At 67.0% G+C, this 56,460-nt stretch carries 55 protein-coding genes (1 of these 55 only partly in view); 31 read left to right on the top strand and 24 right to left on the bottom strand.

Going from position 1 to position 56,460, the window contains the following annotated elements; all coding sequences use genetic code 11:
- Positions 1–508 precede the first annotated feature (508 nt).
- Positions 509–1,285 carry an enoyl-CoA hydratase gene (locus C4B30_RS15220; RefSeq protein ID WP_027783444.1) on the bottom strand — a complete coding sequence of 259 codons (777 nt, stop codon included), beginning with the start codon at positions 1,283–1,285 and terminating at the stop codon, positions 509–511.
- 128 nt (positions 1,286–1,413) lie between these two features.
- On the opposite strand from C4B30_RS15220, the gene paaN reads away from it, so the two are divergent.
- The 5 genes from paaN (at position 1,414) to paaK (ending at position 7,038) form a co-directional block, all read left to right on the top strand.
- Positions 1,414–3,120 carry a phenylacetic acid degradation protein PaaN gene (gene paaN, locus C4B30_RS15225; RefSeq protein WP_027783443.1) on the top strand — a complete coding sequence of 569 codons (1,707 nt, stop codon included), beginning with the start codon at positions 1,414–1,416 and terminating at the stop codon, positions 3,118–3,120.
- A gap of 87 nt (positions 3,121–3,207) precedes the next feature.
- Complete coding sequence (gene pcaF, locus C4B30_RS15230) at positions 3,208–4,410, top strand: 3-oxoadipyl-CoA thiolase (protein ID WP_027783442.1); 1,203 nt, start codon at positions 3,208–3,210, stop codon at positions 4,408–4,410.
- Positions 4,411–4,455: 45 nt separating this feature from the next.
- Entirely contained in the window at positions 4,456–5,247 is a 792-nt protein-coding gene (paaG, locus tag C4B30_RS15235) for a 2-(1,2-epoxy-1,2-dihydrophenyl)acetyl-CoA isomerase PaaG (RefSeq protein WP_027783441.1), read from the top strand.
- Position 5,248: 1 nt separating this feature from the next.
- Positions 5,249–5,701, top strand: a complete 453-nt coding sequence (paaI, locus tag C4B30_RS15240) for a hydroxyphenylacetyl-CoA thioesterase PaaI (protein ID WP_012327840.1) — start codon at positions 5,249–5,251, stop codon at positions 5,699–5,701.
- Positions 5,702–5,739: 38 nt separating this feature from the next.
- A complete protein-coding gene (gene paaK, locus C4B30_RS15245; RefSeq protein WP_027783440.1) occupies positions 5,740–7,038 on the top strand; it encodes a phenylacetate--CoA ligase PaaK in 1,299 nt (432 codons plus the stop codon).
- Positions 7,039–7,287: 249 nt separating this feature from the next.
- On the opposite strand, the gene mltA is transcribed toward paaK, so the two are convergent.
- The gene (gene mltA / locus C4B30_RS15250; protein ID WP_027783439.1) at positions 7,288–8,412 is read right to left on the bottom strand and encodes a murein transglycosylase A; all 1,125 of its coding nucleotides are present in this window, start codon (positions 8,410–8,412) and stop codon (positions 7,288–7,290) included.
- 28 nt (positions 8,413–8,440) lie between these two features.
- Here mltA and C4B30_RS35850 point away from each other — a divergent pair, with 28 nt between their 5' ends.
- Positions 8,441–8,584, top strand: a complete 144-nt coding sequence (locus C4B30_RS35850) for a hypothetical protein (RefSeq protein ID WP_027783438.1) — start codon at positions 8,441–8,443, stop codon at positions 8,582–8,584.
- A 14-nt stretch (positions 8,585–8,598) separates the two neighbouring features.
- Here C4B30_RS35850 and apaG read toward each other — a convergent pair whose 3' ends face one another.
- On the bottom strand, positions 8,599–8,973 hold the full coding sequence (gene apaG, locus C4B30_RS15255; protein ID WP_006477037.1) for a Co2+/Mg2+ efflux protein ApaG: 375 nt from the start codon (positions 8,971–8,973) through the stop codon (positions 8,599–8,601).
- Between the two features lie 177 nt (positions 8,974–9,150).
- Between apaG and rpe the strand changes: the two genes are divergently transcribed.
- From rpe to C4B30_RS15295, 8 genes are all read left to right on the top strand, one after another.
- Positions 9,151–9,837, top strand: a complete 687-nt coding sequence (gene rpe, locus C4B30_RS15260; protein WP_011883156.1) for a ribulose-phosphate 3-epimerase — start codon at positions 9,151–9,153, stop codon at positions 9,835–9,837.
- Positions 9,838–9,841: 4 nt separating this feature from the next.
- Positions 9,842–10,606: a phosphoglycolate phosphatase gene (locus C4B30_RS15265; protein ID WP_027783437.1), complete on the top strand. Its 765-nt coding sequence runs from the start codon at positions 9,842–9,844 to the stop codon at positions 10,604–10,606.
- Between the two features lie 357 nt (positions 10,607–10,963).
- Entirely contained in the window at positions 10,964–12,457 is a 1,494-nt protein-coding gene (trpE, locus tag C4B30_RS15270; protein WP_027783436.1) for an anthranilate synthase component I, read from the top strand.
- 13 nt (positions 12,458–12,470) lie between these two features.
- Entirely contained in the window at positions 12,471–13,070 is a 600-nt protein-coding gene (locus C4B30_RS15275; protein ID WP_027783435.1) for an aminodeoxychorismate/anthranilate synthase component II, read from the top strand.
- A gap of 13 nt (positions 13,071–13,083) precedes the next feature.
- Positions 13,084–14,115, top strand: coding sequence for an anthranilate phosphoribosyltransferase (gene trpD / locus C4B30_RS15280; protein ID WP_027783434.1), 1,032 nt, complete (start codon positions 13,084–13,086; stop codon positions 14,113–14,115).
- Positions 14,116–14,144: 29 nt separating this feature from the next.
- Entirely contained in the window at positions 14,145–14,930 is a 786-nt protein-coding gene (gene trpC, locus C4B30_RS15285; protein ID WP_027783433.1) for an indole-3-glycerol phosphate synthase TrpC, read from the top strand.
- On the top strand, positions 14,930–15,556 hold the full coding sequence (locus tag C4B30_RS15290; protein ID WP_027783432.1) for a CYTH domain-containing protein: 627 nt from the start codon (positions 14,930–14,932) through the stop codon (positions 15,554–15,556). Before trpC ends, C4B30_RS15290 begins: the two co-directional genes overlap by 1 nt.
- A 13-nt stretch (positions 15,557–15,569) precedes the next feature.
- The gene (locus C4B30_RS15295) at positions 15,570–16,487 is read left to right on the top strand and encodes a uracil-DNA glycosylase (RefSeq protein WP_027783431.1); all 918 of its coding nucleotides are present in this window, start codon (positions 15,570–15,572) and stop codon (positions 16,485–16,487) included.
- Positions 16,488–16,603: 116 nt separating this feature from the next.
- Here C4B30_RS15295 and C4B30_RS15300 read toward each other — a convergent pair whose 3' ends face one another.
- The 4 genes from C4B30_RS15300 to C4B30_RS15315 form a co-directional block, all read right to left on the bottom strand.
- Positions 16,604–17,200 (bottom strand): FMN-dependent NADH-azoreductase, encoded by a 597-nt coding sequence (locus C4B30_RS15300; protein ID WP_027783430.1) that lies wholly within the window; start codon positions 17,198–17,200, stop codon positions 16,604–16,606.
- 147 nt (positions 17,201–17,347) lie between these two features.
- A complete protein-coding gene (locus tag C4B30_RS15305) occupies positions 17,348–19,147 on the bottom strand; it encodes a M61 family metallopeptidase (protein ID WP_027783429.1) in 1,800 nt (599 codons plus the stop codon).
- A gap of 101 nt (positions 19,148–19,248) precedes the next feature.
- Positions 19,249–19,977 carry a DsbC family protein gene (locus C4B30_RS15310; protein WP_027783428.1) on the bottom strand — a complete coding sequence of 243 codons (729 nt, stop codon included), beginning with the start codon at positions 19,975–19,977 and terminating at the stop codon, positions 19,249–19,251.
- 90 nt (positions 19,978–20,067) lie between these two features.
- On the bottom strand, positions 20,068–21,246 hold the full coding sequence (locus C4B30_RS15315; protein WP_105132663.1) for a UbiH/UbiF family hydroxylase: 1,179 nt from the start codon (positions 21,244–21,246) through the stop codon (positions 20,068–20,070).
- 247 nt (positions 21,247–21,493) lie between these two features.
- Between C4B30_RS15315 and ychF the strand changes: the two genes are divergently transcribed.
- Positions 21,494–22,588: a redox-regulated ATPase YchF gene (gene ychF / locus C4B30_RS15320; RefSeq protein ID WP_027783426.1), complete on the top strand. Its 1,095-nt coding sequence runs from the start codon at positions 21,494–21,496 to the stop codon at positions 22,586–22,588.
- Positions 22,589–22,736: 148 nt separating this feature from the next.
- Here the strand turns inward: ychF and gabP are convergent, their stop codons facing one another.
- The 3 genes from gabP to C4B30_RS15335 form a co-directional block, all read right to left on the bottom strand.
- Positions 22,737–24,128 carry a GABA permease gene (gene gabP, locus C4B30_RS15325; RefSeq protein WP_027783425.1) on the bottom strand — a complete coding sequence of 464 codons (1,392 nt, stop codon included), beginning with the start codon at positions 24,126–24,128 and terminating at the stop codon, positions 22,737–22,739.
- A 376-nt stretch (positions 24,129–24,504) separates the two neighbouring features.
- A complete protein-coding gene (locus C4B30_RS15330) occupies positions 24,505–24,849 on the bottom strand; it encodes an MmcQ/YjbR family DNA-binding protein (protein ID WP_105132664.1) in 345 nt (114 codons plus the stop codon).
- Positions 24,850–24,929: 80 nt separating this feature from the next.
- Positions 24,930–26,177 (bottom strand): MFS transporter, encoded by a 1,248-nt coding sequence (locus tag C4B30_RS15335; RefSeq protein WP_105132691.1) that lies wholly within the window; start codon positions 26,175–26,177, stop codon positions 24,930–24,932.
- A gap of 193 nt (positions 26,178–26,370) precedes the next feature.
- On the opposite strand from C4B30_RS15335, the gene gcvA reads away from it, so the two are divergent.
- The 3 genes from gcvA (at position 26,371) to ettA (ending at position 29,525) form a co-directional block, all read left to right on the top strand.
- Complete coding sequence (gene gcvA / locus C4B30_RS15340; RefSeq protein WP_105132665.1) at positions 26,371–27,288, top strand: transcriptional regulator GcvA; 918 nt, start codon at positions 26,371–26,373, stop codon at positions 27,286–27,288.
- An 89-nt stretch (positions 27,289–27,377) separates the two neighbouring features.
- Positions 27,378–27,686, top strand: coding sequence for a DUF3761 domain-containing protein (locus C4B30_RS15345; RefSeq protein ID WP_105132666.1), 309 nt, complete (start codon positions 27,378–27,380; stop codon positions 27,684–27,686).
- 171 nt (positions 27,687–27,857) lie between these two features.
- Positions 27,858–29,525 (top strand): energy-dependent translational throttle protein EttA, encoded by a 1,668-nt coding sequence (gene ettA, locus C4B30_RS15350; RefSeq protein ID WP_027783420.1) that lies wholly within the window; start codon positions 27,858–27,860, stop codon positions 29,523–29,525.
- Positions 29,526–29,655: 130 nt separating this feature from the next.
- On the opposite strand, the gene C4B30_RS15355 is transcribed toward ettA, so the two are convergent.
- The 4 genes from C4B30_RS15355 to C4B30_RS15370 form a co-directional block, all read right to left on the bottom strand.
- Complete coding sequence (locus tag C4B30_RS15355) at positions 29,656–30,279, bottom strand: HAD family hydrolase (RefSeq protein WP_027783419.1); 624 nt, start codon at positions 30,277–30,279, stop codon at positions 29,656–29,658.
- Positions 30,276–30,827 carry a cysteine hydrolase family protein gene (locus C4B30_RS15360; protein WP_027783418.1) on the bottom strand — a complete coding sequence of 184 codons (552 nt, stop codon included), beginning with the start codon at positions 30,825–30,827 and terminating at the stop codon, positions 30,276–30,278. The genes C4B30_RS15355 and C4B30_RS15360 overlap by 4 nt, the downstream gene beginning before the upstream one ends.
- A 77-nt stretch (positions 30,828–30,904) precedes the next feature.
- A complete protein-coding gene (locus tag C4B30_RS15365) occupies positions 30,905–32,719 on the bottom strand; it encodes an aminopeptidase P family protein (RefSeq protein WP_027783417.1) in 1,815 nt (604 codons plus the stop codon).
- Between the two features lie 18 nt (positions 32,720–32,737).
- Positions 32,738–32,992, bottom strand: coding sequence for a hypothetical protein (locus C4B30_RS15370; protein ID WP_006477062.1), 255 nt, complete (start codon positions 32,990–32,992; stop codon positions 32,738–32,740).
- A gap of 171 nt (positions 32,993–33,163) precedes the next feature.
- Here C4B30_RS15370 and C4B30_RS15375 point away from each other — a divergent pair, with 171 nt between their 5' ends.
- The 7 genes from C4B30_RS15375 (at position 33,164) to C4B30_RS15405 (ending at position 39,261) form a co-directional block, all read left to right on the top strand.
- Positions 33,164–33,928 carry a response regulator transcription factor gene (locus C4B30_RS15375; protein ID WP_027783416.1) on the top strand — a complete coding sequence of 255 codons (765 nt, stop codon included), beginning with the start codon at positions 33,164–33,166 and terminating at the stop codon, positions 33,926–33,928.
- Between the two features lie 26 nt (positions 33,929–33,954).
- Positions 33,955–35,253: a glutamyl-tRNA reductase gene (gene hemA / locus C4B30_RS15380; protein ID WP_027783415.1), complete on the top strand. Its 1,299-nt coding sequence runs from the start codon at positions 33,955–33,957 to the stop codon at positions 35,251–35,253.
- Positions 35,254–35,346: 93 nt separating this feature from the next.
- Positions 35,347–36,429 (top strand): peptide chain release factor 1, encoded by a 1,083-nt coding sequence (gene prfA / locus C4B30_RS15385; RefSeq protein WP_027783414.1) that lies wholly within the window; start codon positions 35,347–35,349, stop codon positions 36,427–36,429.
- A gap of 7 nt (positions 36,430–36,436) precedes the next feature.
- The gene (prmC, locus tag C4B30_RS15390; RefSeq protein ID WP_027783413.1) at positions 36,437–37,279 is read left to right on the top strand and encodes a peptide chain release factor N(5)-glutamine methyltransferase; all 843 of its coding nucleotides are present in this window, start codon (positions 36,437–36,439) and stop codon (positions 37,277–37,279) included.
- A 67-nt stretch (positions 37,280–37,346) separates the two neighbouring features.
- Positions 37,347–37,658, top strand: coding sequence for a Grx4 family monothiol glutaredoxin (gene grxD / locus C4B30_RS15395; RefSeq protein WP_027783412.1), 312 nt, complete (start codon positions 37,347–37,349; stop codon positions 37,656–37,658).
- A 13-nt stretch (positions 37,659–37,671) separates the two neighbouring features.
- The gene (locus C4B30_RS15400) at positions 37,672–38,268 is read left to right on the top strand and encodes a UbiX family flavin prenyltransferase (RefSeq protein ID WP_027783411.1); all 597 of its coding nucleotides are present in this window, start codon (positions 37,672–37,674) and stop codon (positions 38,266–38,268) included.
- A gap of 201 nt (positions 38,269–38,469) precedes the next feature.
- Positions 38,470–39,261, top strand: a complete 792-nt coding sequence (locus C4B30_RS15405) for a DODA-type extradiol aromatic ring-opening family dioxygenase (RefSeq protein ID WP_027783410.1) — start codon at positions 38,470–38,472, stop codon at positions 39,259–39,261.
- A 101-nt stretch (positions 39,262–39,362) separates the two neighbouring features.
- Here the strand turns inward: C4B30_RS15405 and C4B30_RS15410 are convergent, their stop codons facing one another.
- Positions 39,363–40,961, bottom strand: coding sequence for an APC family permease (locus C4B30_RS15410; RefSeq protein ID WP_027783409.1), 1,599 nt, complete (start codon positions 40,959–40,961; stop codon positions 39,363–39,365).
- A 420-nt stretch (positions 40,962–41,381) separates the two neighbouring features.
- On the opposite strand from C4B30_RS15410, the gene C4B30_RS15420 reads away from it, so the two are divergent.
- Positions 41,382–41,585, top strand: a complete 204-nt coding sequence (locus C4B30_RS15420) for a cold-shock protein (RefSeq protein ID WP_006477070.1) — start codon at positions 41,382–41,384, stop codon at positions 41,583–41,585.
- 99 nt (positions 41,586–41,684) lie between these two features.
- Here C4B30_RS15420 and C4B30_RS15425 read toward each other — a convergent pair whose 3' ends face one another.
- From C4B30_RS15425 to C4B30_RS15435, 3 genes are all read right to left on the bottom strand, one after another.
- Positions 41,685–42,935 (bottom strand): Hsp70 family protein, encoded by a 1,251-nt coding sequence (locus C4B30_RS15425; protein ID WP_027783408.1) that lies wholly within the window; start codon positions 42,933–42,935, stop codon positions 41,685–41,687.
- Positions 42,936–43,122: 187 nt separating this feature from the next.
- On the bottom strand, positions 43,123–43,728 hold the full coding sequence (locus C4B30_RS15430; RefSeq protein WP_027783407.1) for a nitroreductase family protein: 606 nt from the start codon (positions 43,726–43,728) through the stop codon (positions 43,123–43,125).
- Positions 43,729–43,884: 156 nt separating this feature from the next.
- A complete protein-coding gene (locus C4B30_RS15435; protein ID WP_105132667.1) occupies positions 43,885–45,168 on the bottom strand; it encodes an MFS transporter in 1,284 nt (427 codons plus the stop codon).
- Positions 45,169–45,382: 214 nt separating this feature from the next.
- Between C4B30_RS15435 and C4B30_RS15440 the strand changes: the two genes are divergently transcribed.
- Together C4B30_RS15440 and C4B30_RS15445 are read left to right on the top strand one after the other, a co-directional pair.
- Positions 45,383–46,003 (top strand): TetR/AcrR family transcriptional regulator, encoded by a 621-nt coding sequence (locus C4B30_RS15440; protein ID WP_027783405.1) that lies wholly within the window; start codon positions 45,383–45,385, stop codon positions 46,001–46,003.
- Positions 46,004–46,106: 103 nt separating this feature from the next.
- The gene (locus C4B30_RS15445) at positions 46,107–46,679 is read left to right on the top strand and encodes a DUF1415 domain-containing protein (protein WP_027783404.1); all 573 of its coding nucleotides are present in this window, start codon (positions 46,107–46,109) and stop codon (positions 46,677–46,679) included.
- Positions 46,680–46,737: 58 nt separating this feature from the next.
- Here C4B30_RS15445 and C4B30_RS15450 read toward each other — a convergent pair whose 3' ends face one another.
- From C4B30_RS15450 to C4B30_RS15465, 4 genes are all read right to left on the bottom strand, one after another.
- Positions 46,738–47,628 (bottom strand): class I SAM-dependent methyltransferase, encoded by an 891-nt coding sequence (locus tag C4B30_RS15450; RefSeq protein WP_027783403.1) that lies wholly within the window; start codon positions 47,626–47,628, stop codon positions 46,738–46,740.
- Positions 47,629–47,717: 89 nt separating this feature from the next.
- Positions 47,718–48,851, bottom strand: a complete 1,134-nt coding sequence (locus tag C4B30_RS15455) for a methyltransferase (RefSeq protein WP_027783402.1) — start codon at positions 48,849–48,851, stop codon at positions 47,718–47,720.
- Between the two features lie 135 nt (positions 48,852–48,986).
- A complete protein-coding gene (locus tag C4B30_RS15460; protein WP_027783401.1) occupies positions 48,987–49,319 on the bottom strand; it encodes a YegP family protein in 333 nt (110 codons plus the stop codon).
- A gap of 155 nt (positions 49,320–49,474) precedes the next feature.
- Positions 49,475–49,969 (bottom strand): LEA type 2 family protein, encoded by a 495-nt coding sequence (locus C4B30_RS15465; RefSeq protein ID WP_027783400.1) that lies wholly within the window; start codon positions 49,967–49,969, stop codon positions 49,475–49,477.
- Between the two features lie 643 nt (positions 49,970–50,612).
- Here C4B30_RS15465 and C4B30_RS15475 point away from each other — a divergent pair.
- Positions 50,613–52,781, top strand: a complete 2,169-nt coding sequence (locus tag C4B30_RS15475) for a M1 family metallopeptidase (RefSeq protein WP_027783399.1) — start codon at positions 50,613–50,615, stop codon at positions 52,779–52,781.
- Positions 52,782–52,939: 158 nt separating this feature from the next.
- Here C4B30_RS15475 and C4B30_RS15480 read toward each other — a convergent pair whose 3' ends face one another.
- A complete protein-coding gene (locus tag C4B30_RS15480) occupies positions 52,940–53,968 on the bottom strand; it encodes a transporter (RefSeq protein WP_027783398.1) in 1,029 nt (342 codons plus the stop codon).
- Between the two features lie 218 nt (positions 53,969–54,186).
- On the bottom strand, positions 54,187–55,173 hold the full coding sequence (locus C4B30_RS15485) for a hypothetical protein (protein WP_027783397.1): 987 nt from the start codon (positions 55,171–55,173) through the stop codon (positions 54,187–54,189).
- Positions 55,174–55,294: 121 nt separating this feature from the next.
- On the opposite strand from C4B30_RS15485, the gene C4B30_RS15490 reads away from it, so the two are divergent.
- Both C4B30_RS15490 and tssM read left to right on the top strand, forming a co-directional pair.
- Positions 55,295–56,140, top strand: coding sequence for a M15 family metallopeptidase (locus C4B30_RS15490; protein WP_027783396.1), 846 nt, complete (start codon positions 55,295–55,297; stop codon positions 56,138–56,140).
- A 304-nt stretch (positions 56,141–56,444) separates the two neighbouring features.
- Positions 56,445–56,460, top strand: partial view of a type VI secretion system membrane subunit TssM gene (gene tssM, locus C4B30_RS15495; RefSeq protein WP_027783395.1) — the beginning only. Its footprint extends 3,959 nt past the window's final position; 16 of the gene's 3,975 nt are visible here — the first part of the coding sequence; the start codon lies at positions 56,445–56,447; the stop codon falls past the right edge of the window.

Raw genomic sequence — 56,460 nt, forward strand, 5'->3', positions numbered from 1 at the left:
AATATGAATCACTTCATAAACCTGACTTACTTTAGTGTGAGACTCTTGATACTTTCGCTTTCTGATCCGAGGATCAGCTCGCTTCCATCAAGCGCCCACACTTATCGGCTGTTAATTTTTAAAGAGCATTTCTGCGAGAAACCTGGAGTTTCCCGGCAGCGCTGCGTTTTCAGCAGCAGAGAAGCGAGATTATGAACCGTGTTTCGCAGCTCGTCAACAACTTTTTACCTACATCGTTGCGACTGCGGGGCTCTCTTCCTGCACCGCCAAGGCTCGTTACCACCGAACCTCACCAGCACCGCTTCCCTTCCTCCCGCGCCGTGTTTCCGTTAGCGCGAAAGAGGCGTGATTCTAAGCACCCACCCCCATCCGCGCAAGCCCTTTGTGAAGAAAATTTGAAAAAGCCTCCGTGCGCCGCCGCGCACGGTGGCTTTTGAAGAGCGCACGAAGCAATCACGCCGATGACCGATACCAATCCGTCCCGGATACCTATCGCGGCACCGACCGATCAGCGGTGCTTGAACACAGGCTTGCGCTTCTCGACGAATGCCGCCATCCCTTCCTTCTGGTCTTCCGTTGCGAACAACGAATGGAACAATCGGCGCTCGAAGTGGACGCCTTCAGCCAGTGTCGTTTCGTACGCGCGGTTCACCGACTCCTTGACCATCATGACAGCCGGCAGCGAAAACTCGGCGATCGTCGTCGCGGCGGCAATCGCCTCGTCGAGCAGCTTGTCGGCCGGCAGCACGCGCGATACGAGCCCGGCACGCTCGGCCTCGGCGGCGTCCATGAAGCGCGCGGTCAGGCACATGTCCATTGCCTTCGCCTTCGATACCGCGCGGGGCAAACGCTGCGTGCCGCCCGCACCCGGCATGACGCCCAGCTTGATTTCCGGCTGGCCGAACTTGGCCGTGTCCGCCGCGAAGATGATGTCGCACATCATCGCGAGCTCGCAGCCGCCGCCCAACGCAAAGCCCGAAACCGCGGCAATGATCGGTTTGCGGATCTCGCGGACCGTCTCCCAGTTACGCGTGATGTAGTCGCCCCGATAAGCATCCATATAGGAGTAGGTCGCCATCATGCCGATGTCCGCTCCGGCCGCGAACGCCTTCTCGCTCCCGGTCACGACAATCGCGCCGATATCGTCGTCTGCATCGAACGCCTTCAGCGCAGCGCCCAGCTCGTCCATCAGCGCATCGTTCAGCGCATTCAGCGCCTTCGGACGATTCAGCGTCACCAGACCGACGCGCCCTCGGGTCTCCACCAGGATGTTCTCGTAAGCCATCTCTTTCTCCTCGATCAATGAAATGAGAAACGCCTCGCACATGCGAATAGTTTGATGCTACCATTCTCCGACCAACCGGTCGGTTAATTAATCGATCCGATCCCTCTCAACTTCATCAGGCCGCCGCCATGACCCATGCCCTGTTCACGAAGCACGAAGACACGCTGAAACACGCACTCGCCGCCATCGAGAGCCGCGGGTACTGGAGCCCGTTCGCCGAAATGCCGAGCCCCAAAGTGTACGGGGAAAGCGCAAGCGCGGACGGCGAGGCCGCGTTCAAGTCGCACCTCGACAAGACCTTCGTGCTCGACCAGCCGGCGTCCGGTGAAACGGTCGGCGCCGAGCGCTCGCCGTACGGCATCGCACTGGGCATCCGGTATCCGAAATCGACGCCCGACGCACTGATCGCTGCCGCAGCCGCCGCGCAGCGCACGTGGCGCGAAGCCGGCCCGAGCGCGTGGGTCGGCGTCAGCCTCGAAATCCTTGCGCGCCTGAACCGTGCAAGCTTCGAAGTTGCCTACAGCGTGATGCACACCACGGGGCAAGCCTTCATGATGGCGTTCCAGGCGGGCGGCCCGCACGCGCAGGATCGCGCCCTCGAGGCGGTTGCCTATGCGTGGGACGAACTGCGCCGCATCCCGGCCGATGCGCACTGGGAAAAGCCGCAAGGCAAGAACCCGCCGCTCGCGATGCGCAAGCGCTATACGATCGTGCCGCGCGGCACGGGCGTCGTGCTCGGCTGCTGCACGTTCCCGACCTGGAACGGCTACCCGGGCCTGTTCGCCGATCTGGCAACGGGTAATACCGTGATCGTCAAACCGCACCCGGGCGCGATCCTGCCGCTCGCCATCACGGTGCGGATCGCTCGCGACGTACTGCGCGAAGCCGGGTTCGATCCGAACGTCGTCACGCTCCTCGCGACCGAACCCAACGACGGCGCCCTCGTCCAGGATCTCGCGCTGCGCTCCGAGATCAAGCTGATCGACTTCACCGGCAGCACGCAGAACGGCACGTGGCTCGAACGCCATGCCCACCAGGCGCAGGTCTACACCGAGAAAGCCGGCGTCAACCAGATCGTGATCGACTCGACCGACGACCTGAAGGCCGCCGCCAAGAACATCGCGTTCTCGCTGGCGCTGTACTCCGGCCAGATGTGCACGGCGCCGCAGAACATCTACGTGCCACGCGACGGCATCCGGACGGCCGACGGCCACGCGAGCTTCGACGAAGTCGCCCAAGCGATCGCGATTGCCGTGCAAAAACTCACCGGCGACCCGGCACGCTCGGTCGAACTGATCGGCGCGATCCAGAACGACGGCGTGACCGCGCGCATCGACGACGCGCGCAAACTCGGCCGCGTGCTCGCGGATAGCGTGACCCTCCAGCATCCCGCCTTCCCCGATGCGCGCGTGCGCACGCCCCTCGTGCTGCAACTCGACGTGGCCGACCGCGAGAAATTCACGCAGGAGTGGTTCGGCCCGATCTCGTTCGTGATCGCAACCGATTCGACCGCGCAATCGCTCGATCTGGCTGGTGAAATCGCCGCCGAGCATGGCGCCCTGACCCTCTCCGTCTACAGCACCGACGACGCGATCGTCGACGCCGCACACGACGCGGCGGTACGTGGCGGCGTCGCGCTGTCGATCAACCTGACGGGCGGCGTATTCGTCAATCAGTCGGCCGCGTTCTCCGACTTCCACGGCACGGGCGCGAACCCGGCCGCCAATGCCGCGCTGGCCGACCCGGCATTCGTCGCCAACCGGTTCCGCGTGGTCCAGAGCCGCGTCCATGTTGCCCCGAAAGCGGTACCTGCGGAAGCTGGCCAAATGGCATAACCCGAATGGCCGACGTGCAAACGCCGCCATGTTCTCTACCATGAACGAATCCGCCACCCGGCGGGTTCGTCACTCACCGATACGCTCATGACAGACGCCTACATCTGCGACGCGATTCGCACTCCCATCGGCCGCTACGGCGGCGCCCTGAAAGATGTCCGCGCCGACGATCTCGGCGCGGTGCCGCTCATGGCGCTGATCGAGCGCAACCGCGACGTCGACTGGGCGGCGATCGACGACGTGATCTACGGTTGCGCGAACCAGGCTGGCGAGGACAACCGCAACGTCGCGCGCATGTCGGCGCTGCTGGCGGGCCTGCCCACTGCCGTGCCGGGCACGACGCTGAACCGACTGTGCGGCTCCGGAATGGATGCGGTGGGCACGGCCGCGCGCGCGATCAAGGCAGGTGAAGCGCGCCTGATGATCGCAGGTGGTGTCGAGAGCATGACGCGCGCGCCGTTCGTGATGGGCAAGGCCGCGAGCGCGTTCGCGCGGCAGGCCGACATCTTCGATACGACGATCGGCTGGCGCTTCGTCAATCCGCTGATGAAGCAGTTGTATGGCGTCGATTCGATGCCGGAGACGGCTGAGAACGTCGCGGTCGATTACCACATCAGCCGCGCGGATCAGGACCTGTTCGCGCTGCGCAGCCAGCAGAAGGCCGCGCGGGCACAGCAGGACGGCACGCTCGCTGAGGAAATCGTCGCAGTCACGATTGCGCAGAAGAAAGGCGACGCCGTCGTCGTGTCGCGCGACGAGCATCCACGCGAGACGTCGCTCGACGCGCTCGCGAAGCTGAAGGGCGTTGTGCGCCCGGACGGCTCGATCACGGCCGGCAACGCGTCGGGTGTCAACGACGGCGCCTGCGCGCTGCTGCTCGCCAATGCGCAGGCGGCCGACCAGTATGGCCTGCGCCGCCGCGCGCGCGTGGTCGGCATGGCGACGGCCGGCGTCGAACCGCGCGTGATGGGTATCGGTCCCGCGCCGGCCACGCAGAAACTGCTGCACCAGCTCGGCATGCGCATCGACCAGTTCGACGTGATCGAACTGAACGAAGCGTTCGCGTCGCAAGGTCTCGCGGTGCTGCGCATGCTCGGCGTCGCCGACGACGATCCGCGCGTGAATCCGAACGGCGGTGCGATCGCGCTCGGCCACCCGCTCGGCGCATCGGGCGCGCGGCTCGTCACTACGGCGCTCCATCAACTCGAGCGTACCGGCGGCCGCTTCGCGCTCTGTACGATGTGCATCGGCGTCGGTCAGGGCATCGCGCTCGCGATCGAACGTGTGTAACCGACGCGCCGCGCGCCTATAACGAAGTCTTGAAGGAGACACTGCATGTCCTATCAGGCGATCCTGCTGGATATCGATCAAGCCGCGCGCGTGGCCACGGTCACGCTCAACCGCCCCGACAAGCTGAACAGCTTCACGCGGGCGATGCATCGCGAACTGCAGTCCGCGCTCGATGAAGTCGAGGCGGCCGGTGCACGCGCGCTGATTCTGACGGGTGCGGGCCGCGGCTTTTGCGCAGGCCAGGATCTGGCCGACCTCGACTTCACGCCAGGCGCTCCCACCGACCTCGGCACGCTGATCGACGAGCATTTCAATCCGCTGATCCGCCGCCTCCAGCGTCTGCCGATTCCGGTGATCGCCGCGGTCAACGGCACGGCGGCCGGCGCCGGCGCGAATCTCGCACTTGCGTGCGACCTCGTGTTCGCCGCCCGCTCGAGCAGCTTCATCCAGGCCTTCGTCAAGATCGGGCTCGTACCCGATTCGGGCGGCACATGGTTCCTGCCGCAACGCGTCGGCATGGCACGCGCGCTGGGGCTCGCGCTGACCGGCGACAAGCTCGGCGCCGAACAGGCCGAACAGTGGGGCCTGATCTGGCGTGCGGTCGACGACGACGCGCTCGCCGCGACGGCCCGCCAGCTTGCCACCCAGCTCGCGCAGCAGCCGACGCTCGCCATCGCATCGATCAAGCAGTCGATGCGAGACAGCGTCACGAACACGCTCGATCAGCAGCTCGACCTGGAGCGCGACCTGCAGCGCAAGCTCGGCCGGTCGGACGACTATGCGGAAGGTGTGAAGGCCTTCATCGAGAAGCGCGCACCGCGCTTCGAGGGGCGTTGACATGACGAACGCCACCGCCACGCTCGACCCCGATTCGCTCGCCCGCGCCACCGCACAGGCCATGTACGACGCCGACGCCTGCAGCCGCGCGTTCGGCATGGAAATCGCCGAAGTACGCGCCGGCTACGCCCGCCTGCAGATGCGCGTGCGGCCTGAATTCCTGAACGGGCACCAGACCTGTCACGGCGGGATCATCTTCACGCTCGCCGATTCGACGTTCGCGTTCGCGTGCAACTCGTACAACCTGAATGCGGTCGCGGCCGGCTGCTCGATCGAATTCCTGCGCCCCGTGCACGGTGGTGACGTGCTGACGGCCGAGGCAATCGAGCAGGCGCGCGCCGGACGACACGGCATCTACGACATCCGCGTCACGAACCAGACAGGCGACACGGTCGCGATGTTTCGCGGCAAATCCGCCCAGATCAAGGGCACGGTCATTCCGGAAGACCGCTGACGTCGACGGCTCGCCCATAACAAACACTGGAGACATGCATGACTACCCCGCTACCGCTCGAGCCGATCGAGACCGCCTCACGCGACGAGTTGACCGCGCTGCAGCTCGAACGCCTCAAATGGTCGCTCCGGCACGCGTATGACCACTCGCCCGTCTATCGCCGCAAGTTCGACGAAGCGGGCGTGCATCCGGACGACCTGAAAACGCTCGCCGACCTGTCGCGCTTTCCGTTCACGACCAAGGGCGACCTGCGCGACAGTTATCCGTTCGGGATGTTCGCGGTGCCGCACGACCAGATCTCGCGCATCCACGCCTCGTCGGGCACCACCGGCAAGCCGACGGTCGTCGGCTATACGGCCGCCGACATCGACACGTGGGCGAATCTCGTCGCACGCTCGATCCGCGCCGCCGGTGCGCGCCGCGGCGATAAGGTGCACGTCAGCTACGGCTACGGGCTGTTCACGGGCGGGCTCGGCGCACACTACGGCGCCGAACGTGCAGGGTTGACCGTGATCCCGTTCGGCGGCGGCCAGACCGAAAAGCAGGTCCAGCTGATCCAGGATTTCCGGCCCGACATCATCATGGTCACGCCGAGCTACATGCTGTCGATCGCCGACGAGATCGAGCGCCAGGGCCTCGATCCCGTGCAGAGTTCGCTGCGCATCGGCATCTTCGGCGCGGAGCCGTGGACCAACGACATGCGCGTCGCGATCGAACAGCGGATGGGCATCGACGCGGTCGACATCTACGGGCTATCCGAAGTGATGGGCCCGGGCGTCGCGTCCGAATGCGTCGAGACCAAGGACGGCCCCACCATCTGGGAAGACCACTTCTATCCGGAAATCATCGATCCGGAAACCGGCGAAGTGCTGCCGGACGGCCAACTCGGCGAGCTCGTGTTCACGTCGCTGACGAAGGAAGCGCTGCCGATCGTCCGCTATCGCACCCGCGACCTCACGCGCCTGTTGCCGGGCACCGCCCGGACGATGCGTCGGATGGAAAAGATCACCGGCCGGTCGGACGACATGATGATCGTGCGCGGCGTCAACGTGTTCCCGACGCAAATCGAGGAACAGTTGCTCAAGCAGCGCGCGCTCGCGCCGCACTATCAGATCGTGCTGACGAAGGAAGGCCCGCTCGACGTGCTGACGCTCAACGTCGAGCCGTGCCCGGAGACCGCGCCCGATACCGCGGCGATCCATGCGGCAAAACAGGCGCTCGCGTACGACATCAAGTCGCTGATCGGCGTGACGGCCGTGATCAACGTGCTGCCCGTGAACGGCATCGAGCGCTCGGTCGGCAAGGCACGCCGCGTCGTCGACAAGCGCAAGGGCTGAGGTCGCTCGCCGCGCGTGCGTCGCGCAGCGGCGAATCCGTGCCTGCAAACGAAACAGCCCGGCCGGCCAACGCCGATCGGGCTGCGCTACTCCAAAGCATCGTTCGATGCGACACGCACCGCATGACGCGAACCGAAATCACATGGGCACACCGGCGATCAGGCCGGCACGCCCCACGCGCACGAGGCGCGCCATCCATGCCGCGTCTCGCTCGCGAGCAACCATCCAGCCAGCCCGCGCCACCCCAAATCACGAGTTCGGGAACAGCAGCCACATCCGGCCGACCTGCTTCATCCGGCCGGCCTGGTCGCCCGCGTCATCGCCGAGCCCCCAGAAATAGTCTGCCCGCACGCCGCCCTTGATCGCCGAGCCCGTATCCTGCGCGAACACGAGCCGGTTCATCGGCGTATTCGTCAGAGGACGCGTGGTCTGCAGGAACACCGGCGTGCCGAGCGGGATCGACGACGGATCGACCGCGATCGAGCGCTCCGGCGTCAGCGGGACGCCGAGCGCGCCGATCGGACCGTCCGCGCCGCCGTGCGGCGCATCTTCCTTGGTCGGCATGTCGCGGAAGAACACGAAGCGCGGATTCGTGTCGAGCAACGCGTCGACGCGCGTCGGGTTCGCCTTCGCCCAGGCCTTGATGCCCTGCATCGTCGCCTGTGCGGGCGTCAGCTCACCGCGATCGAGCAGCCACTTGCCGATCGAACGGTACGGCTGATTGTTGGTGCCGCCGAAGCCGACCCGCATCACCGAACCGTCGTCGAGCAGCACGCGACCCGAGCCCTGCACCTGCAGGAAGAACGCCTCGATCGGATCGTCGACCCACACGAGTTCGTTGCCGTTCAGGATGCCGGCGCGCTCGAGCTGCGCGCGTGCCGGCAGCGCGGCACCCGCGCGATAGCCGGCCGGCCAGCGATAGAGCGCGTACTGATAGGGGCCGCGGCGCACGCGCGACCCGTGCAGCAGCGGCTCGTAATAGCCGGTCACGAGCCCGTCGAGCGTACCGTCGGTATTCGCGAACTGGAAGGGCGTGAAATACGTTTCGAAGAAGGTGCGCGCGCTGCTGACGTCGAGCTCGTCGAGCCGGTCGGCGGCCGCGCAAGCACGCGCCCAGGCCGGCTGGCGCGCGAGCCGCGCGCAGTTCTGCCGCAGCGCGGCCGCCGCGCCGATCAGCGAATCGTCCTGCCAGCCCGGCACCTGCTGCCACGCGACCGGCGTGAGCCGCTTCGCGGCGACCTGCCCCGGCACGATCGCCGCGCCGGTCGGCGGCTTCAGCGCGGAGGTTCGCGTCGGCGCGCCGCCGCACGCCGCGAGCAGCGCCGCCGCCGCGGCTGCGGCCATCCACCCGGCCAGCCGGGGCCCAAACCACATACAATGTCCGTTCTTGATGGAAACCGCCATGTCAGATTTTCTCGACCAATATCCGATGCTCATCTTCGCGCTCGAAGCCTTCGTAGCGCTTGCCTTGCTGATCTTCATCGTCGTGTGGACGTCGTCGGGCAGAAAGAAGCAGGCCCGCCGCAACGACCGCCAGCCGCGCTGACGCGCGCCGCACGCTCAATGCAGCGTGCGCGGCATGTGCAGGGCGAACTCGTCGACCGGCGCCTCGAAACGCTCGCCGTCCTCCGCCACGCAGAAGTACGCACCGCGCATCGTGCCGACCGGCGTCGCGATCACGGCCCAGCTCGTGTATTCGAAATGCTCGCCCGGCTGCAGCAGCGGCTGGTGCCCGACGACGCCGAGCCCCTTCACTTCCTGCACATGGCTCTCGCTGTCCGTGATGATCCAGTGACGCGCGATCAGCTGCGCCGCGACCTGCCCGGTGTTACGGATGGTCAGCGTGTACGCGAATGCGTATTGACGGTGATCGGGGTCGGATTGTTCCGGCAAGTAGCTGGTTTTCACCGAAACGGTGAACTGATACTGACTCATGATGTGTCCGCTGTAGGTAACCGTGCGCGCCGACTCGAGCGGCCGGGCCGCGGGCGCGCCGCATTGGTTCGGCATTCTATGCGCAATCGGGCCGCAACCGCACGGCCTGCCGCCGCGCACCGGGTCGCCGGACGGTAGAATGACGGTTTTGCGCCGCAACGTCCCCGCTCCCCTGTCATGACTCAATTCCGCATCGCTCCCAGCATTCTGTCGGCCGACTTTGCACGGCTCGGCGAAGAAGTCCGCAACGTGGTCGCCGCCGGCGCCGACTGGATTCACTTCGACGTGATGGACAACCATTATGTGCCGAACCTCACGATCGGCCCGCTCGTCTGCGAGGCGATCCGCCCGCACGTGCAGGTGCCGATCGACGTGCACCTGATGGTGCGCCCGGTCGACCGGATCGTGCCCGATTTCGCGAAGGCCGGCGCGAACCTGATCAGCTTCCACCCGGAAGGCTCGGACCACATCGACCGTACGCTGTCGCTGATCCGCGATCACGGCTGCAAGGCCGGCCTCGTGTTCAATCCGGCCACGCCGCTGAACTACCTCGACCACGTGATGGACCGCCTCGACTTCGTGCTGCTGATGTCGGTGAACCCCGGCTTCGGCGGCCAGTCGTTCATTCCGGAAACGCTGAACAAGCTGCGCGAGGCGCGCGCCCGCATCGACGCGTACACCGAACGCACGGGCCGCGAGATCCTGCTCGAAGTGGACGGCGGCGTGAAGACCGACAACATCGCGGAAATCGCGGCGGCCGGCGCCGACACGTTCGTCGCGGGTTCGGCGATCTTCGGCAAGCCCGACTATCGCAAGGTGATCGACGAGATGCGCGCGGCGCTCGCCACCGTCGAGCGGAGCTGACGCCGTGGCCGACTCGTCGTTCGCCGGCCACGCGCCGGCCGGGGCCGCCACGGACGCGGCCGCGATCCGCTTCGCCGCGCCGCGCATCGATGCCGCACTGATCGACCTCGACGGCACGATGGTCGACACGGCCGACGATTTCACGGCCGGCCTGAACGGGATGCTCGCGCAGCTCGGCGCGCCGGCCACGTCGCGCGACGAAGTGATCGGCTACGTCGGCAAGGGCTCCGAACACCTGATCCAGAGCGTGCTGAAGCCGCGCTTCGCGGCCGATGAAGCGCACGCGCGCTTCGACGACGCGCTCGCGATCTACCAGACCGAATACGCGAAGATCAACGGTCGCCACACGCGTCTCTATCCGGACGTGGCAGCCGGGCTCGACGCACTGCGCGCGGCCGGCATCCGGCTCGCGTGCGTGACGAACAAGCCGCACCGCTTCGCGGTCGAGCTGCTCGAACAATACGGGCTGGCCGGCTGCTTCGGCATCGTGCTGGGCGGCGACAGCGTCGCGCGCAAGAAGCCCGACCCGCTGCCGATGCTGACGGCCTGCGAGGCACTCGGCGTCGCGCCGGACACCGCGGTCGCGATCGGCGACTCGGAAAACGACGCGCTGGCAGGCCGCGCGGCCGGAATGGCGACGCTGACGGTGCCGTACGGCTACAACCACGGCAAAGCTATACAAACGATAAATTCGGATGGTATAGTCGATTCGTTGCTGGTCGCGGCTCGCGCAATTTCCGCGCACAACGCCGGCCGGCCAACCTTCTGATTATTTCTTCCATCCGCATGTTTCTGAATAAAAAACGGAGTCTGAGCAGCATCGACCGGGGAGCCTGGCCCTGGCGTCGCTGGTCGCGCTAACCTCTTCGATGAGGTACGCTGAAGCACGTCTTCAGCGCCGTTTTTTATCTCGCTGCGCATCCGCGCGCCGATCGTCGCACCACCTCGAGTTCCACCGCGCCCGAACGCTTGCGTTCAGGATCGGCCGCAGGCTCGCGACGTTCACGCCCGGAGTGCCGGCCGGCAACAGGCACTTCTCGATCGACCGCCCTTTCGCCGACGGCCATCCGCGCAGCGTCAAGTGATCCCTGGCGCACGCGCCGCTCGTCCCGAACAGGACCGGAACATGACCGAACTCGAATTCCAATCGCTCGCGAACGAAGGCTACAACCGCATCCCGCTGATCGCGGAAGCGCTCGCCGATCTCGAAACGCCGCTGTCCCTCTACCTGAAGCTGGCCCAGCCCGAACGCGCGGGCGCCAACTCGTTCCTGCTCGAATCGGTGGTCGGCGGCGAACGTTTCGGCCGCTACTCGTTCATCGGCCTGCCCGCCCGCACGCTCGTGCGTACCCGCAACGGCGTGTCGGAAGTCGTGCGCGACGGCCAGGTCGTCGAGACGCACGACGGCGACCCGTTCCAGTTCATCGAATCGTTCCAGGCCCGCTTCAAGGTCGCGCAGCGCCCGGGCCTGCCGCGCTTCTGCGGCGGCCTCGCCGGCTACTTCGGCTACGACGCGGTGCGCTATATCGAGAAGAAGCTCGCGAACACCGCGCCGCGCGACGATCTCGGGCTGCCCGACATTCAGTTGCTGCTGACCGAGGAAGTCGCGGTGATCGACAACCTCGCCGGCAAGCTGTACCTGATCATCTACGCGGACCCGGGCCAGCCCGAAGCGTACGCGAAGGCAAAACAGCGCCTGCGCGAGCTGAAGCAGCGCCTGCGCACGACCGTGCAGCCGCCCGTCACGTCGGCGAGCGTGCGCACCGAGACGTTCCGCGAATTCAGGAAGGACGACTATCTGGCCGCCGTGCGTCAGGCAAAGGAATACATCGCGGCCGGCGAGCTGATGCAGATTCAGGTCGGCCAGCGGCTGACGAAGCCGTACCGCGACAATCCGCTGTCGCTGTATCGCGCGCTGCGTTCGCTGAATCCGTCGCCGTACATGTATTACTACAACTTCGGCGATTTCCACGTGGTCGGCGCGTCGCCGGAAATCCTGGTGCGCCAGGAAAAACGCGGCGAGGACCAGATCGTCACGATCCGGCCGCTCGCCGGCACGCGCCCGCGCGGCAACACGCCCGAGCGCGACGCGGAACTCGCGACCGAGCTGCTGAACGATCCGAAGGAAATCGCCGAGCACGTGATGCTGATCGACCTCGCGCGCAACGACGTCGGCCGCATCGCGGAGATCGGCTCGGTGCAGGTGACCGACAAGATGGTGATCGAGAAGTACTCGCACGTGCAGCACATCGTCAGCTCGGTCGAAGGCACGCTGAAGCCCGGCATGACGAACTACGACGTGCTGCGCGCGACGTTCCCGGCCGGCACGCTGTCCGGCGCGCCGAAGGTGCGCGCGATGGAACTGATCGACGAGCTCGAGCCGGTCAAGCGCGGGCTGTACGGCGGTGCGGTCGGCTACCTGTCGTTCTCGGGCGAGATGGATCTCGCGATCGCGATCCGCACGGGCCTGATCCACAACGGCAACCTATACGTGCAAGCGGCGGCCGGCGTCGTCGCGGATTCGGTGCCCGAATCCGAATGGCAAGAGACCGAGAACAAGGCGCGCGCGGTGCTGCGGGCGGCCGAACAGGTCCAGGACGGCCTCGATAGCGACTTCTGACCGGAGACTGACCATGCTGCTCATGATCGACAACTACGACTCGTTTACCTACAACCTGGTCCAGTACTTCGGCGAACTCGGCGAGGACGTGCGCACCTACCGCAACGACGAAATCACGCTCGACGACATCGCGCGCCTGAATCCCGACACCATCTGCCTGTCGCCGGGCCCGAGCAATCCGCAACATGCGGGCATCACGCTCGACGTGCTGCGCGAATTCGCGGGCAAGAAGCCGATCCTCGGCGTCTGCCTCGGCCACCAGGCGATCGGCGAAGCGTTCGGCGGCCGCGTCGTACGCGCGAAGACCATCATGCATGGCAAGGTGAGCCGGATCGAAACCGACTGCCGCGGCGTGTTCGCCGATCTGCCGAAGCATTTCGACGTCACGCGCTATCACTCGCTCGCGATCGAACGCGAATCGCTGCCCGACTGCCTCGAGGTGTCCGCGTGGACCGACGACGGCGAGATCATGGGCGTGCGCCACAAGACGCTGCCGGTCGAAGGCGTGCAGTTCCACCCGGAATCGATCCTGTCCGAGCACGGCCATGCGCTACTCGAGAATTTCCTGAAACAGAACCGCGCCGTGGCCGGCGCGACCGCACCGGCTGCCTGACGGGAGACGCACGATGACGATTACCCCGCAGGAAGCGCTGCAGCGCACGATCGAACACCGCGAGATCTTCCACGACGAAATGCTGCACCTGATGCGGCTGATCATGCGCGGCGACATGTCGCCCGTGATGGCGGCCGCGATCATCACCGGGCTGCGCGTGAAGAAGGAAACGATCGGCGAGATCGCCGCCGCCGCGACCGTGATGCGCGAATTCGCGAACCACGTCGAGGTGCAGGACAACTCGAATTTCGTCGACATCGTCGGCACCGGCGGCGACGGCTCGCACACGTTCAACATCTCGACCGCGTCGATGTTCGTCACGGCGGCCGCGGGCGCGAAGGTCGCGAAACACGGCAACCGCGGCGTGTCGAGCAAGTCCGGCAGCGCCGACGTGCTCGAGGCGCTCGGCGTGAACATCGACCTGCAGTCGGACCAGGTGGCCGCATCGATCGCCGAAACCGGCATGGGCTTCATGTTCGCGCCGAACCATCACCCGGCGATGAAGAACATCGCGGCCGTGCGCCGCGAGCTCGGCGTGCGCACGATCTTCAACATCCTCGGCCCGCTGACCAATCCGGCCGGCGCGCCGAATCAGCTGATGGGCGTGTTCCACGCCGACCTCGTCGGCATCCAGGTCCGCGTGATGCAGCGCCTCGGCGCGCAGCACGTGCTCGTCGTGTACGGCAAGGACGGGATGGACGAGGTGTCGCTCGGCGCCGCGACGCTCGTCGGCGAATTGCGCGACGGCAAGGTGCACGAATACGAGATCCATCCGGAGGACTTCGGTCTGCAGATGGTGTCGAACCGCACGCTGAAGGTGGAAAATGCCGACGAATCGCGCACGATGCTGCTCGGCGCGCTGGACAACCAGCCGGGCGTCGCACGCGAGATCGTCACGCTGAACGCGGGTACCGCGCTCTACGCGGCCAATATCGCCGAGTCGATCGCGGACGGCATCCAGCTGGCCCGTGAAGCGATCGCGAGCGGCAAGGCGCGCGAGAAAGTCGACGAACTCGTGCGCTTCACGCAGCAGTTCAAGCGCTGACTCCCCTTACGAATCAAGCAGGAACCCATATGAGCGACATTCTCGACCGAATCATCGCCGTCAAGCGCGAAGAAGTGGCGGCGGCCATGCGCAGCGCGCCGCTCGAGGCACTGAAACTGGAAGCCTCCGCGCGGGACCTGCGCGACTTCGTCGGCGCGCTGCGGACGAAGCACGCGGCCGGCGACGCCGCCGTGATCGCCGAAATCAAGAAGGCAAGCCCGTCGAAAGGCGTGCTGCGCGAGCATTTCGTGCCGGCCGACATCGCGCGCTCGTATGCGGCGCACGGCGCCGCCTGCCTGTCGGTGCTGACCGACGAGCAGTTCTTCCAGGGCGGCGTCCGCTACCTCGAGGAAGCGCGCGCGGCCTGCACGCTGCCGGTGCTGCGCAAGGACTTCATCGTCGACGCGTACCAGATCGTCGAAGCCCGCGCGATGGGCGCCGACGCGATCCTGCTGATCGCCGCCGCGCTCGACACGCCGCTGATGCAGGATCTGGAAGCCTATGCGCACTCGCTCGGCCTCGCGGTGCTGGTCGAAGTGCACGACCGCAACGAGATGGAACAGGCGCTGACGCTCAAGACGCCGCTGCTCGGCATCAACAACCGCAACCTGCGCACGTTCGAGACGTCGATCCAGACCACGCTCGACATGCTCGACATGATTCCGTCGGATCGCATCGTCGTGACCGAATCGGGCATCCTGTCGCGCACCGACGTCGACACGATGCGCGCGGCGAACGTGAACACGTTCCTCGTCGGCGAGGCGTTCATGCGCGCCGACCAGCCGGGCGCGGAACTCGCACGGATGTTCTTCTGATGGCGATCGAAAAGGAAATCAAGCTCGCGTTGCCGGCCGGTCAGGCCGATGCCGCACGCCGCTTCTTCGACACGCTGACCGGCGAACCCGGTCGCGACATCACGCTCGCGAACGTCTATTACGACACGCCCGATCTCGCGCTGGCGCGCTCGAAGAGCGCGGTGCGCGTGCGCCGCACGCCGGACGGCTGGCTGCAGACGTTCAAGACGGTCGGCAGCGCGGAAGGCGGCCTGCACCGCCGCCACGAATGGGAACTCCCGGTCGCGGGCGACGCGCTCGACATCGACGCGCTCGTCGCGGCCTGCGACGTGCCGGAAGCCGCCGCCGCGCTGAATGATGCGGCAGGCGCACTGTACGCGCTGTTCCGCACGGATTTTTCGCGTACGCTGTGGCGCATCGCAATCGGCGGCGCGACCGTCGAGGCCGCGGTGGACCTCGGCGAGATCGTCGTCCAGGCGGAACACGAAACGCGCCGCGAACCGATCAGCGAAATCGAACTCGAACTGATCGACGGCCCGGAAACGGCGCTCGCGACGCTCGCCGCCGAACTGCAGCAGGCGCTGCCGGGCCTCGTTCCCGAAAACATCAGCAAGGCGCAGCGCGGCTACCGGCTGCGCGCGCAATAAACACGCATCACGCATGGCAACCCGCAAGACTTCCCGCGCGCCGCAACAGGCGTCGCTGTTCGACGATCCCGTGCCGGAAACGGCACCGGCCGATATTCCGTCCGCGGCTTCCGAGCCGCCCGCGGCCCGGCGAAAATCCGCGAAGAAGGCGGCCGCACCGGCGCCCGCGCCGGCCCCGACCGCCTCCGCACCGCGGCCCGTCGTCGCCGACGTGCCGCATCTCGCCGCGCAATTCGACGCGCTGCCGGCCGTCTGGCGCGACGTGCTGAAACCGTTCACCGACAGCGACGCGTACGCGCCGCTGTGCCGCTTCGTCGATGAAGAGCGCGCGGCCGGCAAGACGGTGTACCCGACCGACGTGTTCCGCGCGCTGCGCCTGACGAGCCCGGACGACGTGAAGGTCGTGATCCTCGGCCAGGACCCGTATCACGGCGACGACCGCGGCACGCCGCAGGCGCACGGCCTCGCGTTCTCGGTGCCGCCTGCCGTTCGCACGCCGCCGTCGCTGCGCAACATCTTCAAGGAAATCGCCGCGAACTTCGGTCACGACACGCCGCGTCACGGCTGCCTCGATACATGGGCGCGCCAGGGCGTGCTGTTGCTCAACACCGTGCTGACGGTCGAGCGCGGCGCGGCCGCGAGCCACGCGAAGCGCGGCTGGGAGCAATGCACGGACACGTTGATCCGCGAGCTCGCCGGCCGCCATCGCGGGCTCGTGTTCATGCTGTGGGGCGCGCACGCGCAGGCGAAGCGCGCACTGTTCGACGCGAACGCGCACTGCGTGCTCGAGGCGCCGCATCCGTCGCCGCTGTCCGCGCACCGCGGGTTCCTCGGCTGTCGCCATTTCGCGCTCGCGAACGACTATCTGGTCGATGCGGGCCGCGAACCGATCGACTGGCGCCTGCCGGACGTGGCCGAAACGCTCGCGTAACGGTCTCGGCGCCGAGTTCGCCACACGAATGCAAAAACGCCGCGTCCCTTTTGGGGGCGCGGCGTTTTTTATCGGGCGATGCAGCGGGTGCGTCGCACCCACGTCCACCCGACGCGTTACGCGGCGGCGATCGCTTCGCGTGCGCTGGCCAGCGCGGCGCTCTGCGCATCCGGGCCGAGGTTCAGGCCTTCCGCGAAGATGAAGCTCACGTCGGTCATGCCGACGAAGCCGAGGAACGTGCGCAGGTACGGCGTCTGGCTGTCGTTCGGCGTACCGGCGTACTTGCCGCCGCGCGCCGTCACCACGTGAACCTTCTTGCCCTTGATCAGGCCTTCCGGACCGTTCTCGGTGTAGCGGAACGTGACGCCCGCGCGGGCGATCCAGTCGAAGTACGTCTTCAGTTGCGACGAGATGCCGAAGTTGTACATCGGGGCGCCGATCACGATGATGTCGGCAGCCTGCAGCTCGGCGATCAGCGCATCGCTCTTCGCGACGATCGCATTCTGTTCCGCGGTGCGCTTGTCGGCCGGCGTGAAGAACGCGCCGAGCACCGATTCGTCGAGGTGCGGCAGCGCATCGGCCAGCAGGTCGCGCACCACGACGTTCGCGCCGGGGTTCGATTGTTGCAGCTTTGCCGTTAGTTCATTGGCGAGCAGCGTGGATTGCGCACCTTGCGAACGCGCGGCGGAATTGATTTGCAGAATGGTCGTCATGTCAGGCTCCGGTAGGGTTGCGCTTCGGTAGCGCGAGTGACGCCATTGTGCGTGGCCGCATGACCGCGAAAAAGCGGGTTCAGGGCGACGGATTGTTGCAGCAGCGGAACAATGCTCGATCGCGCCCCGATACCCACCCGGGTACGTTTATCCCTTCAGCCAGGCTTCGCGAGCCTTCGTGGCCGCAGCCGGCTTCGCGGCGGCGGTCAGCCGGTAGCGGGTGACTTCCGGGCCGTCGAGCTTCAGTTTCGCGGTGCGCAGCTCGTCGCGGCGGAACGCGTGAACCTCGACCTTGTCGCCCGGCCGGTAGCGCGAGAGCAGCGCATCGAGGTTCGTGCCCGTCACGCGCAAGCCGTCCACCGCGATCAGCGTGTCGCCGGCCGACAGCCCCGCGCGATGCGCGGCGCCCCCTTCGTAGACCGCCGCGAACGTGCAGTCCGCGCCGCCGCGCAAGCGCGCGCCGAGCGTCGGCTTCGCGGCGGCGCCGATCGCGACGTCGGGCGCCAGCGTCACGCCGAACGGCGCGAGCAGGTCGCCGAGCGGCAGGTCGCGCGTGCCGTGCACGGCGTCGGCGAACAGGCGGCCGAGCGCGACGCCCGTCGCCTCTTCGATCAGCGCCTCGACTTCGTTTTCTTCCACGCCCGCCTGCTTGCCGCGATAGAAGTCGCGGCCGTAGCGTTGCCACAGCAGACGCATCACGTCGTCGAGCGACTTCCGGTTGCGCGTCTGCGCGCGGATCGCGAGATCGAATGCCAGCGCCACGAGCGAACCCTTCGTGTAATAGCTGACGATCGCGTTGGTTGCGTTCTCGTCCTGACGGTAGTACTTGATCCACGCGTCGAACGAGCTTTCCGCGACGCTCTGCTTGAGCCGGCCCGTGCCGCGCAGCACGCCGCCGACCGTGCGGCCGAGCGCCGCGAAATATTCGTCCTGCGACATCAGCCCGCTGCGGACCAGCATCAGGTCGTCGTAATACGACGTGAAGCCCTCGAACAGCCACAGCAGCGACGTGTAGTTCTCGCGCGTGAGGTCGTACGGCACGAACGCCGCCGGCTTGATGCGCTTCACGTTCCACGTGTGGAAATACTCGTGGCTGCAGAGGCCGAGATACGTGCGATAGCCTTCCGTCGTTTCGGGTCGCCCCTTCACCGGCAGGTCGGTACGGTTGCAGATCAGCGCGGTCGACGCGCGATGCTCGAGGCCGCCGTAGCCGTCGCTGACCGCGAGCGTCATGAACACGTAGCGGTCCATCGGCGCCTTCTTCGACTTCGGCTCGAACAGCGCGATCTGCGCTTCGCACACGCGTTTCAGGTCGGTACGCAGCCGCTCCAGGTCGAGCTGCGTCACGCGCCCGGCGATCACGATGTCGTGCGGCACGCCGTGCGCGTCGAACGTCGCGAGCGCGAATTCGCCGATCGTCACCGGATGGTCGGAGAGTTCGTCGTAGTTCGACGCACGATACGCGCCGAAGCCGTAGCGCTTCGTGCCGCGCGCCTCGGGCAGCGCGGTGCCGACGCGCCACGTGCGGAACGCCGCGCCGGCCGGTTTCGCGATGTCGACTTCGCACGGCGCGTCCTCGCGGCCGGCGACGCTCAGGAACACGGCCGTCGCGTTGAAGAAGCCGCCCGACTCGTCGAGATACGCGGAGCGCACCGACAGGTCCCATGCATAGACGTCGTAGCGCAGCGTCAGCGCGCCGGTCACGGGCGCGGCTTGCCACGTGTGCTTGTCGGTCTTCGCGATGCGCACCTTGCGGCCCGCGTCGTTGAATGCGACGAGCGTCACGATATTGCGCGCGAACTCGCGCACGAGGTAGCTGCCCGGAATCCACACCGGCAGCGAGAAACGCTGGCCTTCGGGATCGGGATCGGCAACCGTCACCGTCACTTCGAACAGGTGCGCGGCAAGATCTTTCGGGACAATCGAATAGCGGATCGGCTGAGTCATCGTGGCAATCGGTCGAATACGGCGGCGAAAACGAAGAGAGGCGCCGGCAGATCATGCGGGCGCCCCTCGCTGGCCGGGCCATGCGCCCGGCGTGCAGTCGGTTACTTGCTCGAGGCGAGCGCCTGGTTGAGCTGGTCGGCCGATACCGCGCCCGGCAGGCGGCGGCCGTCCGGCAGGAAAATCGTCGGCGTGCCCGTGACGTTCATCCCGCGGCCGAGCGCGAGGTTCTTGTCGAGCGCGGTAGTGTCGCAAGTACCGGCGCCGGACGGCGCGCGGTGGTCGAGCATCCAGCTTTCCCACGTCTTCGCGCGGTCGGTCGCACACCAGATCGCCTTCGACTTCGCGGTCGAATCCGGCGACAGCACCGGGTACAGGAACGTGTAGACGGTCACGTTGTCGATCGACTGCAGCGTCGTCTCGAGCTTCTTGCAGTACGGGCAGTTCGGATCGGAGAACACCGCGATCTTGCGGGCGCCGTTGCCCTTGACGACCTTGATCGCATTCGCGAACGGCAGGCTCGCGAAGTCGATCTTGTTGATTTCGGACAGGCGGGCGTCGGTCAGGTTCTTGTGCGTCCTGGCGTCGACGAGATCGCCGAGCAGCACGTAGTCGCCGGCCGCGTCGCTATAGATGATCTGCGAGCCGAGGTTCACTTCGTAAAGGCCTGCAACCGGCGATTTCGACACGCTCTTGATCGGCGCGTCGTTGCCGAGACGGGCTTGCAGCGTGGCCTTCAGCTTGTCGGTGGTCTGGTCGGCCTGCGCGGTGCAGCCAAGCGTCGCTATCGTGACGGCCAGCGCCAACGACGCGATGCGGATCGTTTTTTTCATCGAAATCTTCCTTCAGCTCAATCGGAGTGCACGGCACAGTGTACGCCGTAACGGAACCGAGTCCGACCGGCGAAGCAGCCGAAGGTTCGCTCAGCCGAGCGCGGAAGACACGAGCCAGCGCTTCACGAGCGGCTGGGCCCCGACGAACGCCATGCCCGCGTTGCGCACCGCCTTCGCGAGCGAGCCCGGCACCGCGAACAGCCGCTGCAGGCCGTCGGTCGCGACCATCAGCGCGCGGATGTCCTCACGGCGCGAGCGCTCGTAGCGGCGCAGCAGCACGGTATCGCCGAGGTTGCGGAAGCTTTCCTTGCCCGCGATCGCGTCGGCGAGCGCCGAGACGTCGCGCAGCCCGAGGTTCATCCCCTGCCCCGCGAGCGGGTGGATCAGGTGCGCGGCATCGCCGACCAGCGCGACGCGCGGCGCGATCAGCTTGTCGACCGTCTGCAGCGCCAGCGGGAAGCCGGCGGCCGGCGTCACGCATTCGAGCGTGCCGACCTGGCCGTGCGACACGCGCTCGACCTCGGCCGCGAGCTGCGCCGGATCGAGTGCGAGCAGTTCGTCCGCATGCGCGGTGTGCGCGGACCACACGAGCGACACGTGGCCGTCCGGCAGCGGCAGCAGCGCGACGATCTCGCCTTCGTGGAACCACTGCCACGCCGTCTCGCGGTGCGGCAGCGACGCCTTGAAGTTCGCGACGACGCCCGTCTGCCGGTAGTCGCGCCGCTCTACCCTGGCCCCCATTTGGGAGCGCACCCACGAATGCGCGCCGTCGGCGCCGACGATGAGGTCGGCTTCCAGCACCTGCCCCGACGACAGCGTGAGCACGGCCGCGTCGTCGCGCACGTCGAAACCCTGCGCACGCGCGTCGAACCACGTGAGGTTCGGCTGGAATCGCAGCGCGGCGTCGAGCGACGCCTCGACCAGCGACGATTCGGCGATCCACGCAAGCTGCGGCACGGACGCCTGATAGGCGGAGAAATGCAGTTCGGCATGCGCATCGCCATACACGCGCATGTCGTACACCGGCGCGAGCCGGCCGTGGTCGAGCGCCTGCCAGACCCGCAGCCGCTCGAGCAACGCCTGCGAACTGGACGACAGCGCGTAGACGCGCGTGTCGAACGCGAGATCCGCGGGGCGCGGCGTGGCCGGCTGGGCGAGCAAGGCTGTCTTGTAGCCGGACTGGGTCAGCGCGAGCGCGGCCGTCTTGCCGACGAGCCCGCCGCCGACCACGGCGACGTCGAAGGTGTGATGGGCAGTCATGGCGGGCATTATAGCCGCGGGGCCAAACCCTTACGCGGCCGGACTTTGCGGGAAATCAGCAGAACCTCAGGCCGGTGCGCCGGCGCGACGGCCCGCCGCATCGGCCGTTCGGCGCCCAGCCCGGAATCCGGGGCGCCGGCACGGTACAATAGCGTCTTTGACCGTCGGCCCGCCGCGCTCCACGCGCCGGCCGCCCTTTTTTCCCGCGCCGCCGTGCCCCGTCCGGCCGCGCCGCCTCACCCGTCCGAAGGATTCCATGAGTCTCAAATGCGGCATCGTCGGCTTGCCCAACGTCGGCAAGTCCACCCTGTTCAATGCGCTGACCAAGGCCGGCATCGCCGCCGAGAACTACCCGTTCTGCACGATCGAGCCGAACGTCGGCATCGTCGAAGTGCCGGATACGCGCCTGAAGGCGCTCTCCGAGATCGTCAAGCCGGAGCGTGTCGTGCCGGCCGTCGTCGAATTCGTCGACATCGCGGGCCTCGTCGCGGGCGCGAGCAAGGGTGAAGGCCTCGGCAACCAGTTCCTCGCGAACATCCGCGAAACCGACGCGATCACGCACGTCGTGCGCTGCTTCGAGGACGAGAACGTCATTCACGTCGCCGGCAAGGTCAGCCCGATCGACGACATCGAAGTGATCAACACCGAACTGGCGCTCGCCGATCTCGGCACCATCGAGAAGGCGCTCACGCGCTATTCGAAGGCGGCGAAGTCGGGCAACGACAAGGAAGCGGCGAAGCTCGTCGCGGTGCTTGAAAAGGTGCGTGCGCAGCTCGACCAGGGCAAGGCCGTGCGCGGCCTCGCGCTGTCGGACGACGAACAGGCGCTGATCAAGCCGTTCTGCCTGATCACCGCGAAGCCGGCGATGTACGTCGCCAACGTGAAGGACGACGGCTTCGAGAACAACCCGCACCTCGAGGCGGTGCGCAAGTACGCGGAAAGCGAAAACGCGCCGGTGGTCGCCGTATGCGCGGCGATCGAGGCGGAAATCGCCGATCTCGACGACGCGGACAAGGAAGCCTTCCTCGCCGACATGGGCATGGAAGAGCCGGGCCTCGACCGCGTGATCCGCGCGGGCTTCAAGCTGCTCGGCCTGCAGACCTACTTCACCGCGGGCGTGAAGGAAGTGCGCGCGTGGACGATCCACATCGGCGACACCGCGCCGCAGGCGGCCGGCGTGATCCACACCGACTTCGAGCGCGGCTTCATCCGCGCGCAGACGATCGCGTTCAACGACTTCGTCGCGTACAAGGGCGAGCAAGGCGCGAAGGAAGCCGGCAAGATGCGCGCCGAAGGGAAGGAATATGTCGTGCACGACGGCGACGTGATGAACTTCCTGTTCAACGTCTGACACCTGCATCGGCCGATGCCGTGCGATACGCACGGCATCGCGCCACGCGTGCTCCGGCACGAAAGACAAATGGCCCGACCGGCAAACGCCGCTCGGGCCATTTTTCATGACCGGGGCTTGCGCCCCGCCGTCACGTCATTCGATCGGATCACGTCGCCGACACGCGCCGCCCCGCTTCCGCCCGCGCATCGCGCCCACGCTTGTTCAGCCACGACGCGAGCAGCACGATCAACGCCAGCACGGCCGTCGCGCCGACTTCCATCCGGTGCTCCTCGCTGACGAACATCACGGTCAGCGTGCCGCAGATGAACAGGATCACGGCCCATGTGAGCCACGGGAACAGCCACATCCGCAGCGTCAGGTCGGCGCCGCTCGATTCGAGCGTCTTGCGCATCCGCAATTGCGAGATCGCGATCACGAGATACACGAGCAGCGCGATCGCGCCCGACGTCGCCAGCAGGAAGCCGAACACCTGTTCCGGCATCAGGTAGTTCGCGATCACGGTCAGGAAACCGAACGCGGTCGACGCCAGCACGGCCGCGCGCGGCGTGCCGGTCGAATCGGTGCGATGCAGGAAGGCCGGCGCGTCCTTGCGCCTGGACAGCGAGAACAGCATCCGCGACGCGGTGTACAACGCCGAATTCAGGCAGCTCGCGACCGACACGAGCACGATCACGTCGATGATCGCCTTCGCGTTCGGCACGCCGATCAGTTCCATCGCGCGCTGATAGGAGCCGTGCTTCGGCAGCAACGGGTCGTTCCACGGCACGATGGCCGCGACGACGAGGATCGAGCCGAGATAGAACAGCGTGATCCGCCAGATGACCGAGTTCGTCGCGCGCACGATCTGGCGTTGCGGGTTGTCCGATTCGGCGGCCGCGATCGTCACGATCTCGGTGCCGAGGAACGAGAACATCGTCGTCAGCATCGCCGCGAGCACCGCGCTCGCGCCGTGCGGCATGAAGCCGTCATGCACGAACAGGTTCGACACGCCCGACACGGCCGGCGCCGGAATGATGCCGACGATCGCCGCGCCGCCGATGCACAGGAACACGACGATCGCGACGACCTTGATCAGCGCGAACCAGAATTCGAATTCGCCGTAATTCTTCACGGAGAAGAGGTTGGTGACGGTGAGCAGCAGCGTGATGCCGAGCGCGAAGATCCACGTCGCGATGCCCGGGAACCACGCATTGAGGATGGTCGCGGCGGCGGTCGCCTCGATCGGGATCACGAGCACCCAGAACCACCAGTACAGCCAGCCGATCGTGAAGCCGGCCCAGTGGCCGATCGCGCGATCGGCATAGGTCGAGAACGACCCGCTGTCCGGATGCGCGACGGCCATTTCGCCGAGCATGCGCATCACCAGCACGACCAGCACGCCCGCGATCGCATACGCGAGGATCGATGCCGGCCCGGCTTCCGCGATCGCGTGGCCGGAGCCGACGAACAAGCCCGCGCCGATGACGCCGGCAATCGACATCATCGTTACGTGACGCTGCTTCAGGCCGGTGCCGAGGCCTGTATTGCTTCCACTCATCTGTCTCTCTCCAAAAAACGGTTCCGGTACGACCGGTGTCGCGTGAAGGCGGCGCGGGGAGTTGTCGTTGTTGAATCCGGCTGCGGCCGCGCGTGCGTCGCACGCGGGCATGAGGCCGGACTGGGCCGTTCCGGTCGGGTCGTCCGGGCAGTCTGCGAAGCTGCCGGTGCGATGCGGCGCATCGGGCGCCGGCGCATCGCGTACGCCCGTTCCGTCGGCTGTCGTCAGCCGCCTTCGAAGCGAAGGAGTGTAAGCATCAAACGGTTCTTCACTAAGAACCAATTGAAGAATTTCGATGGAACCACTCGTTGCATCGATACGAATCAATGCAACGATTGATCCGGTTCGGCGGCGGCTCGCGCGCCGGGCGCGCCGTTCAGTTCGCGTCGCGGGCGGCTTCGTCCCGCCACTTCGCCGGCACGAGTGCGTGCCATTCTCGCAGAAGCAGGTTTTTCACGGCGTCGGGACGCGCGGCCGACAGACGCACCAGCACGATCGGCCAGCCGACGTAGTGATCGGTCACGTAATACACGTCGGGCGCCGATTCGATCAGCCATGCGCGCTCGTCCGGGCCGACGCCCTTCACGACGAGCGTGTCGCCGTCCTCCCGCAATCGCGCGAGCAGCTTGCCCTTCACCTTGAGCGCGGGCGTGCCGTACGACGTGCCTTCCTCGACGCCGCGCCACGCCAGTGCGATCTGCCGGACTTCGTCGAATGTCACGATGCTTCCCCGATCATGCGTCGATGGTTGACGGTCCGGCCACTCTACCGGAAACCGCGTAACGCGCCTGGCGAGCGGCGTTATCCGCCGGCCGCGCGTGCGGCGGCCGGCGCACGCCCGGTGGTCGCGACGATCGCGAACGCGATCGCATTCGCGGCGGCGCTCGCGAGGATCGGCACGAGATAGCCGCCGCCTGCGTCGTAGATGAAGCCCGCGGCGGCCGGCCCGATCAGCGTGCCGAACGCGACGCTCGTGTACAGGATGCCGATGATCGCGCTCACGTTGCGGCCGCCGAAATAGTCCATTGCGACCGCCGGCAGCACGGCGACCCAGCCGCCGTAGAACACGCCGAACACGAGCGCGAACGCAGCCAGCGTCGCGACGGTGCCGGCGCCCGCCCACGCGAGCAGCGCGACGGCCATGCCGGCGAACATCGCGAGCAGCGACGCGCGGCGGCCGAAGCGGTCGGCAAGGCCGCCGAGGAAGAAGCGGCCGGCCGTGCTGCCCACGCCGATCGCGCCGAGCAGCAGCACGGCCGTCGACGGCGCGACGCCGTGATCGAGCGCGTACGGCACGAGGTGAACGAACGGGACGAACACACCGAACGAGCAGACGAGGCAGGCCGCGTAGAGGCTCGCGAACGGCCGCGACGTGACGGCTTCGCGCACCGTCGCGCCGGTCGATGCGACGGCGGCATTCCGGCCGTCGTCGCCGGCGGCATCGCCGTCCGGCAGCAATCCGCGCCTGCGCGGGTCGTTCTCGATCAGCAGCGACATGCCGGCGCCCAGCACGATCGCGAGCGCGGCCAGCGCGAAATACGCGCCGCGCCAGCCGACCTGCGCGATCAGCGCGGACGCGAGCGGCGGCATCACCAGCGTGCCGACGCCTATCCCCGCGACCGCGAGCCCCGATGCGAACCCGCGCCGGCGCACGAACCAGCGCTGCACCGCGCCGACGGCCGGCACGTACGCGCAGCCGACGCCGACCCCGACACCGAGCCCGTACGCGACATAGACCTGCAGCAGCGTATGCGCGGCGCCGGCGGCCGCGAGCCCCGCGCCGGTCAGCAGCATCCCGGCGACGGCGAGCCGCCGCGAGCCGAAACGATCGGCCAGCGGCCCGCTGACGATGCCGAAGCCGAAGTACAGGAAGCCGGCGAGCGAGAACACGAGCGAGATCTGGCCGCGCGACGCGGCGAAATCCCGCTGCAGCGACTCGACGAACGCGCTGAACGTATACGCGCTGCCGAACCCGACGAACGTGACGGCGAACGCGGCCGCCACCACGTACCATCCGTAGAAAAGGCGCGACGCGCCCGGGCGGTTCATGACGACGCTCCTTTCGGGTTCCACCGGCTGCCGGGCGGCGTCCGGGTTGCCCCGTGGATATAGTTGAACTATGTTGATCGCATCGGCCGCCTACAAGCAGCGGTGAAACATGCGATCCGATGTGTCAACGGTACGCGCGCGCATGCGTCGCCTCAAACGATATTTCCTCGGCCTTTCGCTTTAGAAAAACTGAATGAACCGTTCCCGCCTGCCGCCGCTCAACGCGTTGCGCGCCTTCGAAGCCGCCGCCCGCCACCTGTCGGTGAAGTCGGCGGCCGAGGAGCTGTCGGTCACGCCCGGCGCGGTGAGCCAGATGATCCGCACGCTCGAGACCCATCTCGGCGTGCAACTGTTCGAGCGCGTGAACCGCGGCATCCTGCTGACGGCCGCCGGCCGCGACTACCTGCCGCCCGTGCGCAACGCGTTCCGACAGATCGCCGACGCGTCGCAGCGCGTGTCGGGCGCCGCCGACAGCGGCGTGCTGACGGTGAGCGTCACGCCGTTCTTCGCGTCCGCGTGGCTCGTCCCGCGCCTCGCGCAGTTCCGGCAGGCGATCCCCGACGTCGACCTGCAGGTCGTCACGAGCCACGCGCTCGCGGATTTCGCGCGCGACGGCGTCGACGTCGCGATCCGCCACGGCCTCGGGCGTTACGTCGGGCTGTGCAGCGAACGGCTGCTGACGGTCGAAATCGTCGCGCTCGCGTCGCCCGAACTCGTCGCGCGGCTCGGCATGCCGGAGACGCCGGCCGCGCTCGTCGGCTGGCCGCAGTTGCACGATGCCGAACGCAAGGGCTGGCACATCTGGTTCGGCGCGCAGCGGATCGACGATTTCGGCCCGCCGCGCGGCCCTGCGTTCGACGACTCGGGCCTGCTGCTGCAGGCGATCCTCGCCGGCCAGGGCGCCGGGCTGCTGCCGGCCGCGATGGTGCGCGCCGAGCTGGCGAGCGGCCGACTCGTGCAGCTTGCCGACGTCGCATGGCTCGACGATTTCGCGTACTACCTCGTCTATCCGCCGCATCACGCGGAACGGCCGAAGGTTGCCGCGTTCCGCCGGTGGATTCTCGACGCCGCGCGGGCGGACGGCGCGGCGTCGATGTCCGGCGCGGCGTAGCGTCGCGCGGGTAGACGGCGCCGATCCGCTAACATGCGGCGCGGGCGATCGGCCCGACATCGATAACGACAAACGGAACGAGAGAGACCATGCGTGCCCTGCTCCACCGCGCGACCCATGTCGCGGCCCTGTCCGTCGCGCTCTTCGCCGCGGCCGCCGCGTTGCCCCCTTCCGCGCATGCGTACCGCGCGTCACCCGGCTACGGCAACGAAGCCGATCTCGACCGTCACGACACGTATCGCAACCGCGACGGCGAAACCGTGCATGCGCCCGCGCATTCGAAATCGGGCCGCATACCCGACGGCGCGAGCGCGCGCTGCCGCGACGGCACGTACAGCTTCAGCCGCCACCGGCGCGGCACCTGCTCGGGGCACGGGGGCGTCGCCGCGTGGCTGTGAGCGCGGGTCGGCCGAATGGCCTGCGCCGCGCCAGCGGCAGCCGGCGGCGAAGTACAATACGCGCTCGCACCGCCGCGCCCCGCGCGGCACGCTCCGTACCGGATCACCCGACGCCGCCACGCCCGCGCGCGCTGCGCGGCAGTCTCAACCACTTCTGACTTTCACACCGAAATGGCCCAATACGTTTTCACGATGAACCGGGTCGGCAAGATCGTGCCGCCCAAGCGCCAGATCCTGAAGGACATCTCGCTGTCGTTCTTTCCCGGCGCGAAGATCGGCGTGCTCGGCCTGAACGGCTCGGGCAAGTCGACGCTGATCCGCATCATGGCGGGCGTCGACAAGGACATCGAAGGCGAAGCCACGCCGATGCCGAACCTGAACATCGGCTATCTGCCGCAGGAACCGCAGCTCGACCCGACGAAGACCGTGCGCGAAGCCGTCGAGGAAGGCCTCGGCGACCTGTTCCAGGCCAACAAGAAGCTGGAAGAAATCTACGCCGCGTATGCCGAACCGGACGCCGACTTCGACGCACTCGCGGCCGAACAGGCGAAGTACGAAGCGATCCTCGCGTCGAGCGACGGCGGCAGCCCCGAGCAGCAGCTCGAAGTGGCCGCCGACGCGCTGCGCCTGCCGGCGTGGGACGCGAAGATCGAGCACCTGTCGGGCGGTGAAAAGCGCCGCGTCGCATTGTGCAAGCTGCTGCTCGAAAAGCCCGACATGCTGCTGCTCGACGAGCCGACCAACCACCTCGACGCCGAATCGGTCGACTGGCTCGAGCAGTTCCTGGTGCGCTTCCCGGGCACCGTCGTCGCCGTCACGCACGATCGCTACTTCCTCGACAACGCGGCCGAGTGGATTCTCGAACTCGACCGCGGCCACGGCATTCCGTGGAAGGGCAACTACAGCAGCTGGCTCGACCAGAAGGAAGAGCGCCTGAAGCAGGAAGAAGCGTCGGAATCGGCGCGCCAGAAGGCGATCAAGAAGGAACTGGAGTGGGTGCGCCAGAACCCGAAGGGCCGTCAGGCGAAGTCGAAGGCGCGTATCGCGCGCTTCGAGGAGCTGAGCAGCCAGGAATACCAGAAGCGCAACGAAACGCAGGAAATCTTCATTCCGGCCGGCGAACGCCTCGGCAACGAAGTGATCGAGTTCAAGAACGTCAGCAAATCGTTCGGCGACCGCCTGCTGATCGACAACCTGAGCTTCAAGATCCCTGCCGGCGCGATCGTCGGCATCATCGGCCCGAACGGCGCCGGCAAGTCGACGCTGTTCAAGATGCTGACCGGCAAGGAACAGCCGGATTCGGGCGAAGTCGTGATGGGCCCGACGGTGAAGCTCGCGTACGTCGACCAGAGCCGCGACGCGCTCGACGGTTCGAAGACGGTGTTCGAGGAAATCTCGGGCGGCGCCGACGTGCTGACGGTCGGCAAGTACGAAACGCCGTCGCGCGCGTACATCGGCCGCTTCAACTTCAAGGGCGGCGACCAGCAGAAGATCGTCGGCAACCTGTCCGGCGGCGAACGCGGTCGGCTGCACCTCGCGAAGACGCTGATCTCGGGCGGCAACGTGCTGCTGCTGGACGAACCGTCGAACGACCTCGACGTCGAAACGCTGCGTGCGCTGGAAGACGCGCTGCTCGAATTCGCGGGCTCGGTGATGGTGATCTCGCACGATCGCTGGTTCCTCGACCGGATCGCGACGCACATCCTCGCGTTCGAAGGCGATTCGCAGGTCACGTTCTTCGACGGCAACTACCAGGAGTACGAAGCCGACAAGCGTGCGCGCCTCGGCGAGGAAGCCGCGAAGCCGAAGCGCCTGCGCTACAAGCCGATCAGCCGCTGACCGGCGCGGCCCGGGCGCCCGGCACCGCGATCGCGCGGCGCTGGGTGCCGAAGGCGGCCGCATCCGGAACGGCACAACGAAAAAGCGGGCTCATGGCCCGCTTTTTTATTTGCCCGGCGCCCGTCCGCCCTTACGCGAGCGCGCCCAGTTCGCGCAGCCGCGCCTCGGTCGCCGCCGCGCTCGTATGATGAATGCCGTGCCAGCCGAGCGCCGTCGCAGCCTCGGCGTTCTTCGCGTTGTCGTCGATGAACACGAGCTCGTGCGGCGCGATGCCGGGCAGGTGCGGATCGATCCGCGCATGCATCTCGCGGTAGATCGCCGGATCGGGTTTCACGAGCTTCACGCGGCCCGACACGACGATGTCCTTGAACCGGCGCAGCACCGGGAAGTTGTCCCATGCGTACGGAAACGTCTGCGCGGACCAGTTCGTCAGCCCGAACAGCGGCATCCCCTGCGCCTCCAGCCGATCGACGAGGGCCGCGCCCTCTTCGAGCACGCCGCCGATCATCTCGTGCCAGCGCGCGTAGAACGCGCGGATCAGTGCTTCGTGCTCCGGAAACTTCGCGACGAGTTCCGCCGTGCCCTCCTCGATCGTCTGCCCACCGTCCTGACGGACCACCCAGTCCATCGCGCACACGTGCGTGAGGAACCAGCGGCGCTCGCCCTCGTCGGGAATCAGTTCACGGTAAAGATACTCGGGGCTCCAGTCGATCAGCACGCCGCCGAAATCGAACACCACTGCCTTGATCGTCATGCGAACTCCGCGGCGAGCACGTCGGCGAGCGGACGCGGCGTCACCGCGTTGCCCGACAGCGAATTGTTGTGCCAGATGAAGTGATGATGCGCGACGATCTGCGCCGCCGACAGGTGGGCGCGCTCGTTCGTCGTATGCAGATCGGACACGACGGTCGTCCGGTAGCCGAGCAGCGCGGCACGGCGCGCGGCCGAATCGACGCAGAACTCGGTCGCATAGCCGCAGATCAGCACCGAACGGATGCCGTGGCGATCGAGCTGCGCCGCGAGCGGCGTGTCGTGGAACGCGTCGCTCGCCTGCTTGCGCACGCGCCAGTCGTCGCGACCGACGACCAGCCCTGCGTGCAGTGCCCAGCCCGGCGTGCCGGGCACGATGTCGTCGTCCGCGTCGCCGTCGTGCTGCACGAAGCACACCGGCGCATTCGCCGCGCGCGCCGCCGCCGTCAACCGGTTGATGCCCGACACCACGTCGTCGAGCCGGTACGCGGGCTGCGCCCGCTCCACCAGCCCGCGCTGCATGTCGATCACGATCACCGCGGTGTCCGCCATTGCTTGCCCTCGCCGTCGTTGTCCGGCCGTCGTGCGACCGCTACCCGGCCGCTATCCGGCCATTACCGCGCGTTGCGTCAGATCGGCTGCGTGCGCACATCGAGCCATGCCTTCGCGTCGCCGCTCAGGTGCCGGCCGACGCGCTCGCGCACCGTTGCGTGATACGTGTTCAGCCACGCGCGCTCTTCGTCGTGCAGCATCTCGATCAGCACGCAACGCGTGTCGATCGGGCACAGCGTCAGCGTCTCGAACGCGAGAAAATCGCCGAATTCCGTCTGCCCTGCCGCGCGGTTCACGACCAGGTTCTCGATCCGGATGCCCCACTGGCCCGGACGGTACACGCCCGGCTCGATCGACGTGATCATCCCCTCTTCCATCGCCGTGTACGGCTCGGCCGGCGCGTAGTGCGAGATGACCTGCGGGCCTTCGTGCACGTTCAGGAAGTAACCGACGCCATGCCCGGTGCCGTGGCCGTAGTCGAGCCCGGCCGCCCACATCGGCGCACGCGCGATCGCGTCGAGCATCGGCGAGCGGATGCCGCGCGGGAAGCGGGCGCGCGACAGCGCCATCATCGACTTCAGCACGATCGTGAAATCGCGCCGCTGCAGGTCGCTGACGGTGCCGACCGGCACGACGCGCGTGATGTCGGTCGTGCCCGTCGTGTACTGGCCGCCCGAATCGATCAGCAGCAGCCCGTCGCCGGCGATCGTCGCGTGCGACTCGCGCGTCGCGTGGTAGTGCGGCATCGCGCCGTTCGCGTTGAAGCCGGCGATCGTCGCGAAGCTCGCCGACACATAGCCGGGGCGGCGGGCGCGCGCGGCCGTGAGCTTCTCCTCGATCGTCAGCTCGGTGATCGTCTCGCGATTGACGGCCTGTTCGAACCACGCGAAGAATTCCGCGAGCGCGGCGCCGTCGTGCTCCATCGTCACGCGCACGTGCTCGATCTCGGCGGACGTCTTGCGCGACTTCGCGAACGTCGACGGATTCACGGCCTCGACGAGCTTCACGCCGGCCGGCACGGCCTCGAGCGTGCCGAACGTCACGCGGCGCGGGTCGATCAGCAGCGTCGCGCCGTCGGGCAGCGCCGCGAGCGACGCACGCGCGGCGTCGTACGCGCGGACGTCGACGCCGTCCTGCGCGAGCGACGCGGCCAGCGCCGGCGGCACCTTGCCGTCGGCGACGAACAACGTCGCGCGATCGGCGCCGATCATTGCGTGCGCAACGAACACTGGATTGAAGTTGACGTCGGCGCCGCGCAGGTTGAACAGCCACGCGAGATCGTCGAGCGTCGACACGAAGTGCCATTGCGCGCCCTGCGCGTGCATCGCGCGGCGCACGTCGGCGAGCTTGCTGGCGCGCGTCGTGTCGGCCTGCGGCGCCACGTGCTCGAATACCGCGTCGCCGGGCAGCCCCGGCCGCTCGGGCCAGATCGCGTCGAGCAGGTCGACGTCGGTACGCAGCGCGATGCCGCGCGCGCTCAGCGCGGCCGTCAACCCGCGTGCGGCCGCGACGCCGAGCACGGCGCCGTCGACCCCGACCGTCGCGCCGGCCGCCACGTTGCGCGCGAGCCAGTCGACGTACGGTGCGCTCTGCTGCCCGCCCGTCATCTTCATCAGCTGGACGCCCGTGCCCGCCAGTTCGGCATCGGCCTGCACCCAGTAGCGGCTGTCGACCCACAGCCCCGCGAAATCTGCGGTCACGACCAGCGTGCCGACCGAGCCCGTGAAGCCGGACAGCCAGCGGCGCGCCTGCCAGCGTTCGGGCAGGTATTCGGACAGATGGGGATCGGCGGACGGCACGAGATAGGCGGCCAGATTCTCGCGGGCCATGGCGCCGCGCAGCAGCGCGAGACGGGCCGGCACCGGCGAGACTTCGGGGAGACGGGCATTCATGATTTCACCTGAGAGCATTCAGCGACGGGCCGACAGCGCGACCGTCACGGCTACGGCGAGGAACGCGACGCCGGTGCAGACCGGCCATTCGAGCGTCTCGCCATCGTAAAACAGTCCCGAGAGATTGCCGACCATGCGGGCGGCGGCCGCGCCCACGATGCCGACGAGCACCGCGATCCACCACGCCGGCCGGCCCGTGCGCCGCATCGGATGCAGCCAGCGGCCGAACAGCCCGACGGCCGCTCCCAGGACAAGGATTCCAAACCAGTTCATTCAACGCCTTCTATAAATTCAGATTCGTCCCATAGGCGTGAACGCTGCCAGCGGCTAGCATCGATTCATCCATCGAACCCGAGACCAGCCGGGCGCCGCGAACATTCGAGTGTAGGGGCCGACTCGACGTTATGGCAAGCGCACACCGGCTGCCATATTGAAGAAATTCTCATGCGAATCGCTCTGATCGATCCGGAATCGCGTCATACCGCACTCCTGAACCGCCTGCTCTTCGCGGGCGGTCACGTGTGCCATGCGTTTCCGTCCAGCACCGCATTCTTCGAGTGGCTCGCCGCCGACAACACCTGCGACATGCTGGTCACCGGTCATTGGGCCGGTGACCAGCAGGCGCAGGAAGTCATTCCGCGCGCGCAGGCGGTCCTGCCCGGGCTGCCGGCCATCGCCGTGATGCAGTCGGCGCGCGAAAGCGAAATCGTGTCGTGCCTGCACGCCGGCGCCGACGATTGCCTCGTGCGTCCCGTGAGCGGGCCCGAGCTGCTCGCGCGTGTCAACGCACTGAGCCGGCGCGCCGGCGTACGGCGGCCACCCACCCGCTCGCGCGAAATGTATGGCGAATACGCGTTCGACGCCACGCATTGCCTCGTGCGTTTCGGCGACGCAATCGTTTCACTCACGCCGAAAGAGTTCCGTTTCGCCCAGTTGCTGTTCACGAACCTGTCGCGGCCCGTGTCGCGCGCGCATATCCTCGAAACGGTATGGGCGCGCCGCCGCGACATGAAGTCGCGCACGCTCGACACGCACGCGTCCCGGCTGCGCAGCAAATTGCAGCTGCTTCCGGAGCGCGGCTACCGGCTGTTGCCGCTCTACGGCTTCGGCTATCAGCTCGACCGCGTGCCGATCGAGCCCCCAAATTCGCGGCCGCGCCACGCCGATGCCCGGTATGCGGCGAGTGAGGAAATCGCCGAAACGCTATAATATGGGGCTAAACGATAGCCCTCGATATGCAACTCCTCACGATCGGAATCAACCACCACACTGCGCCTGTCGCCCTGCGCGAACGCGTGGCGTTTCCGCTCGAGCAAATCAAACCGGCTCTCGTCACCTTCAAGAACGTGTTTCTCGGCCCGCAGGCGCCCAATACGCCCGAAGCGGCGATTCTCTCCACCTGCAACCGCACCGAACTGTATTGCGCGACCGACGATCGCGCGGCCCGCGAAGGCGCGCTCCGCTGGTTGTCGGAGTATCACCGGATTCCGGTCGACGAACTCGCGCCGCACGTCTATGCGCTGCCGCAGTCGGAAGCGGTCCGGCACGCGTTCCGCGTTGCCTCCGGCCTCGATTCGATGGTGCTCGGTGAAACCCAGATTCTGGGCCAGATGAAGGATGCCGTTCGCACCGCGACGGAAGCCGGCGCGCTCGGCACCTATCTGAACCAGTTGTTCCAGCGCACGTTCGCGGTCGCGAAGGAAGTGCGCGGCACGACCGAAATCGGCGCGCAGTCGGTGTCGATGGCCGCCGCCGCGGTTCGCCTCGCGCAGCGGATCTTCGAGAAGGTGTCGGATCAGCGCGTGTTGTTCATCGGCGCCGGCGAAATGATCGAGCTGTGCGCGACGCACTTCGCCGCGCAAGGCCCGCGCGAACTCGTCGTCGCGAACCGCACGGCCGAACGCGGCCAGCGGCTCGCCGAACGCTTCAACGGCCGCGCGATGCCGCTGGCCGACCTGCCCACCCGCATGCACGAATTCGACATCATCGTGTCGTGCACCGCATCGACGTTGCCGATCATCGGCCTCGGCGCGGTCGAGCGCGCGGTGAAGGCGCGCCGCCACCGTCCGATCTTCATGGTCGACCTCGCGGTGCCGCGCGACATCGAGCCTGAAGTCGGCAAGCTGAAGGACGTGTTCCTCTACACCGTCGACGATCTCGGCGCGATCGTGCGCGAAGGCAACGCGTCGCGCCAGGCCGCGGTCGCCCAGGCCGAGGCGATCATCGAGACGCGCGTGCAGAATTTCATGCAATGGCTCGACACGCGCAGCGTCGTGCCGGTGATCCGTCACATGCATACGCAGGCCGACGCGCTGCGCCGGGCCGAAGTCGAGAAGGCGCAGAAGTTGCTCGCGCGCGGTGACGATCCGGCCGCCGTGCTCGAAGCGCTGTCGCAAGCGCTGACCAACAAGCTGATCCACGGCCCGACGAGCGCGCTCAACCGCGTCAACGGCGCCGATCGCGATTCGCTGATCGACCTGATGCGTGGCTTCTACCAGCACGCGCCGCGCTCGAACGACCCGTCCGGCCACTAGCGCCGGCCGCTCGCCCTGCCGCCGGCCGGTCGTTGTGCTGTCGCCGGTCTATCCTTTCCGAATACCCCTTGCCCGGGAGCGCCGCTCCACACCATGAAGACGAGCATGCAACGCAAGCTCGACCAGCTTTCCACCCGGCTGGCCGAACTGAACGACCTGCTGAGCCGCGAAAACGTCACGGCCGACCTCGACCAGTACCGCAAGCTCACGCGCGAACATGCGGAACTCGGCCCGGTCGTCGAGCAATACGCGTTATGGCGCCAGTCGCGCAGCGACGAGACGGCCGCGCAGGAACTGCTCGCCGATCCGTCGATGCGCGATTTCGCGGAAGACGAAATCCGCAGCGCGCGCGAGGGCATGGCGCGCCTCGAGGTCGAGCTGCAGAAGATGCTGCTGCCGAAGGATCCGAACGACGACCGCAACATCTTCCTCGAAATCCGCGCGGGCGCGGGCGGCGACGAATCGGCGCTGTTCGCGGGCGATCTGCTGCGCATGTACCTGCGCTTCGCGGAACGTCAGCGCTGGCAGGTCGAGATGATGTCGGAGAGCGCGTCGGATCTCGGCGGCTATAAGGAAGTGATCGTGCGGATCGCGGGCCAGGGCGCGTATTCGCGCCTGAAGTTCGAATCGGGCGGCCATCGCGTGCAGCGCGTGCCGGCCACCGAGACACAGGGGCGCATCCATACGTCCGCGTGCACGGTCGCCGTGATGCCGGAAGCCGACGAGATCGGCGAGGTCGAGATCAATCCGGCCGACCTGCGCATCGATACGTTCCGCGCGTCCGGCGCGGGCGGCCAGCACATCAACAAGACCGACTCGGCGGTGCGCGTCACGCACCTCCCGACCGGGATCGTCGTCGAATGCCAGGACGACCGCTCGCAGCACAAGAACAAGGATCGCGCGCTGAAGGTGCTCGCCGCGCGCATCAAGGACAAGCAGTATCACGAGCAGCATGCGAAGGAAGCCGCGACGCGCAAGAGCCTGATCGGCTCCGGCGACCGTTCCGAACGAATCCGCACGTACAACTTCCCGCAGGGCCGGATGACCGACCACCGGATCAACCTGACGCTGTACCGGCTCGAGGCGATCATGGACGGCGATCTCGACGAACTGATCGGCGCGCTCGTCACCGAGCACCAGGCCGAGCTGCTCGCGTCGCTCGGCGAAGCCGACTGAGGCCGCGATGTCCGACACCACCGCCGACGCGCTGCTGCGCGCATCGCCGCTCGACCCGGTCGATGCACGCGTGCTGCTCGCGCACGCGCTCGGCTGGACCCGCACGCAGCTGATCACGCGCGGCGACGCGCCGCTCGATGCCGCCGCGGTCGAACGCTATCGCGCGCTCGAAGCGCGGCGCGTCGCCGGCGAGCCCGTCGCGCAGCTGGTGGGGATGCGCGAGTTCTTCGGGCGCCCGTTCGATGTGACGGCCGACGTGCTGATCCCGCGCCCCGAAACCGAGCTGCTCGTCGAAGCCGCGCTCGAGGCGATCGACGGGCTGCCGCACGCGGCCGTGCTCGATCTCGGCACCGGCAGCGGCGCGATCGCCGTGTCGATCGCGGCCGAGCGTCCCGATGCGCGCGTGTGGGCGCTCGACCGTTCGCCGGACGCGCTCGCGGTCGCGCAACGCAATGCCGACAAGCTGCTCGGCGCGCCGCGCCCCGGCGGCCCGCTGCACTGGCTGCGGAGCGACTGGTACGCGGCGCTCGATCCCGCGCTCGCGTTCGATACGATCGTCAGCAACCCGCCGTACATCGCGCGGCACGATCCGCATCTCGGGCAAGGCGACCTGCGTTTCGAGCCGCGCGGCGCCCTCACCGACGATGCCGACGGCCTCAGCGCGATCCGTACGATCGTCGCGGGCGCCGGCGCCTATCTGAAACCGGGCGGCACGCTGTGGATCGAGCACGGCTACGACCAAGCCGAAGCCGTCCGCGCGATACTGGCGTCGCACGGCTTCGTCGCGGTCGAATCGCTCGCCGATCTCGCCGCCATCGAACGCACGACCGGCGGCCGCCTGCCCGGCTGATGTCCGGCCCGCCCGGTTGAAATCCGCTATCATTTCGATCTAACGCCCCGCTAAAGCAAGGTCAGTCATGGACACCCAACAACGTATCAAGCAAATCGTCGACGAAAACCAGGTCGTGCTCTTCATGAAGGGCAACGCGCAATTCCCGATGTGCGGCTTCTCGGGCCGCGCCGTGCAGGTGCTGAAGGCCTGCGGCGTCGACCAGTTCAAGACGGTCAACGTGCTGGAAGACGACGAAATCCGCCAGGGCATCAAGGCATTCTCGAACTGGCCGACCATCCCGCAGCTCTACGTGAAGGGCGAATTCGTCGGCGGCTCGGACATCATGATGGAGATGTACCAGTCGGGCGAACTGCAGCAACTGTTCGCGGCCGCGTAACGTCCCCCTTTCGATGGCATCTCCCAGCGCGCCGCCACGCCGGCTGATCGTCGCGATCACCGGCGCCACCGGCGCGATTTACGGCGTGCGGCTGCTCGACCTGCTGCGCGCCGCCGGCGGCGTCGAAACGCACCTGCTGATTTCGAACGCCGGCTGGCTCAACATCCAGCATGAACTGAAGCTGCCGAAGGCCGATGTCGAAAGCCGCGCGGACGTCGTGCATTCGGTGCGCGACGTCGGCGCGACGATCGCATCGGGCTCGTTCGCGACCGACGGCATGGTGATCGCGCCCTGCTCGATGAAGACGCTCGCGAGCGTCGCGCACGGGCTGTCCGACAACCTGATCACGCGCGCGGCCGACGTCACGCTGAAGGAACGCCGCCGTCTCGTGCTGATGGTGCGCGAAACGCCGTTCAACCTCGCGCATCTGCGCAACATGACCGCCGTCACCGAAATGGGCGGCATCGTCTTTCCGCCGCTGCCCGCGTTCTATGCGATGCCGAAGACGATCGAGGAACTCGTCGATCAGACCGTCACGCGCGTCCTCGACCTGTTCGCGCTCGGCGCGCCGCTCACGACGCCGTGGGCCGGCATCCGGCACGCGCAGTAACCGCGCCTCTTTTTCGCGCATCGCCGCCAAATCGCGCTGCAATTCCTTCGATTTCCCACTTTCGGATGCGAATCGGTATTCGATTGCCTGCCGCCGCAGCGATTATCAACCAGCAAGCACCAATCAAATTCACGTTCGCCGATTTATCAATGCACGGTGCGCGCCTATAGTCACAGGCAAACCCTTTTGCAGGTCATCCCCATGAACCGCTTGCCTTCGCTGTACCTGTCCCACGGCGCCCCGACGCTGCCGATCGACCCGGCGCTGCCGTCCGGCGCATTCGCGCACCTCGGCGCCGAATTGCCGCGCCCGCGCGCGGTGCTGATGCTGTCCGCGCACTGGGGCACGCAACAGCCGGTCGCGAGCGTCGCCGCGCATCCGGACACGATTCACGACTTCTACGGTTTCCCGCAGGCGCTGTACGACATCCGCTATCCGGCGCCCGGCGCACCCGACGTTGCCGAGCGCGCGGCCGCGCTGCTGAACGCAGCCGGCATCGCGACCGCGACGGCCGAACACGGCCTCGATCACGGCGCGTGGGTGCCGATGCTGCTGATGTTTCCGGAAGCCGACGTGCCGGTCGCGCAACTGTCGATCCAGCCGCGCGCGGATGCCGCGCATCACTTCGCGCTCGGCCGCGCGCTGCGGCCGCTGCGCGACGACGGCGTGATGGTGATCGGTTCGGGGCAGATCACGCATAACCTGCGCGCCGCCGATTTCGGCGCGGCGCCCGAGGATGCGGATCCGCGCGTCGCGGAATTCACGGACTGGTTCGAGGCGAAACTTGCCGCGCGCGACGTCGACGCGCTGCTCGACTACCGTCGGCAGGCGCCGCACGCTGCGCTGATGCATCCGGCCGACGAGCACCTGCTGCCGGTCTTCACGGCGCTCGGCGCGGCGGACGACGACTACCGGCTCGGCATCCAGTCGCTCGGCACCTACCAGCGCGTGCTCGCGATGACGAACTACGTGTTCGCGAGCGCCGGCGCCTGATCCGCGGCGCAACCGCCCAGCAAAAAGCCCGCCCGAGCATCGCTCGGGCGGGCTTTTGTCACTGCATCCTGCCGCCGCCGAATCCGGCGACAGGTCAGCCGTCAGACACCGACCCCTTCGAGGATCTCGTCGTGCGACTCTCGCTCGTCGAGATACTGGGTCCGGTAACCGGTATTCACGCCCCAGAAGTAGAACACCAGCGCGATTGCCGCGACGACCAGCATGTCCCAGCCGTACGGCAGCACGCCGTGACCGCCGAACTCCTTGCTGCCGATCAGCGACAGCACGGCCATCGTCGGCAGGTACGCGACCAGCCACCATGCGGCCTTCAGGTCGGCGCCCCAGCCGGTCCAGCCCGACTTCGCCTGGAAGAAGAAGTACACCGGCAGCGCGACGATCATCAGCAGGATGATTTCGCCCGTCAGCGGCCACTTCGCCCAGTACAGGATCAGCGATGCGCACACGAACGCGAACGGTGCGATCAGCTTCATCAGCGGAATCGACAGCGGACGCTCGATGTCGGTCGCCGCACGGCGCAGCGCCATCAGGCTGATCGGGCCGGTCAGGTACGAGATCACCGTCGCGACCGAGATCACCGCCGCGAGCGAGCTCCAGCCGCGGAAGAAGAACAGGAAGACGAACGACACGAGCAGGTTGAACCACATCGCCTGGCGCGGCACGCCGTAGATCGGGTGCACGTTGCCGAACATCTTCGGCATCGTGTTGTTGCGCTCCATCGCGTAAATCATGCGGGTGGTCGTCGCCATGTAGGTCGTACCGGTGCCGCTCGGGCTGATGAACGCGTCGACATACAGCAGGATCGCGAGCCAGTTCAGGTTCAGCGCGATCGCGAGTTCCGCGAACGGCGACGAGAAGTTGAAGTGCGCCCAGCCCTTCGCGACGTCGGCCGGATTCACCGAACCGATATACGCCATTTGCAACAGCACGTAGATCACGAGCGCGAGCAGGATCGACGTGATCACCGCGAACGGCACGCTGCGCGACGGATTGCGCGCTTCACCGGCCAGATTCACCGGGCTCTGGAAGCCGTTGAACGCGAACACGATGCCGCTCGTCGCGACCGCGGTCAGCACGGCCGACCAGCCGTACGGCGCGAAGCTCGTATTCGACGCGGTGCCGAGGTTCTCCGAGTGGAAGCTCGTCAGCATCAGGCCGAGGATCGTCAAGCCGGGGATCAGGAACTTGAAGATCGTGATCGCGGTGTTCGCCCGCGCGAAGGCCTTGACGCCCCAGTAGTTCAGCATGAAGTAGATGACGACCAGCACGGCCGACAGCAGCAGGCCGAGGGTTTGCAATTCTCCGTTCACGAACAGCGCATGCGCCCACGGATACGGCCACGTGCTCATGTACTGGATCGACGCTTCGGCCTCGATCGGGATCACGGATACGATCGCGATCCAGTTGGCCCATGCGCTGATGAAACCCACCAGCGAACCGTGCGAGTAGCGCGCGTAGCGCACCATGCCGCCCGACTCGGGGAACATCGCGCCCAGTTCCGCATACGTCAGCGCAATCGCGAGAATCACGACCGCGCCGATGATCCATGCGCAGATCGCCGCCGGACCGGCGATCTTCGCGGCCTTCCAGGCACCGAACAGCCAGCCCGAGCCGATAATCGAACCCAGCCCCGTCAGCATCAATGCAAACGGGCCGATGTTCCGTTGAATAGAACTCTTCACATCCTCTCCTGTGTCTCAAAAAGCATGGTCGGCCTGCGGTCCGGGATCGGCTCGGACAGCACCGCGCACGCATTCTTGGGGGGGAGGGTCACCCGATCGGGGCAACCCGTCCACGCGGCGCGTAGTTTAACGGTTGCACCTCGAACGTGGCGCCAAAATCGATCGGCCCCTACAAAAAATTCGCATGGCTTGCAAGCTTTGTAAACCTGATCTCCGCAATAACCCTGAGAGCACGGGAATACGGTTGACCATCAGACGGATTAGCCGTATAAAGGACTTCGCAGGATTTCAAGTGGCGAGTGAATTGGTTCTTTCGTAGTTCGCCCATCAACGGTACTCCGGTTGGTCCTATTACCCCTTCCTTGATTTTCCGCACACCATGGGCTTCGGCCCCGTTTTATCTTTTTAGGAACAAGTAACATGGCAACCGGTACCGTCAAGTGGTTCAATGACGCAAAGGGCTTCGGCTTCATCACCCCGGAAGGCGGCGGCGACGATCTGTTCGCGCACTTCTCGGAAATCCGCGTCGAAGGCTTCAAGACGCTGCAAGAAAACCAGAAGGTTGAATTCGAAGTGAAGACGGGCCCGAAGGGTCTGCAAGCTGCGAACATCCGTCCGGTCTAAGCTTGGCGCGATCATTCGTGTAAAAAAGCCCCGCTTCGGCGGGGCTTTTTGTTTTTGGTGCCGGCCGTCCGGCATGGGGAGCGATAGCCGCCCCGCCATTCAGCCGAACAGTCGCTGCGCGTGAATACCGAGCCCCGTCGCGACACTCGCGAGGCGGTCGCCGAACACCGGCTGCGCATCCGGAAACGCGCCGGCGAGCGCGCTCGACAGGAACCCGAGCCCCGTCGAACCGCCGGTGAAATACAGCGCACCGACCTCGCGCGGCGCGACGCCCGCGAGCCGCACCGTCTCGCGCGCGGCGTCGACGATGCGCGCGGTATCGTCCCGACTCGCGTCGACGAGGCGATCCGCGTCGAACGCGATCAGCAGATCTTCTTCCACGTCGTTCAGGTCGATCATCGTCTCCCCGCCCGCCGCGACGCCGATCTTCGCTTCTTCCGCGCGCGCCATCAGCGCGTGCCCGAGCCGCTGCTCGACCACGCTCGTGAGCCGGTCGTACTGCCGCACATCCTGGTACAGGTGCTTCATCAGCTTCAGCTCGCCGACCCGCTTCGGCGTGTAGACGGTGTTGATCAGGTGCCAGGTCGCGAGATCGAAGTAGATCTTGTTCGGCAGTTCGCGTCCTTCCGGGTCGAGCGAACGGTAGCCGAATGCGGGCAGGATCGCCGCCAGCTCGACACGCCGGTCGTAGTCGGTGCCCGCGACGTGCACGCCGTGGTGCGCGAGCACGTCGTCCTTGCGCTCGAGCCGCGCCATCCGCTCCGGGCCGACGCGCACCAGCGAGAAGTCGGACGTGCCGCCGCCGATGTCGGCGACGAGCACCAGACGCTCGGCCGGCTGGCGCGATTCGTAGTCGAACGCGGCGGCGATCGGTTCGTACTGGAAATGCACGTCCGCGAAGCCGACCGATCGCGCGGCCGCCTCGAGCTGATCCTGGGCGAGGCGGTCGGCGCGCGGATCGTCGTCGACGAAGAACACCGGCCGGCCGAGCACCGCGCGGCCGATCGGCGCGCCCGCGCGCGCTTCGGCCTTGCGCTTCAGGTGCGTCAGGAAGCGCGCGATGATTTCGGTGTACGCGATCGCACTGCCGTCGCCCAGGTCGGTCGTCGTTTCCGCGAGCGGCGAGCCGAGAATGCTCTTCATCGAGCGCATCAGCCGGCCGTCGAAACCGTCGATATAGGAGGCCAGCGCCGCCCGGCCGTATTCGACCGTCTCTTCGTCGTTGTTGAAGAAGATCGCGGTGGGCAGCGTCAGGTGGTCGCCCTCGACGGGCGCGAGGCGCATGCCATCGCCGTCGGGCAGCGCCACGGCGGAATTGGACGTGCCGAAATCGATCGCGCAGTAAGTCATGGGAAATTGCCGCAGCAGGCCGGCGCGAAAACGGAAAGGACCGGCTTTTTAACATGAAGCCCGCGGGATCACAACCGGGGCCGGCCACCAGCGCCGCGCAACGGGCGCCGGCGGCAACGGCGCGCGGCGTGGCGCACCGGGAACATGCGCGGACAGGACGCGCGACGCAGCCTGCCCGCCCGCGGGGTCAGGCTGCCGCGTCGAAGCTCTTCTTCCACGCACCCGCGTAGACGACTTCGCCGATCGCATGGCGCGTACGCGGCGCCTTCTCGCGATCGCGCAGCACGGGATCGAGCTTGTCGACGTTCCCGTAGTGGCCGAGCGAGATGATCGACGCGATCGCAACGTCCGCCGGAATCGCGAACGCGTCGCGGAACGCCTTCGCGTCGAACCCGCTCATCTGGTGCGCGGCGAGGCCGAGCGCGTGCGCCTGCAGCACCAGCGACATCGCGGCGGCGCCGGCGTCGTACAGCGCGGTCGGCGCCGGCTCGCCCTTCGGCGTCAACGTGTGCGCGGTGACCGCGATCAGCACCGGCGCCGGCGCATTCCAGCCCTGATTGAACGGCACCAGCGTCGCGAACGCGCGCTTGAATGCATCTTCGTCCTGGGCGCGTTCGAATACGATGAAACGCCACGGCTGCGCGTTGTACGCGGACGGTGCCCAGCGCGCCGCTTCGAGCACCGCGTGGAGATCGCCGACGCTGACGGGTTCGTCCGAATACGCGCGCGGGCTCCAGCGGCCCGCGATCAGATCGTGAATCGAAACAGTGGTGGGAGCAGGTTTGACGGACATGCGGTTCCTCGCTGACATCGATGAAGGGGCGCGAACGCCCGGCGAACCGCAAGCATACCCGCTTGAGCGATTGCGCGCCCGATCCCGCCGCGCCATGCAAATCTCCTGGTGTGCAATGGCCGGCCGCAGCCTGTACGGCCGGCCGGGCCGCCGCGATCAGGCTGCCTGCGCGGCCGCGCGCGACGGTCCGCGGTTGATCCGCAGCACGATCAGCGCCCCGACGATGCACAAGCCGCCCGAGATCATCGACGCAATCGTATAGGTGCCGAGGCTCGCGCGCAGCAGCCCCGCGCCGAGCGCCGCGAACGCCGCGCCGAGCTGGTGGCCGGCGACGATCCAGCCGAACACGACCGGCGCCGCGGCCTTGCCGAACACGTCGGTCGCGAGCCGTACGGTGGGCGGCACGGTCGCGATCCAGTCGAGCCCGTAGAACATCGCGAACAGCGGCAGCCCGAAGAAATCGATCCCGAACGCATGCGGCAGATAGATCAGCGACAGCCCGCGCAGCCCGTAATACCAGAACAACAGCACGCGGTTGTCGTAACGGTCGGACAACCATCCCGACAGCGTCGTGCCGAACAGGTCGAACACGCCCATCGCCGCGAGCAGCGACGCGCCCTGTACTTCGGTCATCCCGTAGTCGCTGCACATCGCGATCAGGTGCGTGCCGACATAGCCGTTGGTGCTCGCGCCACAGATGAAGAAGCTGAAGAACAGCAGCCAGAAGTCGCGCGAGCGGCTCGCCATCAGCAGCGTGCGGAACGCGACCGCGAGCGGGTTCTCCTTCGTCGCATCGGGCGCGGACGGCGCATCGGCCGGCTCGCCGTACGGGCGCAACCGCACGTCGGCCGGCCGCTCGGGCAGCAGGAACGCGACGAGCGGAATCACGATCGCGGCCGCCACCGCGACGACCAGCACGACCGGCCGCCAGCCGTGGCGCTGCGCGATCGCCGCGAGCATCGGCAGGAACACGAGCTGGCCGGTGGCCGTGCTCGCGGTCAGGATCCCCATCACGAGGCCGCGCCGCGCATGGAACCAGCGCGTGACGAAGGTCGCGGACAGCGTCAGCGCGACGACGCCCGTCGAGCTGCCGACCATCAGGCCCCAGATCGCCACCATCTGCCAGCTCTGCGTCATCATCGACGACAGCGCGACGCCCGCGCTCATCGTCACGAGCGCGGTGAGGATCGTCGGCCGCAGCCCGAAGCGCTGCATCGCGGCGGCCGCGAAGGGGCCCGTCAGGCCGTACAGCGCGATGTTCACCGAAATCGCCAGCGAAATCGCCGCCCGGCTCCAGCCGAGCTCGCGTTCGAGCGGCACCATCAGCACGCTCGGCGTCGCGCGTGTGCCGGCCGCCGCCAGCAGGATCAGGAATACCACCGCCGCCGCGAGCCATCCGTAATGAAAGCGCCCGCTGATTCGTGTCACTGCCCAGTTCATCTTCGCGTTCTCCAGTTGGCGGCTCCGGCGCCATCGCGCCTGCCCCGCCCCGCCAGGCCACCTCCGCCGCACACCGCATCGGCTGACCCGGGCCGATGCTTGGCATTTTCCGTCGATCCGGCCGGCATTGTTACCGGTCGGTCACAAGTGTGTTGCGATCGTAGTTACCAGTCGGTAACATGTCAAGCAATTCACCACGTAGTCGAGGGTCATCATGTCGGGCATCGAGGTCGCCAAACCGCTGGCGCGACGCACGCGCCGGCAAATCGACGGCGCCACCGCGCAGGAGCACCTGCTGCGTGCCGCCGAGGAGCTGTTTTACAGGGAAGGCGTGCGAGCGGTCGGCGTCGAGGCCGTGGTGGAGCGCGCGGGCGTCAACAAGATGAGCCTGTATCGCCAGTTCTCGTCGAAGGACGAGCTGATCCTCGCGTATCTGGAACGGATGGACGCGTGCTTCTTCGAGCGGCTCGACACGAGCGCCGCGAAGCATCCGGGGCAGCCGAAGGCGCAGTTGATCCAGTACTTCGTCGATCTCGCCGAGCGTGCGACACAAAAGGACTATCGCGGCTGCCCGTTCGTCAACGTCGCCGCCGAATTCCCGGATGCGTCGCACCCGGCGCGCGAACGCGTCGCGCAGAACAAGGAGCAGTTGATGAAACGGCTCGTCGCGCTTTGCGAAGGCGCCGGTGCGCGACAGCCGAAGGCGCTGGCCGATGCGCTCGCGCTGGTGGTCGAAGGCATCTACGCGGCGAGCCAGACCTACCGGCACGGCGAAACGCCGATCGGCATTGCGCCCGCGCTCGTCACGCAGTTGATCGAAGCGGCCTGCGCGTGACGGGTCGCGCGCGTTCGTCCCCGGCGCGCCCGCTACAATGCGGCCCTCTTCGCCCTTTTTGCCCTTTTTGCCCTTTTTGCCCTTCCGCCCGACTGGTATCACGATGACCGACACCCGCCCCGACTCGCACGACGACATCCTCGCCGCCACGCGGCACTGGCTCGCGCGCGCGGTGATCGGGCTCAACCTGTGCCCGTTCGCGAAAAGCGTCTACGTGAAGGAACAGGTGCGCTACGCGATCAGCGAAGCGACGACGCTGGAAGACGCGCTCGCCGAACTCGAAACCGAGTTGCGCGCGCTGGAAGCAGCGGACCCGCAGCAGGTCGATACGACGCTCGTGATCTACCCGCACGCGTTCGCCGATTTCGTCGACTACAACGATGCGCTGTTCTTTGCCGAGCGGCTCGTGCGGCAATTGCGGCTCGACGGCGTGCTGCAGATCGCGAGCTTCCATCCGCGCTACCAATTCGAAGGCACCGAACCCGACGACATCGAGAACTACACGAACCGCGCACCCTATCCGATCCTGCACCTGCTGCGCGAGGACAGCATCGCGCGCGCGGTCGACGCGTTCCCGGACGCGTCCGCGATCTACGAAAAGAATCAGGAAACCCTACGCCGCCTCGGCCACGAAGGCTGGCGCGAATGGATGCGCCGGCCGGGCGACGACGTGTGACACGGCGTGCAACGGGGCGGCGCGGGCGCCATGCCCGCGCCGCCCACGCGCTCGCGCGTCAGCCTTCGGCCGGCTCGACGATGTCGTCGCCCGCGGCGGCGGCTTGCGCGACGAAGAAGCGCTCGTTCAGTTCGGCGAGCCCGAACATTTGGAGGATTTCGTTCAGCCGCTCGCCGGGCTTGCGGCGCGGCAGGTTCTTGTACTGCGCGATGATCAGCTCGTTCTTCATCGAATGCTCCCAGCCGACCAGCTCGGTCACGCTGACCTGGTAGCCGTGCGCCTCGAGCTGCAGGCAGCGCAGCACGTTGGTGATCTGGCTGCCGAATTCGCGCGTATGCAGCGGATGGCGCCACACCTCGGTCAGCGCATTCGCGAGCGACTTGCCCTTGTTCCTGCGCAGCACGCCCGCGACTTCCGCCTGGCAGCACGGCACCAGCACGATGTGCTGCGCGCGCTTCGCGAGCGCGAAGCGGATCGCGTCGTCGGTCGCCGTGTCGCACGCGTGCAGCGCGGTGACGACGTCGACCGTTTCGGGCAGTTGCGGCGACGTGATCGAATCGGCGACCGACAGGTTCAGGAACGACATGCCGCCGAACCCGAGCCGCGCGGCAAGCTCGGTCGAACGCGTGACGAGCTCCTCGCGCGTCTCGATGCCGTACACGTGCGACGCGAACGCCGGCGTGCCGTGCCCCGGCTGCTGCTTGAAGAACAGGTCGTACAGGATGAAGCCGAGATACGACTTGCCGGCGCCGTGATCGACGAGCGTCACCTGACCTTTGTCGGCCTGCACGCCGGCGAGCAGCGGCTCGACGAACTGGAACAGGTGATAGACCTGCTTCAGCTTGCGGCGGCTGTCCTGATTCAGCTTCCCGTCGCGGGTGAGGATGTGCAGTTCCTTCAGCAGCTCGACGGACTGCTCCGGACGGATTTCGTGGGTTTTGTTCGACATCGTGAAGCGCCGCCGGGCCACGGTCTGTCGACCACGGCCCGGCGGCGGGAATTCGTGAGGAATGGCGGTAGTTTACCGAAAATACGCGGTCAGGCCCGGGCGCCGAGCCGCCACAGCGACGTGACCTCGGCGCGACGCGCCGCATGCAGCGGATCGTCGGCGTCCGTCGACTTCGGATGCGCGGGGCGGATGTCGTCGCGGCCGAGCACGACGAGGCCGGCTTCGTCGATCCACTGCAGCAAGGTTTCGCGCGGCCGCAGGCCGAGATGCTCGGCGAAATCGGACAGGATCAGCCAGCCCTCGCCGCCCGGCTCCAGATGCGCGGCCAGCCCTGCGAGGAAACCGCGCAGCATGCGGCTGTCCGGGTCGTAGACCGCGTATTCGATCGGCGCGCTCGGCCGGGCCGGCACCCACGGCGGGTTGCAGACCACGAGCGGCGCGCGGCCGGGCGGAAACAGGTCGGCCTCGACGATATCGACCTGGCCCGCGTGCCCTAGCCGCGCGACGTTCTCACGCGCGCAAGCCAGCGCGCGCGGATCCTGGTCGGTCGCGACGATGCGCTCGACGCCGCGCGACGCGAGCACCGCCGCCAGCACGCCGGTGCCCGTGCCGATATCGAACGCGAGCGACGTCGCCGGCAGCGGCGCACGCGCGACGAGCTCCACGTATTCGCCGCGCACCGGCGAGAACACGCCGTAGTGCGGATGGATCGGCGCGCCGCCGAGCGCCGGGATCGGCACGCCCTTCTTGCGCCATTCATGGGCGCCGACGAGGCCGAGCAATTCGCGCAGCGACACGACCGACGGCGCGCCGCCGGGGCCGTACGCCTCCTCGCAGGCCGCCCGCACGTCGGGCGCGCGGCGCAGCGGGATCGTGTAATCGGCGTCGAGCGGGATCAGCAGCATGCCGAGCGTGCGGGCGCGCTGCGATTGCGCGAGACGATGCAGGTTGAACGCATCGACGCCGGCCGCGGCTTTCGCCTTCTTCGGCTTGCGTTCGACACGGCGCGCCATCGCCTGCACGAGCTGGCGCGCATTCTGGAAGTCACCCTGCCAGACGAGCGCGGTGCCTTCGCAGGCGAGGCGGTAGGCTGCGTCGGCGGTGAGACGGTCGTCGGCGGGCACCGCGCGCTTCGGCGGCGGCACGCCGGCTTCGGAGCGCCAGCGCACGGCATGATCGACGCCGTCGGCGTCGGTCCAGTGGAAAACGGGGGAATCGGTCACGCGAACTCGGTACGGTTGGCTTCAACGGCGGCGAGAATTCGCCGCGCGGACCACACCATACCGCGCTTTGCCCGACCCGGCAAAACGGGCGCCGCGACGGCCGCCCGCAAGTGTTCGTCGCGGCGCAACCGTCGATCAGGCGAGATCGACGGCTTCCGCAACGGGCGCGTCGCGCTTGACGGCAGCGATGCCGTTCTCGCGTGCCTGCACGCTGCTGTACGTCTCGCTCGTGCCGATGACCTGGTGGTTGGCCGCCTTCAGATTGAACATCGGCTCACCGTTGTGGGCGAGCTTGCGCTCGTAACGCTCGTCGAGCGGCGCATTTTCCCGCACGGATGCAATCCCGTTTCTCGCACCGCTTTTCTCCTCGTACCGCTCGCTCGCGAGGATGATCTCGCCGTTCGCCGACTTCAGGTGGAAGTAGTACTGACCGTTCGTGGCCTTCTTGAGCTCGAATTTTGCCGCCATGGATTTCCCCTAAAAGAATGTCCGACCCTCGGACATCGGCAAGTGTAAGGGGGCCCGTCGACGAAAGTCGACATTCCGCGGAGATAGGCGTTAAAGACTGTTAAATAGTAAATATTTCGACACATTTGGCCGATGTTGAATTTCGATCGGACGATCTAGCCGCCCCATCCCGGCAGGGTCGGCAGACGCAGCGTGCCCGCGTCGCTGAAGTGCACGGTGCCCAGCACGCTGCCGGCGAGCCGGCCGCGCAGCGCATACGGCAGCTCGCCGTTCGCGGCCGCGCCGGGCAGGTTCCACGCCTGCCGCGCGGCCGCGAAGGCCGATACCGAAACCGGCACGTCGAGCACGGCCTCGCCGAACCGCGGCACGGTGCCCGCCCGATCGCTGACGCCGCTCGCGAACGGCGTGCCGTTCAGGTCGAGCGCGACCGAGATGCCGTCGTAGTCGATCGGCGCATCGTTCGGGTTCTGCACGCGCAACTTCAGGCTGAAGCGCATCTCGAGGCCCTGCCCGACGAGCGGGTCGAGCCCGGCGACCGACACGCGCACCGGCTCGCGCGTGAGCCCCGCGCAACCACCCAGCACGAACATGGCGGCAAACAGCAGCAGCGCGGCGCGCAGCGGCGCGATACGGAACAGGGCTCGTGGCATGGGACAGTCTCCTCGCGGCAATCGGTGAACGGGATCGTCGATGCATTGTACCGACCGTGCCGCCCTTCACCGGATTTCGTAGTTTTCGCGGCGGCGCAAGATTGTTAATAGATTAAAACTACGAAATCGCCAGCTAAACGGAAAGCACATTAATGACTTTCAGAATTCAATGAAGCGCTCGGAATTCAATAGATGCTCTTTCTAAATTTTTCGTTTCCTTTACCCAAAACCATCAAGTATATTTACGCATCCTTGGAGCAAGCCGACAAACCTTGAAGCCGCATGACGGCGAATTTACGGGATGGCGACACGCTGTCCTTCCGTCCTGCGGACTGGCCCGGCCAGCCCCGTAGGTCGTCGGTTCAAAGGGATTGCGCGCCCGCGCCGGGCGTGCGGCCCCGTGTCGTGCGCGCGAAATCAATTCAGTACAACACGCGTGCGGCCATTTTGAACCGGCCAGTTAACCGACATCCGGAAATTCAGAGGGGGCAGTAAACCATGATTACCTTCACGTAGTCGGCCGCCGTCTTTTCGAATAATCCGTCATTGGCATTTTTTCGCTGTTGATTAAACGGCGAGGGGATTGCTTTTGCCGGCGTTTTCGCAGCACTGAACGATTCTTTCAACAATCGAGGATTCAGTCATGTCGATTCATATTCGCAAGATGCGTTATCTGCCGCTCGTCGCCGCACTCGCGCTCGCCGGGTGCGGCGGCGACGACGGCGGTGCGGGCTCCGCTTCCGCGCTCAGCTCCGCCGGCGCGCCGCACACGGGCTCGTCGCCCGCCGTCACCGCGCCGCCGAGCGCATCGAACGTCGACAAGAGCGTCCCGCCTGTCGAACTGCCGGACACCGTGGTGCCCGTGAACTACCGGCTGTGGTTCCGCCCGAACGAAGCGCTGAACGCGTTCGACGGCCGCGCCGACGTCGAGATCAAGGTGCTGAAGCCGGTCAACAACATCGTGATCGCCGGCCACCGGATCAAGTTCACCAACGGCCGCATCACGCTGCAGCCGGGCAACATCCAGCTGATCGCGACGCCGCAGGACAAGGGCGACTTCTATCAGTTGCGCCCCGTCGCCGGCACGATCGCGCCGGGCAACTATTCGCTGCACATGGAGTGGTCGGGCATCATCAACTTCAAGTCGTACGACGATCCGGCCACGCAAACGGGCGGCAGCTGCGGCGACGATCCGTATCCGGGCTGCTCGGCCGCGGAAGGCGTGTTCCGCGTCGACCTGAAGGGCACCGACGGCAAGACGAGCGGCGCGATCCTGACGCAGGGCGAAACCAACCTGTCGCGCCAGTGGTTCCCGGGCTGGGACGAGCCGGCGTTCCGCCCGACCTATGAAGTGACGGCCGAAGTGCCGCAAAGCTGGCGCGTCGTGTCGAACGCGGCCGAGAAGCCGTCGACCAACGTCGGCGGCGGCTACAAGCTCGTGCAGTTCGAGAAGACCCCGCCGATGCCGTCGTACCTGCTGTTCTTCGGCGGCGGCATGTTCGACACCTACGAGGACGACTTCACGAGCCCGCTGCCGGGCGGCAAGGGCGGCCTGCACCTGCGCGTGTTCACGCCGCCGGGCATGAGCGAGTGGGCGAAGCCGGCGATGGACCGCACCAAGCAGGCGCTCGACTTCTACTACCGCTACACGGGCATCGCGCTGCCGCTCACGAAGTTCGACACGGTGGCCGCGAACGACGCGTTCAAGGAGCAGAAGGACCTGAACTTCGGCGGGATGGAGAACTGGGGCTCGATCCTCGAGTTCGCCGACGACATCCTGCCGCAGCCGGGCCAGCCGATGTCGCACTACGGCAACGAAGTGCTGACGCACGAAGTGGCGCACCAGTGGTTCGGCGATCTCGTGACGACCGACTGGTGGGACAACGTGTGGCTCAACGAATCGTTCGCGACGTTCTTCGAGACGAAGACCACGATCCAGTTCTTCCCCGACGAATTCAGCTGGCTCGACCAGGTGAAGAACAAGTACCGCGTGATCAATCGTGACATCGGCCCGAACGCGTTCCCGGTCGCGCCGAACTTCAACGACTGGGCATCGAACGACTTCGTGCTGAGCGCCAGCGCGTTCACGTACGACAAGGGCGGCCACGTGCTGAAGACGCTCGAGAACTATCTCGGCGAGCAGACCCTGCGCAAGGGGCTGCAGCAGTACCTGGTCGACTACTCGTTCGGCAACGGGACGCCGAAGCGTCTGTGGGATGCGCTGTCGAAGGAAAGCGGCCAGGCGGTCGGCCCGATCGGCGACAGCTACGTGCGTCAGACCGGCGTGCCGCTGATCTCGCTCGACACGCAGTGCGACATGACGAAGAACCAGACGGTCGTCACGCTGAAACAGCAGCCGTTCCCGAACAAGAACGCGTATCCGGGCCTGCAGTGGACGGTGCCGATCACGCTCGCGTACGGCCAGGGGCTCGCGAAACGCACGACGCTCGCGCTGAAGGATACGCAGGCGCAGACGCGGATCGACGGCTGCACGGGCGTGGTCGCCGACCCGAGCGGTCTCGACTACTACGTCGTGAACTACAGCGACGCGGCCTGGAGCGGGCTGCTCACGCAGGTCAACGGCTCGACCGATCCGGTGCTGCTGGCGAACCTGAAGAGCGAAGCGGCGCTGCTCGTCGCGAACAACCTCGCGCCGGCCTCGCGCTCGACGTCGATCGGCTCGGTCGCTTCGCCGGCCGCGATGAAGCTGCGCCAGACGCCGACCTTCGGCGGCATCGAACCGGTGACGAAGGAACGCCCGGCACGGCAATACCAGGGCATCTTCAAGCCGCGCAAGGTAGTGACGCAGTAACGGTGCGGATCCGGCCGGCGCCGCGCCACCCGCGGCGCCGGCCGGCGTACCGGTTTCTCCGACCTGTTGACGGGCCTCGCACGCGAGGCCCTTTTTTCATGCCGTCCGGCGCGGGCGCGAAACGCGCTGCCGCGTCGATGCGATGCTCGAATGCCGCGCTAGCGATCGTCACGGCGCCGAAACGCCCACCACGCAGCCAGCGCGGTGAAACCCGCGACGAGCAGCACCATCAGCCAGAAGCCGTGCTTGTTCTCCGAGAACGGCACGCCGCCGACGTTCATCCCGAAGAAGCCCGCGACGATGTTGATCGGCAGCGCGATCACGGTGACGAGCGTCAGCGTGAACAGCGTCCGGTTGTTCTGCTCGTCCAGGCGCGAGCCGATCTCTTCCTGCAGCAGCTTGATGCGCTCGTTGAGTCCCGACAGATCGGCGAGCACCAGCGAGAATTCCTCGGTCGACTCGCGCAGCTCCTGCACGTCTTCCGTGTGCAGCCACGCGGGCGGCTTCGCGAGCAGCCGGAAGATCGAGCCGGGCTCCGGCGCGAGCATGCGCTGCAGGCGCGTCAGCGTGCGGCGCATCGCGCCGAGCTCGATGCGGCTCGACGTGAGCCGCTGCGACAGGAAGCGATCCTCGATGCGGTCGACATCGACGCTCGTGCGCCGCATGATCTGGATCAGCAGGTCGGCCTGGTCGCGCAGCAGGTGCACGAGCAGTTCCGCGGGCGAGCGGAATTGCTCGCCGTCGCGCACGCACGCGCGCAGCGTGTCGACGGAGCGCAGCGGCTTGAGCCGCGCGGTCACCATGATGCGCCGCTCGACGTGGACGAACAGCGTCGCGATCTCCGACGGCGTGAGCTCGAGATTGAACATCACGTCGTTGACGACGGCGCGCAACGCGCCGTCCTCCTGCTCGATGCGCGTCGAGCGCGAGCCTTCGTGCAGGAATTCGAAGAAGCTGTCGGGCAACCCGAGATGCGTGCGCATCCAGCGTTCGCTCGCGCCATGCGCGAGATTGAAATGCAGCCAGACGAAATCGCCCGATGCGGCCGCGCCGTGCTCGCGGCACGTGCGCAACCACGCGGCGGCCGCGTCGGCATCGAGCATCGCGCCGGCGCCGCCCGGAACGAAGCGGAATCCGCACACCATGCCGGACGTATCGGCGCCGTAAGTCTGTACGATCAGATCCATCGTGTCGAAGGTCGTGCGGCGCGCGGCGCGCGGCACGCCGCACATCGCGGGTCGCGGGCCCGCGCCGGGAAAGATAGGAAACGTATGCCCGACGGGCGTGACGCGCTCGTGACAGTGTCACGCGGCATCCTACCGGCAGCCGCTCCTTGCCCCGAAAACAACGCGCCGCCCATTGGGCGGCGCTGACGGGAAAGACATCGCGGCGTGCGCGGCACGCGTTACTGCCGCGTCTCCGACTGCGCGGCGCTCGGGCACGCGGGATCCTTGCCCCAGTGGCCGTCGCACACGCGCCAGCGGCACAGCTGATCCTCGAAGAAACCGCGCTCCGAACACTCCTTCACGCGCGACGCCAGCGAGCCGCCGGTCGCCGCCGCCGTCTTGGTCGGCACGGCCTGCCCCTTCTGCGCGGCGAGTTTCTTGTCGGCCGGCTTCGTGCGCGCGACGAGCGCGGCGAGCAGATCGGCATCCGGATCGTCCTTGCCGCCCGCCTTCGCGGTTCGGGTCGGCGTCGCGTCGCGGCGCTTCTTCGCCTGCGCGAGCTCGGCCTGCTGTTCCTTGCGATGCTTGCGGGCTTCGGCCTTCGTGTCGGCCTTCGCCTCGGCTTTCGTGTCGGCCTTGCCGTGCGCGGCGACCTTCGTGCTCTTCGACGCGTCGGCCTTCGCCGTCTTGGCCGTCGCCGCCGCGGCGGCCGCCGCCGTTGCGGCTGCGCCGGCCGTGGCCGCGCCCGATGCGTCGTCGGCGCCGTTGGCAAGCGCGCGCGACAGGCGGCTGTTGTCCGCGGCAGACGCGGCCGAAGCCGATGCAACGGCCTGGGACGCCGAATCGTCGTTGACGATCGTGGCCGGTTGCACGGCCGACGCGGCGGATGCGCCGTTCTGCGCGACCTGTACGGCGGCGCCGCTGGCCGGTGCGGCCTTGTCCGGCGCAGCCGCCGCGGGTGCGGGCGCAGCCGCGACGACCGCGGGCCGTTCGCCCGACGACTGCTGCATGCGCCATGCGCCCCAGCCGCCGACGGCCACGACCAACGCCACCACGGCGGCGATCGGCGCCTTCAGCGAACGGCGCGGCGGCTCGGCGGGCGGCGTGACACGCCCTTCCAGATCCGCGAGAATGCGCGACTGCCGAGGTCCTCCCTCGCCTGCCGGTTTAGTATCGGACAGCAGGCTGGGCGGAGTTTTCGAATTTGAATTTTCCGGCGCACTCATTCAGCGTCTCATTGAATCCTGGTTTAATTCACCGCGATAATATAGCCCGGCCTCTCGAAGCAGCCTGATTCTAAGAGCAAGCATTGCAAAACACAATCAATTCCAATTTCCGGGGATTTCGTTGATAGCCGTCGCACTCGTCGCCTATTTCGCCCTTGCCGTCGCCGTCGCGGCACTGTTGCTTTTACCGGGTATCCGCGCGACCGTTTTTGAATCCGTCGCCCAGTTTCACGGCCGCCTTACGCGTCGTGCGAACGATCGCGCCGCGCGCACGCGGAGTCAGATTGTTAAATCGGCAAGCGCGACGCGCGGCGCATTAAGCGATGTGCAAAATTTACTGGTTCGGCGGCGCTTGATGATTATGGTATCGGCAGGTATTCTTGCGACGCCGCCATTGGTCGCCATTGCGTTACGCGGCCGGCAATTGTTCCAGTACGACGACACGGCGCGCGTGCCCGACGAGAAAATCGCCGCGTTGCTGCAGGGCGAGCAACTCGTGCCGCCCCCGCCGCTGCCGCCGGAAGTCTTCGCCACCAAGGAAGTCGAACAGGTCCGCCCGGCGCTGAAGGATGCGAGCCGCGACTGGAACCTGCTGGACCCGGATTTCCGTACGCGTTTGCTGCTGGTCTACAAGATCATGCACGAACAGCACGGTTATGAAATGGCGTTGCTGGAAGGTTACCGGAGCCCGGAACGGCAGAACCGGCTGGCACAGATGGGCAGCAACGTGACCAACGCGGCAGCCTTCCAGAGTTATCACCAATTCGGGCTGGCGGCCGATAACGCATTCCTGCGCGACGGCAAGCTGGTCATTTCCGAGAAAGATCCGTGGGCGATGCGCGGCTACCAGTTGTACGGCCAGGTCGCCGAGCAAGTCGGCCTGACCTGGGGCGGCCGATGGAAAATGATGGATCTCGGGCACGTGGAATACCATAAACCCGGTTTTAAACTGGGACGCGGCAGCTAGCCAGGGCTGCCGGACAAGAAATAATGAGGGCGGCATGGGGCTTTTTAATCACCCGGCAGGAAACGATCTGGGCGGCGCAAACAATCGGGCATTCCGGTGCGCGATTTTTTCCGGCCGCCGCTTCCGTTTTAAATCTCACAGCGTCCTTTCGTTAATGCGCGCGCCTTCTCCGATGCCGCGAGCGCGTTGATGCCAGCCTCCTCCTTCATCCCGTTTGACAGCATGGCGACACATCGCGGCGCCACCCTTGCCGCTCGGCGCGCCTGCGTCGCCTCACCGAATCGCACCGGAACCTGAACGTCCTATGCAACGCATCCTCA

Source organism: Burkholderia sp. BE12, from assembly GCF_002959955.1.
GTDB lineage: Bacteria > Pseudomonadota > Gammaproteobacteria > Burkholderiales > Burkholderiaceae > Burkholderia.

Excerpts from the sequence above, each read along its gene's own strand:
- C4B30_RS15335 (WP_105132691.1), bottom strand. The coding sequence starts at position 26,177 with ATGAACCGCCCGGGCGCGTCGCGCCTTTTCTACGGATGGTACGTGGTG.
- ettA (WP_027783420.1), top strand. The coding sequence starts at position 27,858 with ATGGCCCAATACGTTTTCACGATGAACCGGGTCGGCAAGATCGTGCCG.
- paaG (WP_027783441.1), top strand. The coding sequence starts at position 4,456 with ATGTCCTATCAGGCGATCCTGCTGGATATCGATCAAGCCGCGCGCGTG.
- C4B30_RS15305 (WP_027783429.1), bottom strand. The coding sequence starts at position 19,147 with ATGACTCAGCCGATCCGCTATTCGATTGTCCCGAAAGATCTTGCCGCG.
- grxD (WP_027783412.1), top strand. The coding sequence starts at position 37,347 with ATGGACACCCAACAACGTATCAAGCAAATCGTCGACGAAAACCAGGTC.
- C4B30_RS15300 (WP_027783430.1), bottom strand. The coding sequence starts at position 17,200 with ATGACGACCATTCTGCAAATCAATTCCGCCGCGCGTTCGCAAGGTGCG.
- trpC (WP_027783433.1), top strand. The coding sequence starts at position 14,145 with ATGAGCGACATTCTCGACCGAATCATCGCCGTCAAGCGCGAAGAAGTG.
- C4B30_RS15440 (WP_027783405.1), top strand. The coding sequence starts at position 45,383 with ATGTCGGGCATCGAGGTCGCCAAACCGCTGGCGCGACGCACGCGCCGG.
- apaG (WP_006477037.1), bottom strand. The coding sequence starts at position 8,973 with ATGAGTCAGTATCAGTTCACCGTTTCGGTGAAAACCAGCTACTTGCCG.
- gabP (WP_027783425.1), bottom strand. The coding sequence starts at position 24,128 with ATGAGTGGAAGCAATACAGGCCTCGGCACCGGCCTGAAGCAGCGTCAC.
- C4B30_RS15290 (WP_027783432.1), top strand. The coding sequence starts at position 14,930 with ATGGCGATCGAAAAGGAAATCAAGCTCGCGTTGCCGGCCGGTCAGGCC.
- C4B30_RS15420 (WP_006477070.1), top strand. The coding sequence starts at position 41,382 with ATGGCAACCGGTACCGTCAAGTGGTTCAATGACGCAAAGGGCTTCGGC.
- C4B30_RS15365 (WP_027783417.1), bottom strand. The coding sequence starts at position 32,719 with ATGAATGCCCGTCTCCCCGAAGTCTCGCCGGTGCCGGCCCGTCTCGCG.
- C4B30_RS15430 (WP_027783407.1), bottom strand. The coding sequence starts at position 43,728 with ATGTCCGTCAAACCTGCTCCCACCACTGTTTCGATTCACGATCTGATC.
- ychF (WP_027783426.1), top strand. The coding sequence starts at position 21,494 with ATGAGTCTCAAATGCGGCATCGTCGGCTTGCCCAACGTCGGCAAGTCC.
- C4B30_RS15450 (WP_027783403.1), bottom strand. The coding sequence starts at position 47,628 with ATGTCGAACAAAACCCACGAAATCCGTCCGGAGCAGTCCGTCGAGCTG.
- trpE (WP_027783436.1), top strand. The coding sequence starts at position 10,964 with ATGACCGAACTCGAATTCCAATCGCTCGCGAACGAAGGCTACAACCGC.
- C4B30_RS15400 (WP_027783411.1), top strand. The coding sequence starts at position 37,672 with ATGGCATCTCCCAGCGCGCCGCCACGCCGGCTGATCGTCGCGATCACC.
- C4B30_RS15465 (WP_027783400.1), bottom strand. The coding sequence starts at position 49,969 with ATGCCACGAGCCCTGTTCCGTATCGCGCCGCTGCGCGCCGCGCTGCTG.
- C4B30_RS15220 (WP_027783444.1), bottom strand. The coding sequence starts at position 1,285 with ATGGCTTACGAGAACATCCTGGTGGAGACCCGAGGGCGCGTCGGTCTG.
- C4B30_RS15315 (WP_105132663.1), bottom strand. The coding sequence starts at position 21,246 with ATGCCCGCCATGACTGCCCATCACACCTTCGACGTCGCCGTGGTCGGC.
- paaK (WP_027783440.1), top strand. The coding sequence starts at position 5,740 with ATGACTACCCCGCTACCGCTCGAGCCGATCGAGACCGCCTCACGCGAC.
- hemA (WP_027783415.1), top strand. The coding sequence starts at position 33,955 with ATGCAACTCCTCACGATCGGAATCAACCACCACACTGCGCCTGTCGCC.
- C4B30_RS15425 (WP_027783408.1), bottom strand. The coding sequence starts at position 42,935 with ATGACTTACTGCGCGATCGATTTCGGCACGTCCAATTCCGCCGTGGCG.
- C4B30_RS15310 (WP_027783428.1), bottom strand. The coding sequence starts at position 19,977 with ATGAAAAAAACGATCCGCATCGCGTCGTTGGCGCTGGCCGTCACGATA.
- C4B30_RS35850 (WP_027783438.1), top strand. The coding sequence starts at position 8,441 with ATGTCAGATTTTCTCGACCAATATCCGATGCTCATCTTCGCGCTCGAA.
- C4B30_RS15460 (WP_027783401.1), bottom strand. The coding sequence starts at position 49,319 with ATGGCGGCAAAATTCGAGCTCAAGAAGGCCACGAACGGTCAGTACTAC.
- rpe (WP_011883156.1), top strand. The coding sequence starts at position 9,151 with ATGACTCAATTCCGCATCGCTCCCAGCATTCTGTCGGCCGACTTTGCA.
- pcaF (WP_027783442.1), top strand. The coding sequence starts at position 3,208 with ATGACAGACGCCTACATCTGCGACGCGATTCGCACTCCCATCGGCCGC.
- prfA (WP_027783414.1), top strand. The coding sequence starts at position 35,347 with ATGAAGACGAGCATGCAACGCAAGCTCGACCAGCTTTCCACCCGGCTG.
- paaN (WP_027783443.1), top strand. The coding sequence starts at position 1,414 with ATGACCCATGCCCTGTTCACGAAGCACGAAGACACGCTGAAACACGCA.
- C4B30_RS15370 (WP_006477062.1), bottom strand. The coding sequence starts at position 32,992 with ATGAACTGGTTTGGAATCCTTGTCCTGGGAGCGGCCGTCGGGCTGTTC.
- C4B30_RS15475 (WP_027783399.1), top strand. The coding sequence starts at position 50,613 with ATGTCGATTCATATTCGCAAGATGCGTTATCTGCCGCTCGTCGCCGCA.
- trpD (WP_027783434.1), top strand. The coding sequence starts at position 13,084 with ATGACGATTACCCCGCAGGAAGCGCTGCAGCGCACGATCGAACACCGC.
- paaI (WP_012327840.1), top strand. The coding sequence starts at position 5,249 with ATGACGAACGCCACCGCCACGCTCGACCCCGATTCGCTCGCCCGCGCC.
- mltA (WP_027783439.1), bottom strand. The coding sequence starts at position 8,412 with ATGTGGTTTGGGCCCCGGCTGGCCGGGTGGATGGCCGCAGCCGCGGCG.
- C4B30_RS15435 (WP_105132667.1), bottom strand. The coding sequence starts at position 45,168 with ATGAACTGGGCAGTGACACGAATCAGCGGGCGCTTTCATTACGGATGG.
- C4B30_RS15275 (WP_027783435.1), top strand. The coding sequence starts at position 12,471 with ATGCTGCTCATGATCGACAACTACGACTCGTTTACCTACAACCTGGTC.
- C4B30_RS15355 (WP_027783419.1), bottom strand. The coding sequence starts at position 30,279 with ATGACGATCAAGGCAGTGGTGTTCGATTTCGGCGGCGTGCTGATCGAC.
- C4B30_RS15295 (WP_027783431.1), top strand. The coding sequence starts at position 15,570 with ATGGCAACCCGCAAGACTTCCCGCGCGCCGCAACAGGCGTCGCTGTTC.
- C4B30_RS15360 (WP_027783418.1), bottom strand. The coding sequence starts at position 30,827 with ATGGCGGACACCGCGGTGATCGTGATCGACATGCAGCGCGGGCTGGTG.
- C4B30_RS15480 (WP_027783398.1), bottom strand. The coding sequence starts at position 53,968 with ATGGATCTGATCGTACAGACTTACGGCGCCGATACGTCCGGCATGGTG.
- C4B30_RS15445 (WP_027783404.1), top strand. The coding sequence starts at position 46,107 with ATGACCGACACCCGCCCCGACTCGCACGACGACATCCTCGCCGCCACG.
- C4B30_RS15405 (WP_027783410.1), top strand. The coding sequence starts at position 38,470 with ATGAACCGCTTGCCTTCGCTGTACCTGTCCCACGGCGCCCCGACGCTG.
- prmC (WP_027783413.1), top strand. The coding sequence starts at position 36,437 with ATGTCCGACACCACCGCCGACGCGCTGCTGCGCGCATCGCCGCTCGAC.
- C4B30_RS15375 (WP_027783416.1), top strand. The coding sequence starts at position 33,164 with ATGCGAATCGCTCTGATCGATCCGGAATCGCGTCATACCGCACTCCTG.
- C4B30_RS15345 (WP_105132666.1), top strand. The coding sequence starts at position 27,378 with ATGCGTGCCCTGCTCCACCGCGCGACCCATGTCGCGGCCCTGTCCGTC.
- gcvA (WP_105132665.1), top strand. The coding sequence starts at position 26,371 with ATGAACCGTTCCCGCCTGCCGCCGCTCAACGCGTTGCGCGCCTTCGAA.
- C4B30_RS15485 (WP_027783397.1), bottom strand. The coding sequence starts at position 55,173 with ATGAGTGCGCCGGAAAATTCAAATTCGAAAACTCCGCCCAGCCTGCTG.